At 48.1% G+C, this 57,671-nt stretch carries 54 protein-coding genes (2 of these 54 only partly in view); 24 read left to right on the top strand and 30 right to left on the bottom strand.

What is annotated here, in order from left to right:
* The 3 genes in view from FMS18_RS02295 to FMS18_RS02285 are tightly spaced (each overlapping or abutting the next) and all read right to left on the bottom strand, a layout consistent with a single transcriptional unit that may run on beyond the window.
* Positions 1-145, bottom strand: partial view of an aminotransferase class IV gene (locus FMS18_RS02295; protein WP_163292136.1) — the beginning only. The gene continues 617 nt to the left of window position 1, outside the view; only the first 145 of its 762 coding nucleotides appear in the window; the start codon lies at positions 143-145; its stop codon lies off the left edge, out of view.
* Positions 142-1,431 (bottom strand): anthranilate synthase component I family protein, encoded by a 1,290-nt coding sequence (locus FMS18_RS02290; RefSeq protein WP_163292135.1) that lies wholly within the window; start codon positions 1,429-1,431, stop codon positions 142-144. The genes FMS18_RS02295 and FMS18_RS02290 overlap by 4 nt, the downstream gene beginning before the upstream one ends.
* Complete coding sequence (locus FMS18_RS02285) at positions 1,397-1,948, bottom strand: aminodeoxychorismate/anthranilate synthase component II (RefSeq protein WP_163292134.1); 552 nt, start codon at positions 1,946-1,948, stop codon at positions 1,397-1,399. The genes FMS18_RS02290 and FMS18_RS02285 overlap by 35 nt, the downstream gene beginning before the upstream one ends.
* Before the next feature lie 224 nt (positions 1,949-2,172).
* Here FMS18_RS02285 and FMS18_RS02280 point away from each other — a divergent pair, with 224 nt between their 5' ends.
* Entirely contained in the window at positions 2,173-3,333 is a 1,161-nt protein-coding gene (locus FMS18_RS02280) for a pyridoxal phosphate-dependent aminotransferase (RefSeq protein WP_163292133.1), read from the top strand.
* A gap of 66 nt (positions 3,334-3,399) precedes the next feature.
* Here the strand turns inward: FMS18_RS02280 and FMS18_RS02275 are convergent, their stop codons facing one another.
* The 4 genes from FMS18_RS02275 to FMS18_RS02260 form a co-directional block, all read right to left on the bottom strand.
* The gene (locus FMS18_RS02275; protein ID WP_163292132.1) at positions 3,400-4,077 is read right to left on the bottom strand and encodes a retron system putative HNH endonuclease; all 678 of its coding nucleotides are present in this window, start codon (positions 4,075-4,077) and stop codon (positions 3,400-3,402) included.
* 6 nt (positions 4,078-4,083) lie between these two features.
* A complete protein-coding gene (locus FMS18_RS02270; protein ID WP_163292131.1) occupies positions 4,084-5,310 on the bottom strand; it encodes an AAA family ATPase in 1,227 nt (408 codons plus the stop codon).
* A gap of 130 nt (positions 5,311-5,440) precedes the next feature.
* Positions 5,441-8,563, bottom strand: a complete 3,123-nt coding sequence (locus FMS18_RS02265) for an efflux RND transporter permease subunit (RefSeq protein ID WP_163292130.1) — start codon at positions 8,561-8,563, stop codon at positions 5,441-5,443.
* 21 nt (positions 8,564-8,584) lie between these two features.
* On the bottom strand, positions 8,585-9,640 hold the full coding sequence (locus FMS18_RS02260) for an efflux RND transporter periplasmic adaptor subunit (RefSeq protein WP_163292129.1): 1,056 nt from the start codon (positions 9,638-9,640) through the stop codon (positions 8,585-8,587).
* A 225-nt stretch (positions 9,641-9,865) separates the two neighbouring features.
* Here FMS18_RS02260 and FMS18_RS02255 point away from each other — a divergent pair, with 225 nt between their 5' ends.
* Complete coding sequence (locus tag FMS18_RS02255) at positions 9,866-10,207, top strand: hypothetical protein (protein WP_163292128.1); 342 nt, start codon at positions 9,866-9,868, stop codon at positions 10,205-10,207.
* A gap of 106 nt (positions 10,208-10,313) precedes the next feature.
* Here the strand turns inward: FMS18_RS02255 and icd are convergent, their stop codons facing one another.
* Both icd and FMS18_RS02245 read right to left on the bottom strand, forming a co-directional pair.
* A complete protein-coding gene (gene icd / locus FMS18_RS02250; protein ID WP_163292127.1) occupies positions 10,314-11,459 on the bottom strand; it encodes an NADP-dependent isocitrate dehydrogenase in 1,146 nt (381 codons plus the stop codon).
* Positions 11,460-11,846: 387 nt separating this feature from the next.
* Positions 11,847-12,722 (bottom strand): flagellin, encoded by an 876-nt coding sequence (locus FMS18_RS02245; protein WP_163292126.1) that lies wholly within the window; start codon positions 12,720-12,722, stop codon positions 11,847-11,849.
* A gap of 754 nt (positions 12,723-13,476) precedes the next feature.
* Between FMS18_RS02245 and FMS18_RS02240 the strand changes: the two genes are divergently transcribed.
* Entirely contained in the window at positions 13,477-16,014 is a 2,538-nt protein-coding gene (locus FMS18_RS02240) for a PAS domain S-box protein (protein ID WP_163292125.1), read from the top strand.
* Between the two features lie 68 nt (positions 16,015-16,082).
* Here FMS18_RS02240 and FMS18_RS02235 read toward each other — a convergent pair whose 3' ends face one another.
* Positions 16,083-17,201 carry a glycoside hydrolase family 3 protein gene (locus FMS18_RS02235; RefSeq protein WP_163292124.1) on the bottom strand — a complete coding sequence of 373 codons (1,119 nt, stop codon included), beginning with the start codon at positions 17,199-17,201 and terminating at the stop codon, positions 16,083-16,085.
* A gap of 161 nt (positions 17,202-17,362) precedes the next feature.
* On the opposite strand from FMS18_RS02235, the gene FMS18_RS02230 reads away from it, so the two are divergent.
* The 3 genes from FMS18_RS02230 to FMS18_RS02220 are packed head-to-tail and all read left to right on the top strand — an operon-like array spanning position 17,363 to position 19,056.
* Positions 17,363-17,980 carry a D-sedoheptulose 7-phosphate isomerase gene (locus FMS18_RS02230; RefSeq protein WP_163292123.1) on the top strand — a complete coding sequence of 206 codons (618 nt, stop codon included), beginning with the start codon at positions 17,363-17,365 and terminating at the stop codon, positions 17,978-17,980.
* A 27-nt stretch (positions 17,981-18,007) separates the two neighbouring features.
* On the top strand, positions 18,008-18,421 hold the full coding sequence (locus FMS18_RS02225) for a response regulator (RefSeq protein ID WP_163292122.1): 414 nt from the start codon (positions 18,008-18,010) through the stop codon (positions 18,419-18,421).
* Positions 18,422-18,432: 11 nt separating this feature from the next.
* Positions 18,433-19,056: a LysE family translocator gene (locus tag FMS18_RS02220; RefSeq protein ID WP_163292121.1), complete on the top strand. Its 624-nt coding sequence runs from the start codon at positions 18,433-18,435 to the stop codon at positions 19,054-19,056.
* 2 nt (positions 19,057-19,058) lie between these two features.
* Here FMS18_RS02220 and FMS18_RS02215 read toward each other — a convergent pair whose 3' ends face one another.
* Complete coding sequence (locus FMS18_RS02215) at positions 19,059-19,337, bottom strand: hypothetical protein (RefSeq protein WP_163292120.1); 279 nt, start codon at positions 19,335-19,337, stop codon at positions 19,059-19,061.
* Between the two features lie 57 nt (positions 19,338-19,394).
* On the opposite strand from FMS18_RS02215, the gene FMS18_RS02210 reads away from it, so the two are divergent.
* The 3 genes from FMS18_RS02210 (at position 19,395) to asnB (ending at position 24,433) form a co-directional block, all read left to right on the top strand.
* Positions 19,395-19,853: a hypothetical protein gene (locus FMS18_RS02210; protein ID WP_368854138.1), complete on the top strand. Its 459-nt coding sequence runs from the start codon at positions 19,395-19,397 to the stop codon at positions 19,851-19,853.
* A gap of 129 nt (positions 19,854-19,982) precedes the next feature.
* Positions 19,983-22,391 (top strand): Cache 3/Cache 2 fusion domain-containing protein, encoded by a 2,409-nt coding sequence (locus FMS18_RS02205; RefSeq protein WP_163292118.1) that lies wholly within the window; start codon positions 19,983-19,985, stop codon positions 22,389-22,391.
* A 170-nt stretch (positions 22,392-22,561) separates the two neighbouring features.
* Positions 22,562-24,433, top strand: a complete 1,872-nt coding sequence (gene asnB, locus FMS18_RS02200; protein ID WP_163292117.1) for an asparagine synthase (glutamine-hydrolyzing) — start codon at positions 22,562-22,564, stop codon at positions 24,431-24,433.
* A 6-nt stretch (positions 24,434-24,439) separates the two neighbouring features.
* On the opposite strand, the gene FMS18_RS02195 is transcribed toward asnB, so the two are convergent.
* Positions 24,440-25,246 (bottom strand): metal ABC transporter permease, encoded by an 807-nt coding sequence (locus tag FMS18_RS02195; RefSeq protein ID WP_163292116.1) that lies wholly within the window; start codon positions 25,244-25,246, stop codon positions 24,440-24,442.
* Complete coding sequence (locus FMS18_RS02190) at positions 25,239-26,060, bottom strand: metal ABC transporter ATP-binding protein (RefSeq protein ID WP_163292115.1); 822 nt, start codon at positions 26,058-26,060, stop codon at positions 25,239-25,241. The genes FMS18_RS02195 and FMS18_RS02190 overlap by 8 nt, the downstream gene beginning before the upstream one ends.
* A gap of 209 nt (positions 26,061-26,269) precedes the next feature.
* Between FMS18_RS02190 and FMS18_RS02185 the strand changes: the two genes are divergently transcribed.
* Together FMS18_RS02185 and FMS18_RS02180 are read left to right on the top strand one after the other, a co-directional pair.
* Complete coding sequence (locus tag FMS18_RS02185; RefSeq protein WP_163292114.1) at positions 26,270-26,848, top strand: GDSL-type esterase/lipase family protein; 579 nt, start codon at positions 26,270-26,272, stop codon at positions 26,846-26,848.
* A gap of 97 nt (positions 26,849-26,945) precedes the next feature.
* Positions 26,946-27,962, top strand: coding sequence for a low specificity L-threonine aldolase (locus FMS18_RS02180; protein WP_163292113.1), 1,017 nt, complete (start codon positions 26,946-26,948; stop codon positions 27,960-27,962).
* A 139-nt stretch (positions 27,963-28,101) separates the two neighbouring features.
* Here the strand turns inward: FMS18_RS02180 and FMS18_RS02175 are convergent, their stop codons facing one another.
* Both FMS18_RS02175 and FMS18_RS02170 read right to left on the bottom strand, forming a co-directional pair.
* Positions 28,102-29,943 (bottom strand): lysophospholipid acyltransferase family protein, encoded by a 1,842-nt coding sequence (locus FMS18_RS02175; protein WP_163292112.1) that lies wholly within the window; start codon positions 29,941-29,943, stop codon positions 28,102-28,104.
* Positions 29,944-30,148: 205 nt separating this feature from the next.
* On the bottom strand, positions 30,149-30,502 hold the full coding sequence (locus tag FMS18_RS02170) for a hypothetical protein (RefSeq protein ID WP_163292111.1): 354 nt from the start codon (positions 30,500-30,502) through the stop codon (positions 30,149-30,151).
* 240 nt (positions 30,503-30,742) lie between these two features.
* Here FMS18_RS02170 and FMS18_RS02165 point away from each other — a divergent pair, with 240 nt between their 5' ends.
* From FMS18_RS02165 to FMS18_RS02140, 6 genes are all read left to right on the top strand, one after another.
* Entirely contained in the window at positions 30,743-32,422 is a 1,680-nt protein-coding gene (locus FMS18_RS02165) for an alpha-amylase family glycosyl hydrolase (RefSeq protein WP_368854137.1), read from the top strand.
* Between the two features lie 103 nt (positions 32,423-32,525).
* On the top strand, positions 32,526-34,037 hold the full coding sequence (malQ, locus tag FMS18_RS02160) for a 4-alpha-glucanotransferase (RefSeq protein ID WP_163292110.1): 1,512 nt from the start codon (positions 32,526-32,528) through the stop codon (positions 34,035-34,037).
* Positions 34,038-34,128: 91 nt separating this feature from the next.
* Positions 34,129-34,827: a class I SAM-dependent methyltransferase gene (locus tag FMS18_RS02155; protein WP_163292109.1), complete on the top strand. Its 699-nt coding sequence runs from the start codon at positions 34,129-34,131 to the stop codon at positions 34,825-34,827.
* 154 nt (positions 34,828-34,981) lie between these two features.
* A complete protein-coding gene (locus FMS18_RS02150; RefSeq protein WP_163292108.1) occupies positions 34,982-35,332 on the top strand; it encodes a TraR/DksA family transcriptional regulator in 351 nt (116 codons plus the stop codon).
* A 142-nt stretch (positions 35,333-35,474) separates the two neighbouring features.
* Complete coding sequence (locus tag FMS18_RS02145) at positions 35,475-36,182, top strand: TIGR04283 family arsenosugar biosynthesis glycosyltransferase (RefSeq protein WP_163292107.1); 708 nt, start codon at positions 35,475-35,477, stop codon at positions 36,180-36,182.
* A complete protein-coding gene (locus FMS18_RS02140) occupies positions 36,179-36,853 on the top strand; it encodes a TIGR04282 family arsenosugar biosynthesis glycosyltransferase (RefSeq protein ID WP_163292106.1) in 675 nt (224 codons plus the stop codon). Before FMS18_RS02145 ends, FMS18_RS02140 begins: the two co-directional genes overlap by 4 nt.
* A gap of 27 nt (positions 36,854-36,880) precedes the next feature.
* Here FMS18_RS02140 and FMS18_RS02135 read toward each other — a convergent pair whose 3' ends face one another.
* The 7 genes from FMS18_RS02135 to rpmH form a co-directional block, all read right to left on the bottom strand.
* Complete coding sequence (locus FMS18_RS02135; RefSeq protein WP_163292105.1) at positions 36,881-37,138, bottom strand: hypothetical protein; 258 nt, start codon at positions 37,136-37,138, stop codon at positions 36,881-36,883.
* A gap of 1 nt (position 37,139) precedes the next feature.
* Positions 37,140-38,525, bottom strand: coding sequence for a tRNA uridine-5-carboxymethylaminomethyl(34) synthesis GTPase MnmE (mnmE, locus tag FMS18_RS02130; RefSeq protein WP_163292104.1), 1,386 nt, complete (start codon positions 38,523-38,525; stop codon positions 37,140-37,142).
* A gap of 90 nt (positions 38,526-38,615) precedes the next feature.
* The gene (jag, locus tag FMS18_RS02125; RefSeq protein ID WP_163292103.1) at positions 38,616-40,142 is read right to left on the bottom strand and encodes an RNA-binding cell elongation regulator Jag/EloR; all 1,527 of its coding nucleotides are present in this window, start codon (positions 40,140-40,142) and stop codon (positions 38,616-38,618) included.
* 52 nt (positions 40,143-40,194) lie between these two features.
* Positions 40,195-41,814 carry a membrane protein insertase YidC gene (gene yidC / locus FMS18_RS02120; RefSeq protein WP_163292102.1) on the bottom strand — a complete coding sequence of 540 codons (1,620 nt, stop codon included), beginning with the start codon at positions 41,812-41,814 and terminating at the stop codon, positions 40,195-40,197.
* 30 nt (positions 41,815-41,844) lie between these two features.
* On the bottom strand, positions 41,845-42,093 hold the full coding sequence (gene yidD / locus FMS18_RS02115) for a membrane protein insertion efficiency factor YidD (protein ID WP_163292262.1): 249 nt from the start codon (positions 42,091-42,093) through the stop codon (positions 41,845-41,847).
* A 14-nt stretch (positions 42,094-42,107) separates the two neighbouring features.
* On the bottom strand, positions 42,108-42,482 hold the full coding sequence (rnpA, locus tag FMS18_RS02110) for a ribonuclease P protein component (protein ID WP_163292261.1): 375 nt from the start codon (positions 42,480-42,482) through the stop codon (positions 42,108-42,110).
* On the bottom strand, positions 42,470-42,604 hold the full coding sequence (rpmH, locus tag FMS18_RS02105) for a 50S ribosomal protein L34 (protein ID WP_136674522.1): 135 nt from the start codon (positions 42,602-42,604) through the stop codon (positions 42,470-42,472). The genes rnpA and rpmH overlap by 13 nt, the downstream gene beginning before the upstream one ends.
* Positions 42,605-42,975: 371 nt before the next feature.
* On the opposite strand from rpmH, the gene FMS18_RS02100 reads away from it, so the two are divergent.
* The gene (locus FMS18_RS02100; protein WP_163292101.1) at positions 42,976-43,626 is read left to right on the top strand and encodes a lactate utilization protein; all 651 of its coding nucleotides are present in this window, start codon (positions 42,976-42,978) and stop codon (positions 43,624-43,626) included.
* 124 nt (positions 43,627-43,750) lie between these two features.
* On the top strand, positions 43,751-44,497 hold the full coding sequence (locus tag FMS18_RS02095) for a UPF0280 family protein (RefSeq protein ID WP_163292100.1): 747 nt from the start codon (positions 43,751-43,753) through the stop codon (positions 44,495-44,497).
* A 154-nt stretch (positions 44,498-44,651) separates the two neighbouring features.
* Here the strand turns inward: FMS18_RS02095 and FMS18_RS02090 are convergent, their stop codons facing one another.
* Both FMS18_RS02090 and FMS18_RS02085 read right to left on the bottom strand, forming a co-directional pair.
* The gene (locus tag FMS18_RS02090) at positions 44,652-45,146 is read right to left on the bottom strand and encodes a hypothetical protein (protein WP_163292099.1); all 495 of its coding nucleotides are present in this window, start codon (positions 45,144-45,146) and stop codon (positions 44,652-44,654) included.
* Positions 45,147-45,169: 23 nt separating this feature from the next.
* Positions 45,170-45,463 (bottom strand): MTH1187 family thiamine-binding protein, encoded by a 294-nt coding sequence (locus tag FMS18_RS02085; protein WP_163292098.1) that lies wholly within the window; start codon positions 45,461-45,463, stop codon positions 45,170-45,172.
* Between the two features lie 111 nt (positions 45,464-45,574).
* On the opposite strand from FMS18_RS02085, the gene FMS18_RS02080 reads away from it, so the two are divergent.
* Both FMS18_RS02080 and FMS18_RS02075 read left to right on the top strand, forming a co-directional pair.
* Positions 45,575-46,498 (top strand): radical SAM/SPASM domain-containing protein, encoded by a 924-nt coding sequence (locus FMS18_RS02080; RefSeq protein ID WP_163292097.1) that lies wholly within the window; start codon positions 45,575-45,577, stop codon positions 46,496-46,498.
* A gap of 205 nt (positions 46,499-46,703) precedes the next feature.
* Entirely contained in the window at positions 46,704-47,468 is a 765-nt protein-coding gene (locus FMS18_RS02075) for a cyclopropane-fatty-acyl-phospholipid synthase family protein (RefSeq protein ID WP_163292096.1), read from the top strand.
* Positions 47,469-47,510: 42 nt separating this feature from the next.
* Here the strand turns inward: FMS18_RS02075 and aroC are convergent, their stop codons facing one another.
* Positions 47,511-48,563: a chorismate synthase gene (gene aroC, locus FMS18_RS02070; RefSeq protein WP_163292095.1), complete on the bottom strand. Its 1,053-nt coding sequence runs from the start codon at positions 48,561-48,563 to the stop codon at positions 47,511-47,513.
* 1 nt (position 48,564) lies between these two features.
* Positions 48,565-49,095: a shikimate kinase AroL gene (aroL, locus tag FMS18_RS02065; protein ID WP_163292094.1), complete on the bottom strand. Its 531-nt coding sequence runs from the start codon at positions 49,093-49,095 to the stop codon at positions 48,565-48,567.
* A gap of 275 nt (positions 49,096-49,370) precedes the next feature.
* On the opposite strand from aroL, the gene FMS18_RS02060 reads away from it, so the two are divergent.
* Positions 49,371-51,875: a mechanosensitive ion channel family protein gene (locus FMS18_RS02060; RefSeq protein WP_163292093.1), complete on the top strand. Its 2,505-nt coding sequence runs from the start codon at positions 49,371-49,373 to the stop codon at positions 51,873-51,875.
* A 37-nt stretch (positions 51,876-51,912) separates the two neighbouring features.
* Here FMS18_RS02060 and FMS18_RS02055 read toward each other — a convergent pair whose 3' ends face one another.
* The 4 genes from FMS18_RS02055 to FMS18_RS02040 all read right to left on the bottom strand — a co-directional run bounded on the left by FMS18_RS02055 (position 51,913) and on the right by FMS18_RS02040 (position 54,821).
* Positions 51,913-52,329, bottom strand: a complete 417-nt coding sequence (locus FMS18_RS02055; protein ID WP_263577284.1) for a rhodanese-related (seleno)protein — start codon at positions 52,327-52,329, stop codon at positions 51,913-51,915.
* Between the two features lie 106 nt (positions 52,330-52,435).
* On the bottom strand, positions 52,436-53,776 hold the full coding sequence (locus FMS18_RS02050; RefSeq protein ID WP_163292091.1) for an APC family permease: 1,341 nt from the start codon (positions 53,774-53,776) through the stop codon (positions 52,436-52,438).
* A 155-nt stretch (positions 53,777-53,931) separates the two neighbouring features.
* Complete coding sequence (locus FMS18_RS02045; RefSeq protein ID WP_163292090.1) at positions 53,932-54,270, bottom strand: STAS domain-containing protein; 339 nt, start codon at positions 54,268-54,270, stop codon at positions 53,932-53,934.
* A 107-nt stretch (positions 54,271-54,377) separates the two neighbouring features.
* Positions 54,378-54,821 carry an ATP-binding protein gene (locus tag FMS18_RS02040; protein WP_163292089.1) on the bottom strand — a complete coding sequence of 148 codons (444 nt, stop codon included), beginning with the start codon at positions 54,819-54,821 and terminating at the stop codon, positions 54,378-54,380.
* A gap of 131 nt (positions 54,822-54,952) precedes the next feature.
* On the opposite strand from FMS18_RS02040, the gene FMS18_RS02035 reads away from it, so the two are divergent.
* Together FMS18_RS02035 and FMS18_RS02030 are read left to right on the top strand one after the other, a co-directional pair.
* Positions 54,953-57,448, top strand: a complete 2,496-nt coding sequence (locus FMS18_RS02035; protein WP_163292088.1) for an ABC transporter ATP-binding protein/permease — start codon at positions 54,953-54,955, stop codon at positions 57,446-57,448.
* 2 nt (positions 57,449-57,450) lie between these two features.
* Positions 57,451-57,671 carry the 5' end (the start) of a cyclic nucleotide-binding domain-containing protein gene (locus tag FMS18_RS02030; protein ID WP_163292087.1) on the top strand. 277 nt of this gene lie beyond the right edge of the window, so 221 of the gene's 498 nt are visible here — the first part of the coding sequence; it begins with the start codon at positions 57,451-57,453; the stop codon falls past the right edge of the window.

Here is a 57,671-nt window from a genome sequence, read left to right as displayed (position 1 = left end):
GCTGAAGATGCAAATCCAAATGGCAAATTTTGCTGCCATTCCAGCAAAGGGTCTCGAAAAATCCGTACCCGGTTCTGAAAGCGGGCTGGGCCAGATCGAGACAGACTTCGTCTTCAATGAATTCACCGTTCCTGAAATAAATCATACAGACTCCGGATCGAGAATTTTGCCAGCTTTGGCAATGGTTTCCATGTACTCCGCTTCAGGATCGGAATCAATGACAATGCCGCTTCCGGCCCAGTAATCAAGCTCTTTTGTAGAACTGTCATAAACCGCAGTCCTGATAGGAATGGATGAAACCATATCCTGCGGGCCATGAATAAGCACGATGCTGCCGCAATAAGGCCCGCGCACATGCGGTTCAAGCTTGTCGATAAGTTCCATGGAACTTTTCTTGGGACACCCGGTGATGGAACCGCCGGGAAATGCATTCAGGAGCAGGTCAATGCAATCCCGTCCTTCAAGCAGTTCCCCGCGCACCCGGCTGAACATCTGCAAAAGATTGTCCACTGCAAATACGGATTTGTGATCCTTAACAACCACCGATCCGTAACGGCAATCAGCGGAAATATCATTACGGATCAAATCCACAATCATGGAAAGCTCTGAATCCTCTTTTACTGAACTACGCAGTGACTCGACAAGTTCTTCAGAATACTCTTCAAAACGGAGGGTTCCCTTAATGGGTTCGGAGAGCACCTGCCCCTGCTCCACCCGCAAAAAAAGCTCCGGTGAAGTGGAAACTACTACCTTTTCCCCACTGCGAAAGAGCGCGTAATAGGGTGCGGGATAACGTTTATGCAGCCCGAAAAACCAAAGTACGGGGTTGATATTCCCACCATTCATACTGACGCGGGTGGTCAGGTTAAGCTGGTAAGTCAGGCCATCGCGGATATACTCGAGGGTGCGGGCAACTCCGTCCTCATAACCCTGTTTATTTAGGGACATACATAAATCATGCTCGACAAAAGAAGGCAATTCGACATCAGGAACCCGCCTAACCTGCAAGACTTCAGCCCCAATCACTGACCGATAAGTTTCATCGGCGCAAAGCAGCTTCAGGGCCGAATCCCCACCATCATGAACCAGCACCGCGCGATACTTTTTTAAATGCAATAGTGGAAACTCAGCAGGTTTACTGCTTCCCACCCCGCGCAATTCATGCCCCAGTTCATAAGAAAGATAGCCGATTGCCGGACCATCATCCGCAAAACAAAATTCCTTCATCTGCGCCCGGACATCATCACCGGAAACACCGGCCTGCAAAACAAACTCATCCTGCGGCTCAATGCCAAGATAGCTCATACATGAATCAGGAAAAGAAGGAGAACCGAGCAGCACATCAGCATCACGCTTTCGCACAAAATGGTAAGCGATTTCCCGAAACCGCTCAAAGCTACAGGAGTCCGAAATGATGGAGGGCGTATTCAATGAAAACTCCGGGTTGCTCGGTTAAAAATGATTCCGGGTGAAACTGGTAGCCCAGCAAGGGCAAACTTTCATGGGCAACAGCCATGGGGACCTGCTCACTGTTCTTACTGAGTAATTTCAAGTTCTGCCCAAGCTCTGAACAGTAAAGGGAGTGATAACGGGCCACGGCAAGATCATGCCCGACAAAATCAATACGCTCGGTTCGCCCATGAAAACAGCCGTTCAGCCTTGTGGTGCGCCCGCCGAAATATTCATTAAGAATCTGCATACCGAGGCAGATGCCCAGCACAGGCAGGCCGGATTCGATCACCCTTTCATAACCCGGATAATCCGCGGGACATCCGGGACCGGGAGAAATTATGATCAGCTGATAGGCACTGAAATCAACAGTGTCCCCACAGCCCAGAGCTTGCGAGTAGGAACGCACATAGACCTGCGCCCCCGCAATTTCACGGGCCAGCAGATGTTCAAGATTGTTGGTGAAGCTGTCGTTATTGTCGATAAGAAGTATGTTCATGGTCTGGCGGATATGTACTCCATGAAGAAAGCAGGCACAAGCATGATAAAAGGATTCAAAACCGGATTGTTGCACTTACATGATTCAATAAGTATACAACAATTTAAATCAACAAAGCCCCTCCCTCCTACTTAAGGATTCCAAAGGGGATTATCCCCGTTGGCCGCCGGAGGCGAAATCATATCATCAAAGCGCGTAGCGCATCATATCCCATAGGAAATAAAATGGACTGTATATCAAAAAGAGCCTGTGAGATCACCCCTTTCTTAGTCATGGACGTGCTGGAAAAGGCGCAGGAAATGGAACGTCAGGGCCGCAGCATCATCCACATGGAAATCGGCGAACCGGACTTCGACACCCCCGAATGTGTCAAGCAGGCCTGCATCAGGGCCATGGAAGAGGGCGAAACCCACTACACTCACAGTCTGGGCATCCCGCAGCTGCGTGAGGCCATCAGCAAATATTATCGAGATACTTACGGAGTGGACGTTGATCCGGGCCGGGTAATCATCACCCAAGGCACATCCCCGGCAATGCTGCTGCTTTTTACCTTCATTCTAGATCAGGGGGACAACATCATTGTTTCCGACCCCTGTTATGCCTGTTACAGCAACTTTATTTCCTTTTCCGGCGCCGAAGCAAACTCCATCCGCACCTTTGAGGAAGATGGATTCCAGTACCGCCCGGAAGCAATTGAAAAAGCCATCAACGAACGCACCAAGGCGATCCTGATCAACTCCCCCTCCAACCCCACCGGGACCCTGCTCTCCCCGGAAAGGATGGAAAAAATTGCCAAGATGGGACCGTGGATCATTTCCGATGAAATCTACCACGGCCTTGTCTACGGCGAAAAAGAACACACCATCCTCGAATACACGGATCACGCATTCGTGCTCAACGGATTTTCCAAGCTTTTCGCCATGACCGGATGGCGGCTGGGTTACATCATCGCCCCGGAAAAATACGTACGCCCCATGCAGAAGCTCTGCCAGAACTTCTTCATCTCCGCCAACTCCATGGCCCAGCATGCCGGGGTGGCCGCGCTGACCGAATCATGGGACGAGGTCAACCGCATCAAAGAAATCTACAATGAACGCCGCAAGTTCCTGATCAAAAGACTGCGTGAAATCGGCTTTGATATCAAGGTGGAACCCACCGGAGCGTTTTACATATTGGTCAACATGAAGCATCTGGCGGCAAAATTTGATGGAAGCTCCCTGAAGCTGGCCTTCGACATTTTAGAGAAGGCCGGAATCGGAGTAACACCGGGAATTGATTTCGGAGAAGGAGCCGAAGGTTTCATCCGTTTATCTTACGCTAATTCCATGGAGAATCTGGCTGAAGGGATGGATCGGTTGGAGAGGTATGTAAAGGAGAATGGGTAGTTTTTTTAGCTAAATAAAATGAAAATCCCTGTGGACGGAAGTTCGCAGGGCTGTTGTGGTTTTGATTTACTTAGATTGGCGTAATTTCTTTTTGAGGTAGTAGATTGCTACGCCAGCGAATGGTTTGAGCTTTCCGCTATCTCCCGGAGTTTCATATTCGCTAATTTTGCGGAGAACTTTTTCTCTCGGCCAGATTCTACTTTTAGGCATCTCTCTGATAACGGCATCAATCCGCGCCTGCCTCTGCATACGCAGTCTACGCAGATTCAAATTTAAAATCCCCGGAGCTTTCACACTCCCAATCTGCTCGTTGAATTCTGTATCTGTGGAATAAATTTCACCGTCAGCTTTGTACTTGATTACACTTTCAACATTAAAATTAGCAGGATTGTACTTTAGGTCGGATGATGCTTTAAGCACATCACAATGATGGTTCTTACGACCTTGCCCTTCACTGCCACAACAGGCTGCTAGCAAATTTCCGTATTCAAATCTTTTGTCGACATTCTTTCGTTGGCAAGCCCAATGCTCTACACGCATACTGTCCGCATCATCGTTGATTTGACTCTGGCAGTAACAGCACAAATATCCCTGTTCTTCACACAAAGCGACACGAAGATCATCTTTTACCCCACCTTCTTCAGACGGAATAGCCCTAAAAGGCAGATCGTTAAGTTGATGATTGTTCTCTTCTTTCCATTCCCGGAACCTGCGTGGAATCGCTCCTTTCTGAATATTCCTCACAGATCACTACTCCGAAAGCTCAAGAACTGTGCGGGCTTTAATCAGAGCTGGCACATCGCCGAATTTGGCTTCGTATTTCTCGATCAGATTCTTAGCTTCATCAAATTTTTCATCTTCAATCAAAGTATAAATCCGGCTCAATTCTTCTTCGAACTCAGGACTGAAGGCAGGCAAATCCATAACTTCCTGCAAAATTTCAGACGAATTCAAGCCTTGACTCAACTCAGGTTTCTCATACTGAATATCCCCATTCTCATCCCGATAAAGCGAAAAAATATTCTCAGCAGGAACTTCACTGAGCACCTGCGGGGAATGGGTAGTGATAATAAACTGGCAATTAGGAAATGTTTCGCGCAATGCCGGGACAATACGGCGTTGCCATTTGGGGTGCAGATGGAGGTCTATTTCGTCGATTATGATGAGCCGTGCAGCTGTAAGTAAATTGTCTTCATCTTTTCCAGAATACACCACTTCATGCGCAATAGCAGCTGCCAGTCCGATAAAAACCTGTTCCCCTAATGATAGCTGATCAAATAAAAATCTTATTTTATCTTCATTTACAATTTTACTTGCTTCATATGTGTTCTTACTATTGTTAAATGAAAAACTATGAAATCCAGTAATCATAGCAATTGCTTTTTTCATTGCCTGTAGCTTGGGATTCAGCACAAAAGAAGCTGGATCATTGCCATTATCGACATGTAAACGAAACTCTGCATTTTCAGCATCTTCATGACTCTTAATCATACTAACAGCGTATGTCTCAGGGCTTTTAAATGGAGATGTTTTATGTACTATTTCATCAATAGGAACATTGATGGAGCTATCATATGAACACCTCTCTCTTTCAGCGACTAACAACAAATAATCCAAATCCCACGCTTCCTGCCTACTTCCTGTACCTCTATAAGAACTTGCTATTTTTTCTGGATTGCTACTCGATAAAACTTCAAAAATTGAGGAATCATAACTCCACACTAATTTATTATCAGCACTGGTTGCACCAATTGAAACATCCAAATCTCTTATCGTTAATTCATCTTCATAAAGTTTTTTTACGGTACCAGTTTTTGAATTGATAGCAGCCCCATTAAGCATATGCCGAATCGCAGCAACAATCGTAGTCTTCCCGCACCCATTATCGCCCACAAACACATTCAAATGCCTGTCGAACTCAATCTCCATGTCCCGGATGCCCCGGTAATTGTGCAGCGATAATTTTTCTAAATACATGGCAGGTTGTCTCCTGAAATATTGATATAAAAAATTCCCACCGACGATTTTACTCGCCGATGGGAATATAAGTAGCCTATGTCCCTGTGTTTCTCAACATCAGGGTCGGTTTTATTTCCAGACATTATCTTTATGCTGAATGGGCCTCAGCCTTCCCGCCAACCTTCTCCATCTTGATGAAGAACATGAGCAGAGCCGGGATCATGAACACGGTGAAGACCGTGGACAGGGCCAGACCGCCGAGTACTACTGCTCCGAGTCCGCGGTAGAGTTCGGAACCGGGACCGGGGGCGATTGCCAGCGGGAGCATGCCGAAAATGGATGTTGTTGCCGACATGTAGATGGGACGCAGTCTGGAGCGGGTCGCTTCCAGCACGGCCTCGCGGTGCTCCATGCCCTCGTTACGAACGTTGTTCAAGGACTGGTGCACGATGAGAATTGCGTTGTTAACAACAACCCCGATCAGGATAACGAAGCCGAGCATGGTCAACACATCCAGCGGCTGCGGGGCGATGAACAGGTTCTCCAGCTTCAGACCGAGGAATCCGCCTGCACCAGCAAGAGGCACGGTCAGCAAAATAATGACCGGATAAATAAAGTTACCGAACAGAGCCGCCATGAGCAGGTAGGTAATGACCACCGCCAGCAGGAAGTTCCACTGCATAGCCTCACGGGTCTGGGTCAGTTTATCTGCCGCACCGGACATACGCACGTTCACACCGTCCATAAGTCCCATTTCCTTAACCTTGGGGATAAGCTCGTTCTGGACAATATCCATAGCCTGCTCAAGAGGCATAGACTTGGGCGGAGTGATCTGCAAGGTAACAGTCCTCTGCCGCTCAAGATGGCGAATCTGGGTGATACCGTAGGTCCGTTCCAGACGGGAAAGGGATGATACCGGGACCGCCCAGCCCTGCGGGGTTGCCACAAGGGATTCGTAGAGATCTTCAGGGGTGTTAACCCGCTTGTCAGAAGCCATGAGCTTCAGATCTATCTTCTTTTTACCTTCTTCCTTGAAATCACCTATCTTGCGGCCGTCCATGAGAACATCAAGGGCCTCACCGATTTCCTGACTGGACATACCAGCCGCGCGCAGACGGTCACGGTCGGGCACAATGCGCACCTCGGGATAAAGCATCTCAAGAGACGGAATGGGCCGCACCTGCGCATTAGGTATTGCCTGACGGGCCATGCCGAACATGGTCCCGGCGGCAGCCATAAGCTTGGGCAGTTCCGGTCCGCTGAAATCAACAGCGACCATACGCCCTTTACCAAGGCCCGTTTCAAAAATCGAAGCCTGAATACTGACCCCGAACATACCGGGAATTGAATTCATGATCCGACTGAAAAGAGGAATTAAAGCCGCAGGGCGTTCCTCATCACCGGAAATGGCACCGAAAAGGTTAATATCCGGGGCGGAAACATAAAAAAGCTGTTCAACTGAAGGCAGACCATCCTTTTCCTCCTTCATATGCGGCTCAGTCTGAGCCGCGATAAATTCGCCAATGGAGGAACGCTCTTCAAACGAAAGCCCCGGCGGCGGAATGAGAATGGACAGGATCAGGTTCCTGTTCCCCTGCGGCAGGTATTCCATCTTCGGAAAGAAGGAAATCACCAGCAGGGCCGAAGCCGCAACCAAGATGGCTACAGTGGAAAGCCTTGTGGCCCAGTTGCGGATGGCAAGGCTGAGCAGGCCCATGATGGCATCGGAAAACTTGGCCCCGATCCCGGTAAGGATATTCTTTTTGGCCTTCTTTTTGCGCTTGGAAAAAGAATAGAACTGCTTGGCCAGCATGGGAATTACCGAGATGGACACAAACAGGGACAGGGAGATGGCACAGGTAACCGCGATGGCGATATCCTTGAACAACTGCCCTGCTTCCTCTTCAATAAAAACGACCGGGAGAAATACCGCGACGGTGGTCAGGGTTGAAGCCAAAACCGCGCCCCAAACCTCGCTGGCTCCGTCATAGGCGGCCTGATACGGAGGCTTGCCCATGCCGCGGTGGCGGTCGATGTTCTCAAGAACAACAATAGCGTTATCCACCAGCATACCCACGGCAAAGGAAATACCGGACATACTGACGATGTTCAGCGTCCTGCCCATCCCGCCGAAAACGATGAAAGAACCGATGACGGAAATAGGAATGGCGATGGCGACAATGACCGTAGCCGAAAGGGACTGCAAAAAGATGAGCAGTACGATGACCGCCAGTACACCACCGATGATAATATTCTGTTTTACGAGATCAATTGCGCCATTAATATACGGTGCCTGATCGTAAACCCAGTCAAGAAAAATTCCTTTATCAGCAAGGAGTCCCGCGTTGAGATCTTCAACAACCTTGCGCACGTTCTTGGTTACCTCCAGAACGTTGGAACCCGGTTCAGGTTTAACCCCTATAGCCATACCGGGAATACCGTTATGAAGCATGGCAACGGTCTGTTTTTCAAAGCCGGGTACGACCTTGCCGACATCTCCGATGGTTACCCTTTGCTGACCGGAAGAAGTGATTACAACGGCTTCAATCTCTTCGGGAGTCTTGAATTCAGAGGTGGTGCGGATACGGTAATCGCGGCGTCCGACCCCCAGATTCCCGGCTGAAACGTTGGAGTTCTCGCTTTTAAGTACCTGTGTAACCTTATCGATGGTCAAATTGTAAGCGGCCAGCTTTTCCGGCGCGATGATGATGTGCATCTCATTTTCAGTACCGCCGCCCACGAACAGGTCGGCAACACCGTCCACACGCTCAAGATACTGACGCACACTATCTTCAAAATATGTAGCAAATTCATTGATATGATGTTCGTTGTCCGGCAGGGTCCGCAGAATCATCCAGATAACCGGGGATGCTGAAGCACCGGTAGCTGAAATCACCGGACGGTCAGAATCCGAAGGATATTTCTTAACCTCGTTCAGCTTATTTGAAACCCTGAGCAGAGCATCATCAATATTGGTGCCGATTTTGAAACGCAGGGAAATACGCCCGAAACTGTCAAAGCATTCGGACTCCATTTCCAGCAATCCGGTAACACCCTTGAGTACTTTCTCCTGCTCTTCAATGATATCACGCTCGATTTCATAAGGGGTGGCCCCGGTCCATGTAGTTTGAACGGTAATTTCAGGCTCAGTTACAGACGGGGAAAGCTGATAAGGCAAACCGGAAAGGGCCAGCCCGCCGAAAAGAACCAGCAGGATAACTCCAACCAGCACCGAAACGGGCTTTTCAATTGAAAATTTAACAAAATCCATGATTCACTCCGGACCGCGTGGCTATATGTTATCAATGACCACGGGCTGTCCGGGTCTGAGGCGTTCGTTGCCCTTAGTGACGATATCCATTCCGGCTTTAAGGCCTTTGCCGCGCACTCCGGCATTCATGCCTTTGAAACCGACAACCTGTACCGGGAAAGGCTGGGCCTTACCGTCAATGGCCGCAATGACCATAGTAGTTCCACGTAGAGTAATCACCGCATCACGGGGCACAACAACCGTCTCGCTGGCCAGACCGTTAGGCAGGGAAACACGCGCTTCCATACCCTGTTTAAAACCGTTCTTGCTGTTAATTCGTATTTTTACCGGAAAAGTACGGCTGGCGATATCACCACGGGGAATAACCGCAAAGACTTTGCCTTTGTACTCCTTGCCGCCTGCGCTGATGCCCACTTCAAGACCGGGCTTGACCACCTGCGCCACATCCTGCGGAACGTTGACCACAACATCGTAGCTGGTATTCATACCCAATTTGACTACGTCTTCACCTATGGAAAGCCATTCGCCGAGGTAGACAGAACGTTTGAGCACAATACCGTCAAAAGGAGCACGGATAGTTTTCTTGGAAAGTTGAATCTGAAGACGGCGCAGTTTGGCCTGAGAGGAAGCAAGTTCACTCTCCATGGCAATGGCTTTGAACCGCTTGGAATCGTATTCACCTTCGTGAACGGAACCGCTCTTAAAAAGCTTGGTGATACGCTGGTCGTCGCGCTTGGCAAGATCGTAGTTGGCCTTGGATTCAGCATAGGCAGCTTTTGCCGCACGAATTTCAGTATTAAGCAGATCGGAACTGAGCCTGATCAAGACCTCGCCTCTCCTGACCGTATCTCCTTCTTCCACTTCAACCCGGACGATTTTTCCGCTTACTTCAGAGGCAACATCAGATGTTTCGGAAAAATAAACAGTACCGATATATGAAGACTCAGGAGCAACCTGACCTGCAAATGATTTAGATGTCGCCACATGGGCAGGAGGCATCTGGGGGGCCTTCTTCTCAGCAGCGAGAACAGGGCAGGCAGAAAGTATGAAAATCAAAAAAAATATTATCCGTTGCATAGATCGGCTCCGATATGAATTATAACTTTATTTCCGACGGGCACACCTTACGTGAGATCACAGTATAGTCAACTGAGGCTTAATTCCATTAACATAAGCAATCACTCACCTGCTCAACCAAAAGTATGAGTTATAAAACTACACACGGACGAATTTATAATTTACTCTCCGCAAAACAATCTGGCATTTTTAAGCATCTTTTTTAAAATTCATCCCCAGGGACAAATGAACAAAATCTATACAATATTAGTAGTTACAGCACTATTCATAGCCACCGCCGCACCAGCTGCCGCCCTGACCATAAAAAACAAATGCAAATACACAGTAGCGGGATCGATTACGATTGCGGAAAGCATGGTCAGCGTTGCCCAATTCAACATTGCACCCGGAGAATCAAAAAAGCTGCTCAAGGGCTTTGAAAAAAAGGTCCTGATCATCAAAACCATTCCCAATATATATGACTATGATATGGATAAATATAAAATCACATCCATTGAAATTGACAACCCGGACAGCCACATTGAACTGAAACAATCCCAGCAAGGGATTAAATTCAAAGTGGAATAAATTTACCACTTCCAGCATCGACGCCAAAAAAGCCCTCCCCACAAACACATGGGGAGGGCTTAATACTTTCAGCCTCAGTCAATTACTAGGTAAGTCCTTAAACCTACTACAGATTAGCGAGAATAATCTCACCAAATTTTTTGCAGCCAACCTGCTCGGCACCGCTGATCTGACTTGCCAGATCCACAGTTACCTTCTTAGCAGCCAAAGCTTTTTCAACCGCATTTTTAATCAAAACAGCTGCTTCGCCCATGCCGTTGTTTTCCAGCAGCATGGCACCGGACAGCAAAATACTTCCGGGGTTGGCAAGGTCTTTTCCGGCAATAGTAGGTGCTGTTCCATGAGTTGCTTCATAAATGGCAAGCTTATCACCCATGTTTACACCCGGAGCAAGTCCGAGTCCGCCAACCTGAGCGGCAAGTGCATCAGAAAGATAATCACCATTAAGGTTGGTGGTCGCTACCACGCTGTACTGCTGGGGACGCATGAGCAATTCCTGAAACATAGCGTCGGCAATGCGGTCATTAATGACAACCTTTCCGGCTGCATCTTCGCCTTCTTTAACAACCTGCCCGGCATAATCTTCCTCTGCGAGATCGTAACCCCACTGGCGGAAGCCGCCTTCAGTGAATTTCATGATGTTGCCTTTATGAACCAGAGTCACGGATTCGCGATTCTGGTCAATGGCGTAATCTATAGCCCGGCGGACCAGACGCTTGGAGCCAGCGGGAGTAATAGGTTTAATACCTACGCCCGCAGTGGGATCAATCTTGGCACCCATTTCATCAACCAGAAAATCAATTACTCTCTTTGCTTCGGGAGAAGCAGAGCTCCACTCTATACCGGCATAAACGTCCTCGGTATTTTCGCGGAAAACCACGATGTCCACCAGATCGGGACGCTTTACCGGGGATTCAATACCTTCAAAATAACGAATAGGACGGATACAGGCATAGAGATCAAAAACCTGTCTCAGGGTTACGTTGAGGGAACGGATTCCCTTGCCCACTGGGGTCTGCAAAGGGCCTTTGATGGCCAATTCCGCTTTGGCGAGGGTGTCGAGGGTGTCCTGAGGCAGATATTCTCCAGTGGCTTCGTATGCTTTTTCACCGGCAAGGAGTTCAGACCATTCAATTTTCTTAGCACCGCTGTAAGCTTTTTCAAGAGCGGCATCAATTACAGGACGGGCGGCACCCCAGACTTCCGGGCCGATACCGTCACCTTCGATGAAATATACTGTTTTCGTAGACAAAATGATCTCCTTAAATCATGAGCACAGCTCCGGCTCCTTACGACTGTGCGATGGATGGTGCTAGGCAGGGCAGGACGGATTTTTTCGAGTTATTGCGTAAACTGAAAAGAGGAACCGGATGACGACCGTCCGCGGGCTGGACAAAAGGCAGGATTGTATCTGCATTTCTGGATTCAGGCCGCAGATATACGATGTTCTTGCAAAAAAGTAAAGATACAGAGCAAAACCAACAGCAACCTCACCATAGTTCGCTAAAAATGCAAACAAAGAAAGATTAATCAAAACGAAGTACGGTCAGCAGTACATAATTCACAATTCCGCTAAAATGAAAAGGGAGGCCCGATGGTCGGACCTCCCTTTCTGAGTGTATTGAACCCATCTGTGTTACTAGCCACCGATGAGCTGCATTGCCATCCTGGGCATACCGTTTGCCTGGGAAAGCATGGCTACTGCGGACTGAGTGAGAATCTGGTTCCTGGTGAACTCAGTCATTTCAGTCGCAACGTCAACGTCGGAGATGCGTGATTCCGAAGCCTGAACGTTTTCAGCCTGGATTGAGAGGTTGGTAATGGTGTTTTCCAGTCTGTTCTGGAGAGCACCGAGGTTTGCGCGAATCTTATCCTTGGAGATAATCGCATTATTCAACTTATCAAGAGACGCCTGTGCCTGCTGCTGTGTGGAGATGGAGTTGTTAGCAGCAAGCCCAACACCCAGCGCAGAAGCTGTGGAGGTGCCGATTGAGATGTAATAATAATCCTCGGCACTATCGTTAGCGGTACCAAAGTGAACCTTAACTTTACCGGTTGACCTTAAACCGGCTCCGCTGTGGTCGCCAGACACGTTACCGTTAAGCAGGTGGATTCCGTTAAAGTCGGTCGCATTCGCGATACGGGTAATTTCTGATGCCATCGCCTGATATTCAGAGTCGATAATAAGACGCTGGTCAGAGTTGTAGGTACCGGTTGCGGCCTGAGTTGCAAGTTCCTTCATACGGATGAGCTTTTCATCGATAACACCGAGAGCTCCATCAGCAGTCTGGATCATGGAGATGGCGTCGTTAGCGTTACGAATACCCTGGTTCAGGGACTTAACATCCGCACGCATGAGTTCGCGAATTGCCAGACCTGCGGCATCATCTGCTGCGGTTCCAACACGAAGACCTGAAGACAGGCGACGGGTTGATACACCGAGGTTACCATATGATTCCTGCAAGTTACGGCTGGCGTTCATGGCCATCAAGTTGTGATTAATTACGAGCGACATAATAATTCCTCCTTGAATTATTTCGAAAATTCGCCTGAGTGGGTCCTTCCACTCCGACCTTTTACTGGTTAAATTAGTCAGTTAAAATCCGCTTGAATTTCTACTGCATAAAATACCCTCCGGAACAGTTCGACATGCGGCCTACGGCCTTGTTGCCCGGATAATCACCGACAAATCATCTTGAGCATCTTCGGGCATTACCTGCATATGGACTCACGCAGGTGTCCGCTTAATCTTTAGTTAAGACTCGGGACTCCTTAACGAGTCCGCGACTCTGTACAGGCACGGCCATACGGCGGCGATTCTCACATGTCCCGTTATGGGAAATATTCTCTATGCGGGCTTAACTCCGCACATTACCAACCTCCGAGAACCACACTGACCAAATGCCTTTAGCTGCTCATGAAATCATCGATATATTCTCCGGTCACACTCCCTTGTTGATTAGGTAGAGGTTTACTCTGCCGATAGATTTGCAATGGGCGTGCCTGTATTTCCAGAAACGTTTATTTATTTACCAAAAGAAGACGCAAGATCTTGTTTAGACAGGATTTTTAAAAACAAAGACTTCTTAATACAAAAAGAGAAACCCATGCAGAAAAATAGCGGGAGGAAAGTTCTGCCTTGTGTGAAGAGGAAATTATTTCCTAATTAAGGGAGTCGGAAATTGTTTACAGGATCATATTTCAAATATATGACCCGAAAAAACACCCGCAAAAAAAAGCCCCTTTATCGGGGCGAACAAATATTTCCCATGAAGATTAGAAGTATTCACAGACTGAACAACCGGATAAGAAATTATCTCTGCCTTTTTCTAACTATATTCATTGCAAGCTCGCTCTGCTCAACAATCCTCTTCTTTTGGTCAATTTCCAATGAAGTGGACAATAAAGCCTCAACATGGGCCAACTATCTGGTGGAGAGAATTTCATTTCTGGAAACCGTGGTTACCTCCCGAGCGACTTTTGACCATGGCCTGTCCATTTTAAGAGTCACTCCCGATGGCGAGGTGGTCAACACCCGCCCCTTTCCCATCGAAATCAAATCCATAGCAAAAGCACCTATTTTTCAAAGAGTTAAAGACTTTCAGCCGGGACAATCTCTGCTCATAAGGCAGGCGGAAGGGGATAAATCCGGGTGTGAGGATATTTATCTCATTCAACGGCTGGACCACAGCTTCGCCATAGCCAAGGTACCATCGGAGAGCCTGCTTCCTGTCTCGCCCAATAAAACTGAGCTCTACATTAGGGATAATAACGGTAACTGCCTGTATCACTCTGAAAATAATTATTTTCCGGGTGCTTATCAGGTTGGAAGGATGTTTTTTTCCCATTTTCACGTCTTCTCATCCGCAAAAACCGAAGTCACCGATTTCGGAGGGTTATCAATAACCGTCGCCAAGGATATCTCAACGGAATTCTATGCGGGGATATTTCTTATTCTTTTTACCGCAATATGCCTGGCTATATTAACTAAGAGGTCCGCCTTCCTGACCTGGGATCTTGAAAAGAACGAACAGGATTTTATCAGGATCAACAAATTGCTTAAAAGAGTCGCCGCGGAGCCGAATATAAAACTGACCCATCTATCGGCAATCGAGCATTCAGCCCAGCGCATCCGCGAAGTGGACTGGGATACCGAAGCCCGAAAGATGGCATTTATAGAAAATAGGAACTATATAACAGCTACGGCCTTCTTTTCAGGTAAAATCCTAAGACTGCTTGATGAAGTTTCTGCCCACTCACAAATGCTTGCGCACTCAAGACACGAATACAGGGAACTGGTCCAAACCGCCCGCAGTATCATCCTGCGAATAGACCGCGCAGGAAAATGCACTTTTTTTAATGAATATGCCCAGCTCTTTTTCGGGTATTCAGAAGAGGAAATGATCGGTAACAGCGTCATCGGCACCTTGATTCCCAAGACGGAACAAGGAGAATCCGAGCTTGAAAAGCTGCTCTACGCAGTTACAGTGACCCCGGAAGACTTTCCGTCCAATACTAATCAGAACACCCGCAAGGACGGAAGTTCGGTTTGGGTATACTGGACTAACAGTCCCATATTTAATGAAGAAGGGGAGCTTACCGAAATACTCTGTGTTGGTACGGATATAACCAAACGCAAAAAAGTTGAAACAGAGCTGCACGAGACACGAAACTATATTCGCAACATCATAGATTCCATGCCCTCAGTAATCATCGGAGTGGACAGCCAATCCAGAATAACCCAGTTCAATACTGCGGCCCAGAGAATGGCTGTTATTCCGGCAGATAAAATTGAGGGAGCAGAAGTTGAAGAGGCCTTTCCCTCCCTGAATAAATACGCATACAGCATTGCACAGGCGATTGAGAGCGGAACTCCTGAGACCGACATCCGCACTCAGGGACTGACCGGCCCCAACAGCCATCAGGATATAATCATTTATCCGCTGAATAAGGGTATGAAAGGAGCGGTAATCAGAATTGATGATGCCACCGAGCGGGTCCAAATTGATGAAATGATGATCCAGACCGAAAAAATGATGTCTATCGGCGGACTTGCGGCGGGAATGGCCCATGAAATCAACAACCCTTTAGGCGGCATCCTGCAAGGTATCCAGAACATTGTCCGCAGGATATCACCTGAACTGCCGGCCAACCTCAAGGCAGCTGAGAAAGCGGGATGTTCAATCGATTCTATCATCACCTACATGGAAGACCGCAAGATCATAAAAACCCTGAACGGAATCACAGACTCAGGAGTCCGTGCGGCCTCTATTGTTTCCGGCATGCTTGATTTCAGCCGCAAAAGCGATTCCCGCAAGGCACCGGGAGACCTGCGCCAGATAATGGACAAGGCTTCAACTCTTGCCGCACAGGATTACAATCCACAGAAAAAATACGATTTCAAAAAGATCACCGTACATAAAGATTACGATGAAAATCTGAAACAGACCCCCTGCACCTCCACTGAAATCGAGCAGGTCTTTCTTAATCTGCTTCGAAACTCCGCCCAAGCCATGATCGATTGGCCTGAGATGGATGAGCAGCCCGTCATTTCAATTAAAATCCGTAATGTGCGGGACATGGTCAAATGCACGGTGTCAGATAACGGTCCGGGAATGGATGAAGCCACCCGCAAAAGAGTATTCGAGCCTTTCTATACCACTAAGGCTCCGGGGAGCGGCACCGGGCTGGGCCTTTCAGTCTCCTACTTCATTATTACTCAGAACCATCAGGGAACATTTCATGTGGACTCCAGCCCCGGCAAGGGGACAAAATTTACCATCCAGCTTCCAACTGTTCAAAATTAATAACGGCCCTGAAAATCCATATATGATTTTCAGGGCCGTTTCATTTTTATCTCAGGCAGCACTCAACTTTAACTTTCTGCCAACTTCCGCTTAAGACGCATAATCCGTTCATAAGACTGCTTGATCCTACGCTCAGTAATCTTACCCTCACGGACTAATTGCTTGAGGGTGGATACGGCTTTTGTGCCCAGCCCCGGCTCATAAATAAGGTTATTACCGAAAAGCAGGACATCCGCCCCGGCTTGTACTGCTCTGTAAACACCCTCTTTGAAACCATACTCACCGCTGACAGCCTTCATCTGCATATCATCAGTGACGATAATTCCCTCAAAGCCCAACTTGCGACGCAGCAGTCCGTGGATAACTTTGCGGGAAAGGGTTGCCGGGTACTTGCGGTCCCAGCGGGAATTGAAAATATGGGCGGTCATAACCATATCCGCTTTATTGTCGCTGATTATTTTTTGAAATGGATAAAGCTCGCTGGCATCCCATGAATCGGTCACATCGGTAAAGCCGAGATGGGAATCCCCACGTGAACTTCCATGTCCCGGAAAATGTTTCAAACAGGAAATGATACCTTCAAAATGCAATCCATCAATATAAGACTCGGCAAATTCGGCTACAATCCGAGGATCATCCGAGAAACTACGCTGCAAAGCCGCTATCACCGGGTTGGCAGCATTGCGGTTTACATCAACTACCGGAGCAAAATTCATGTTGATGCCTGCGGACTTAAGCATCTGCCCGATGGTCTGCCCGGCCTTGTATGCAGCCAGAATATCGCCACTATTGCCCAGCTCTGCTGCGGACATGGTTTCCGGGAATCCCATTTCCCCGGTAAGCCTTTTGATTATCCCCCCTTCCTGATCAATCGAAACAAACAAAGGAATGTCTGAATAGCTTTGTAAATCAGAAGTAAGCTTCGCAAGCTGGTCCGGACCGGCAATGTTACGCACTGTGCTGTTCAGGGCGCAATCCTTGCTGAAAAGAATAACCCCGCCGACACGGGAATCTTTAATATCACTGACAACCGGGTTATCTGCATTCAGTTCCAGCCCTCTGAATCCGACCATGACCATCTGTCCGATCATCACATCCAGTTCCGAAGGGGCAGGAGAGCTGCCCTTCAAGGAACAACCGCTAGAAATCATGAAAAAAAACATGAATATAAATATAATTTTTCTCAATGGAGAGCTCCGTATTTTTCTGAATGCAGAATAAAAAAAACATGTTATAGTGAGCATTCTGCAATTTAGCAAGATAGGCAAGCATGTTGCCACCAGTAATGATTTCCTATAAACGAATTTCTCAACTTGCTTATAATGAATTGCAAACAGAAGGAAAATGAATGTCCCAGACAGCCCTGCAAAAAGTAGTTGACCATGCCCGCGCCGGACTCGAAGTCCGGGAATCTTTTTTTGAACAATATTCCCAGCTGGTGGTCGATGTTTCCAAAGCACTGGCCGTACGCCTTGCCCTCGGCTCCAAGATCCTCTTCTGCGGAAACGGCGGAAGCGCGGCGGACTGCCAGCATCTGGCGGCAGAACTTGTAAACAGGTTCAAACTTGAACGCCCGCCCCTGCCCGGTATAGCCCTGACCACGGACACTTCAATCATCACCGCCATCGGTAACGATTACTCATATGAGATGATTTTCGAAAAACAGGTACAGGCTTTGGGACAACCCGGAGATGTGCTCATCGGCATCAGCACTTCCGGCACCAGCCCCAACGTGATCAGTGCCCTCAAGGAAGCCAAACGCAAAGGCATGGTTACCGTTGGAATGACAGGGATCAGTGCCGGCGAAATGCTGCCTATCTGTGATCACATCATAAGCGTTCCCAGCAAGGACACTGCTGTAATTCAGGAAGTCCACATTGCCGCAGGACACATGTTCTGCCACCTTATCGATCATTTCCTTTTCGAAGAAGTCAGCGAACTTGAACCCTACCTGACCGGGGAATAAGTAAAATTCCAGCAAGCGAGTTCCAGCATGCAGATTCTTATAGTCGAAGACAGCAACACCAGCAGAATGTACCTCAAAGAAATACTGAAGGTAATCACGCAAAAGCTTGATACAAGAAGCATAGATTGTGCTGTCTGCGGCGAGGAAGCATTGGAAAAATTTGAAAGTAGATGGCTTGAAGGAAAACCATACGAACTCATCTTCATGGATATAATCCTTCCCGGCATGGATGGACTGCAGACCCTTGAAAAAATCAGGGCCATTGAACAGGAAAAACAAATTCCGGAAGAAAAAAAAGTCAAGGCAATCATGACCACCGCGCTGGATGACAGCACCAAGGCTTCACGCGCTTTTTTCCAATGCGAAGCCCTGTCTTACATTACCAAACCCATCACCGCCGATAAAATTCAGGCGGAACTTGGTAAGTTCGGTATGATTTAAGGATTTACAATATGGATGCACTTACTCTTGCCTTTATCCCTGTAGCGGCAATACTGACAATCACCCCCGGATCAGACACCATGCTTGTGGTGAATAACACTCTGACCCGCTCAACAGCGGATGGTCTATGCACTGTAGCGGGGATTAACGCCGGATTGCTCATTCACGCCCTTGCTTCAGCACTGGGACTGTCCATGATCCTCATGAATTCCGCCACCGCATTTGAGATGGTCAAACTTGCCGGGGCACTCTACATCATATTTCTGGGAATTCAGTCCCTGCGCGCCAGCAGAAAGCAGGAAGAAACGCAGTTATCCACTAAGCCTTGCAGCAAAGGAATATCCGCATCCATCCGTGAAGGATTCCTGACCAACGTGCTCAATCCCAAGGTTGCGGTCTTTTACCTTGCATTGCTGCCTCAGTTTATTTCTCCCGGCGAGTCCATCTTGCGCCAATCCCTGCTGCTCATGACCATCCACTTCAGTATGGGCATTCTCTGGTTCAGCTTTATCACTCTCGCTCTGGGAAAAATGCGCCATTTAATATCCGGTGGCAAATTCAAAAAACGCCTGGAAGCACTCTCTGGGTTCGTTTTTATCGGCCTCGGCTTGAAGATGGCCTTAGCCAAGAACTAGCCTTATTCAAACTCCCTTGCCACGCGCAAGTTAAGCCCGGTATTTTCCAGTTTCCGGGCTGCATCTTCTGCCGAATCCCTGTCCGGGCAGACCCGGATGACCAGTTGCGCGCACTTAGCCGCATCATAAACCCATACATTTTCATCCAACCGTATTCCGGCTTCATTCACCCTGCGCAACAAATCCGTTCTGCAACGCTCCCGTTGTTCAAAAGCTCCTTCATCAAAACCTTCTCCGACGGCAAGTACCCACCATTGTCCTGTTTTTTGAAGACTGCTCATCCTTATCTCCTTTCATGCCGCTAGTAGGGATCAAAGACTTGCCCCATAGACTTGCAAGTGCTAAACAAAACCATGTTATTTTCAAAATCTATACATGATTTCGGCATAAAAAACAAAATCGCATATTGTGCGGCTCTGTTGGTTATTGCCGGATTTTTCTTTATTCCCTACAAAGAAATCAGACTGGAAAGGATAAGGGCCTTTGGTGAAAACAAGGCAATAGGTATAGTTATTGAAAAAAACAGCCGAATAGGCGAACATAACTTAAAAAAAACAGAACAAGAACATCAAACCGTCAGGTATCGCTTTATAGATCCTTCCGGTTTGCCGAGGGAAAGAACCGCTGCTGTACAAAACACATTCTGGAGGAGGTTAAACCAAGGGGATAGTGTTGTTGTGTACTATGCCAAAGCCGCACCTTATGTATCACGCATTGAACATGAAAAGGAAAATGCTGTGGTCCGGCTTTTAGCCAAATTTTCACGGGGGCAGTACACACAGATTCATGCCGAATAACTCAATGCCCTGAAGAACTGTATCACGTACATTTCTCAATCATATTTCCAGAGCCGGATCATGTCGGCGGAGAGGGAAGAACGTACACTTGGTAAGGCAAAAGCATCTAACTTTGGATCAGGAGAGAGCATGTTAAAGAAGCTGGCATTTCAAACTAAACTTATGCTTGGGGCCGTCTTAATCGTTCTGGCCACGATTATTTTCATGACCGGGATAAACTTGTACAAAGTACAGGATTCGCTTCATACGCTAGGTCAAACTTCCATGAAATCAATCGCGAACAGCGTCCATTCGCTCATGGAAATGCAAAATGAAATCCTGATGGATAAGGTTAAAGCTGACATTGATATTCTTGATAAAAAAATATTTTCACTCGGTTTTCCCAAACTCAACAAACGCCATCCTCTGGAAACCACCATTACCAATCAGGTAACCAAACAAAGTGAAAACGTGATCATCCCAAGCCTTGAATTCGGCGGGATTCCGGTCAATGGCAAATTCGACATTGTTGACGACCTCAAAAAAGAAATCGGCGGAACAGCAACAATTTTTGAAGTCCTGCCCGGCAAACTGCTGCGGGTATCCACCAACGTACTCAAGCTGGACGGTAACCGCGCCACAGGTACTTATATCCCCGACTCCAGTCCGGTATATAAAACCGTCATGTCCGGTAAGACATTCTACGGCATGGCTTATGTTGTTAACGCCTGGTACATCACAGCCTACAAGCCTCTGACCGACCTGCGCGGAAATGTCGTCAGTGTTATCTATGTTGGTCGTAAAATCATCACCGAAGCGTTTAAGAAATCCGTGCTGGCCTCAAATGTGGGCGGTAAAGGATATGCAACGATTTTCAACCGTAAAGGTGATGTCCTGCTCCATCCGACCCTGACCGGCAAAAACCTGAAAGAAGCCCCTTACTGGGAACTTTTTGCCAACACCGAAGAAGGGGAAATTGAATATAATTTAGACGGAACAGAAAAATCCGCATACATCACCTATTTCAAACCATGGAAATGGTCGTTTGCATTCATGATGAACACTGATGACATGTCCCATGGCGTGGACAGGGAAATCTTCATCACAAACGTCGTCATCGCCGTGGTTGCTCTTTCCATCTCTGCCATTATCCTGCTGCTGATGATCCGGATGACCACAAAACCCTTGCAGCAACTATCCGATTTTACCGCCAAGGTATCCGATGGCGATTATGACTCTGAACTTGAATACGATGTTGACGACGTAGTCGGTAAAACCATCAACTCGGTCAAACACATGGTCTTTGAACTGAAGAACAAACTGGGATTTTCCAGCGGACTCCTCAGCGGCTTGACCCTGCCATGCGTGGTTGTGGACCTCGACGAAAAGGTATCTTTCATCAACCAGCACCTGATTGATCAATTCGGACTTTCCGGTCAGCCGGACAACTATCTCGGCAAGCATGTCAGAGATCTGGTCAGCATTCAGACAATTGAAGAGACCATCAACCGCTGCATCAAGGAAGAAAGCAGTTTCTCAGAAATTGAGATAAACGGAACAGCGTCAAACGGTAAGGATTTCTACGCAATCATTGACGTGGCTCCGCTGCACGATCTTGATAAAAAGCTGATCGGTGCCTTCATGGTCATGAATGACATCACAGCAATCAAAGAAAACGAAAAGGCAATTACCGCCCAACGTGACACCATCGCTGATACGGCGAAGGAAGCAGACGAAATATCTGATCAACTAGCCTCTGCCGCAGATGAACTTTCTGCTCAGGTTGATGAATCCCGCCGCGGTGCGGAAGTCCAGCAGGAACGGGCCAGTGAAACAGCCACAGCCATGGACCAGATGAACGCCACAGTAATGGAAGTGGCCCGCAATGCCGGGGAAGCTTCTGAGAACGCCCGAACCACCAAAGGTAAGGCTGTGGAAGGTCAGGAACTTGTGGGACAGGTTGTTACTGCCATTCAAGCCCTTGAGCAGAATTCAGAAGAACTTAAATCCAGCATGGAAGAACTCGGCATACGCACCGACTCCATTGGCAAGGTCATGAACGTCATCACCGATATTGCGGACCAGACCAACCTGCTTGCTCTTAACGCGGCAATCGAAGCTGCCCGTGCAGGTGAAGCCGGACGCGGATTCGCAGTTGTTGCGGATGAAGTCCGTAAACTGGCCGAAAAAACCATGGACGCAACCAAGGAAGTTGGCGAAGCGATCACTTCTATTCAGGAAAGCACCAGAACCAATATTAGAGTTTCTGAGAATGCGGTTGAATCCATTGTAAAATCAACTGACCTTGCTTCAAAATCAGGTGACGCACTTGATGAAATCGTGCGCATGGTGGAAACTTCCGCTGACCAGATTGAAGGAATAGCAGCGGCAGCGGAAGAACAATCCGCATCAAGTGAACAGATCAGCCGCGCAACTGAGGAAATCAACGTAATCTCAGCTGAAGCCGCAGAAACCACCGTCCAGTCAGCTATGGCCATTTCGGAAGTGGCAAAACTTGCAGCCAACATTAAAGAACTGATCCGAAACATGCAGTCATAACCGCATTCTGAAAGAAAATACCAAGGGCGGTCTCCAATGGGGACCGCCTTTCTTATGATCCCCTGTAATTCTCTTAAGCACACTTCTCATTCTTGACCCGGAAAAAAACTGCGTGTACCCAGCTTTCAGACTCTAAAAAATTAACCCTTCGACCCGGCGGTAAAGCTATCATGTGCGGCATTGCAGGCTATTTCAAACCCGGCGGCCAGCCCGGAAACATAAAGTCAATTCTCGACCTTCTATCCCATCGCGGGCCTGACTTTCAGCACATCCATACAGAGGAACAAATCGAGCTGGGACACACTCGGCTGTCCATCCTCGACCTTTCCGACCGGGGAAACCAGCCCATGAAAGACCCGGTAAGCGGCAACATCATTGTTTTCAACGGGGAAATATACAATTTCAAATCCCTGCGAGAAGAGCTGATCCGCAAAGGACACACATTCAATTCCTCCGGGGATACGGAAGTCCTGCTCAAACTTTATGGAGAGTACGGGGAAAAATGCATCACCATGTTGCGCGGCATGTTCGCCTTTGCCATCTGGGACAAGGCCAAGCAACAGCTGCTCATCGCCCGCGACAGATTGGGTAAAAAACCTTTTTTCTACTCCCAGTCCGGCAATGGATTTATCTTCGGTTCTGAAATCCGCGCCCTTGCTGCCCATCCAGATATTTCAAAAGATATCGATGTGCAGGCCATTGACCTGTTCATGAGTACCGGATGCGTTCCCGCTCCATTTTCCATTTACTCAGCCGTCAAGAAACTCCCGGCAGCCCACTATGGGATTGTTAATGCGGACGGATTGACCCTGCACCGCTATTGGTCTCTGGATTTCACCAAAAAAATCGAGTGTTCTGAAGAAGAAGTACTGGATTCTCTACACAGCCAGCTTATGGAAGCTACCCGGATCAGGCTTGAAAGCGATGTCCCGCTGGGTGCGTTGCTCTCAGGCGGGGTGGATTCCAGCCTCATAGTAGCCCTTATGGCCGAGGCCGGAAGCAAATCTATCGATACTTTCACCATCGGGTTTCATGAAAAAAAATATGATGAATCCGGGCATGCAGCAAAAGTTGCCAAGCACCTCGGCGTGAACCATCATGTGGAATATCTGGACCCGGCCCAGTTTGAATACATGCTGCCCGCCGTGGTCAGGCAGTACGGCGAACCTTTTTCCGATGATGCCTCGCTGGCGACCATGCTGCTCAGCGAAGCCACCCGCAAGCATGTCACAGTGGCCCTGAGCGGCGATGGTGGAGACGAACTTGCCTGTGGATACTCGGCTTACACCCACGTAAAACTAGCCTCAGCCCTCGCTCCTTTGATCGGCAAAGAACCGCTAGCTGAAAAGAATATTGCCAGTGCATTTAACAACAGTTCCGCACTTGGAGCTTTGCGCCGCAAGATGATCTGCAAGCTGCACCCGGAATTTAAACGCATCCTGCGCAATGAATACAAGACTGCCCGCTATAAAAACGATGTTTACCGCGCAGAGGTACGTGAACAGCTGGCCCAATCAACTCTAAGCTGGATGTACGAACTTTCCCGACAGGCCTGTACACACGCGCACAATCCGTCAGAACGGCTGCTCTGGATGGATACGGTCCATTTTCTTGCCGATGCCCTGCTGGTCAAGGTGGATATCGCCTCCATGGCCCACAGTCTTGAGGTTCGCTCTCCGCTGCTTGACCATGAACTATTCGAATACATGGCCAGCCTGCCCCCGGAACTGAAGCTCAAGGGTGGCGAGTCCAAGTACCTGCTCAAAAAACTTGCAGAACGCTACCTGCCCAAGGATATCCTCTACCGCCGCAAGCAGGGCTTCTCCATGCCCGTGGCTAAATGGACCAGCGGAGACTCCGCCGGGTTCACCCGTGATGCCATCAGTCAGGCGACGCCCTTCCTGAAACAATTCTTTGATATGGACGCGCTGAACCGCCGCATTGACGAGCATGTTTCAGGCCGCAAAAAGCACAAGAATTTTGTCTGGAATATTCTTAATCTTTCGCTCTGGGCTATTGAGCATGAGAACGGAAGGGTTTAGGGAAGGCTAACTTCTCCTTACCCGCCCCAACACAGCCGAAAGCAAAAATCCCGCTACACTCACAGCGATGATGGTGGCCCCGGAAGAAAGATTCAGCTGATAGGAAAGCAGCAGCCCGCTAACACAAAAAATCATACTCAGGATTGATGACAGGATCATCATGGTGAAAAGTGATGAGGTCCTGCTCTCGGCAATCTGAGGCGGAATGGTCAAAAGAGCGATGACCAGAATAAGACCGACCACGCGAATAACCATGACCACACTGAGCGCTATGAGAGCCAGCATTATAAAATAAAGCAGGGTCACCGGAACACCGCGGGAACGGGCAAATTCCTCATCAAAGGACATGGCCCAGAATCCCTTATAACAGGTGAATACCACCAGCAGCACAATGACCGCCAGACCGCCCATGAGCATAAGGTCGGACTTGGGTGTGGCAAGAATGCCGCCGAAAAGGTAACTCATCAGATCCACGTTATAGCCGGGGGTAATGTCCAGCAGGATAATTCCCAAAGCCATCCCCGCAGCCCACATGACCCCGATAAATGTATCGGCCCGTTCCTTGACCCGCATGGTTACTAAAGCCATGAGCAGAGCCGCGCAAACGGCAAATCCGGCTGTTACCGGAAGCATGGGCAAACCGAGGAAAAAGGCCAGCCCGACTCCGCCATAAGAAGCATGAGCTACCCCGCCAGCCAGCAGCACGACCCTGTTGACCACAACCAGCGCGCCGATAATCCCGCAGATAATGGAAGCAAGCAGCCCGGCAATGAGCGCATTCTGCATGAATTCAAAACTCAGAGCCTCAAGCATCCCAGTCTCCTTCGTTGTCATCTGATTCAGGATGGAACTCCAGCACCCGGTGCGGCAATTCCCCGTGGGTAATCAGTTCAATGGGACAAGTGCCCTTAATGGTTTCACCATAGGCTTCGCTGAGCAACTCACGGGTGATCTTAGGCTGATCGTGCAAATGAACTTTGCGGTTGACGCAGGCTACGGATTTTACGCCCTGTCCAAGCACAGAAATATCATGACTGACCATGACGATGGTCATTTCCTCGTTAAGCTCCTTAAGCAAACAATAAAGCCCGCTTTTACCGGCCTGATCAACACTGGCGGCAGGTTCGTCCAAGAGCAGCATTTTCGGTTCATCCACAATTGCGCGGGCAATGAAGACTCTCTGCTTCTGCCCCCCGGAAAGATCGGATACCCTTCGTTCAATATGCTCAAGCATACCGACCCGCTCAAGGGCCTTTTCCACCTCGCCCCCGGAACCATTGCCGAAGCTGAGGCCGAACACGCCCTTAAAGCCGGGTGCAACCTTGCCCATGAGCACGGCATCCCGCACAGTAATGGGAAAGCTGGCGGAAACATTGGTGTATTGCGGCATGTAACCGATTTGCCCGCCATGTTTGCCCGGCGGCATACCCAGAATCTCGATACGGCCCTGCTGCGGCTCAATCAAACCCAGTAATAACTTAAGCAAGGTTGTCTTGCCGCCCCCATTAGGACCGATAACGGCGAGATAATCCCCCGACAATATATCAAAGCTGGCTTCATCCAGCACCTTATGCTGCCCGTAGCCGAAACTCACCTTTTTAAAACTAATCGCACTTTCATAATTCATATGATTTCACCTTTCGCAAATTGCTCATAAATTAAGCGATTCAGTTGATAACTTAGTTGAGAATGAATTGCACTATCTTTCTTCGGCAGTATCTCATATAATCAGCAGTATAAAATTTACAATAGCTCTACTGTATGTTTATCTAACTTTTAAGCCGCCTGCTATAAAACCAGGTAAGCGGAGAATAACACTTTAAAAGGAATATGAAAATGCAACTCTTATTCATCGGGGACTCACTTACTTCAGGCGTAAATGACGCTGAAAGGCTGAGCTGGCCCGGAAGAATCTGCAAACAGCTCGATCCCCAAGGGTCTAAACTGACCGCATACAATCTCGGTGTCAGGGCTTCTACCAGCGTGCACATTGAATCCCGCTGGGAAAAGGAAACCGCCGACCGAATCATTGCTGATGCACCTTCCCTGCTGATTTTCTGCTTTGGCGCGCCGGACGCAGTCAAAAACATCCCTCTTGAGCAAAGCAAGCTCTGTGCAGAAAATATCCTCGGCAACGCGAAAACAAAATACGCAACACTATTCATTACCCCGCCACCCATGATTGACGAAGAAAAGGACTGCCGCACAAAAATTCTTGGCTCAGAATTCAGCAAAATATGCGCAAACCTTGACATTCCCTGTCTGGATATTAATTCACCTCTGCGGGAAAATTCCGCATACATCAAGGCCCTCAAGGAAAGCGACGGAGTCCATCCAAACGCAGAAGGTTACGGCATCATGGCCGGGATGATCCAAAAATTCATTTCACCCTACATCCTGCCTCACCTCAACTAAGCATAAGTCTTTCCATACAGTCCAGTTACGAACCGGGTAGCACTCCCCTGTATTATTCAGACGGGAGTGCTGTCCTTATTTAATGAGGAGATTTCCCATGCGATCATTTGCCAGCGACAACTACTCCGGTGTGCACCCCGCAATCATGAAAGCGATCATGGAAGCCAACGAAGACCATATGCCCTCCTATGGCGCAGACCCTGTCTCCGCAGAAGCGGAAAAACTTTTCAAGGATATTTTCGGGCAACAGTCCAAGATTTTTTTCCTGACCACCGGGACCGCCACAAACACACTTATTTTGCGCCATATTTGCAAAAGCTGGAACAGCGTAATCTGTTCCGAAGACGCACACATCAATGTTGATGAGTGCGGTTCCCCGGAAAGCATGGGCATCAAACTCATGCTGGCTGAAACAGTTAACGGTAAAATCACCGTTGAAACCATCAAACCTCTGGTCCCTTCCGAGCCGGACGTACACCGCGCCCAGCCCGCGATAATCTCCATCACCCAGAACACAGAACTGGGAACCCTTTATACCATAGACGAGATCAAGACCATTTGCGACTTTGCGCACAGCAAAGGACTTCACGTACACATGGACGGGGCCAGAATTGCCAATGCTGCGGCTGCCCTTGGGGTCACCTTCAAGGAAATGACTGTTGATTGCGGAGTGGATGTACTCTCTTTCGGAGGGAGTAAGAACGGCTGTATGTGCGCAGAAGCTGCGGTCTTCATCACCCCGGAACTTGGCAACGATTTCGAATACATCCGCAAGCAAAACATGCAGCTTATTTCCAAGATGCGTTATGTAGGTGCGCAGTTCAAGGCCCTGCTCACTGACGAACTCTGGAAAAGAAACGCAGAACACTCCAACGCACTGGCCCGCACCCTCGCGGAAAAAGCCGGTGCAATTGATGGTGTAAAAATCACCCGCCCGGTGGAAGCCAACGGAGTTTTCGCCATCATCCCGGAACACGCAGTGGAAAAATTGCAGGAAAAGTTTCCCTTCTACGTCTGGGATGAGCAGACCGGGGAAGTCCGCTGGATGACCTCGTGGTCTACCACTGAAGAAGATATTGATAATTTTTGTGCAGCTATGAAAGAATTGATATAAGAATGCCTCCGGCGGCCAGAGAACCCTTTGGAAAGGGTTCTCTGGACTCTCCTAAACTTTTTAGTGGGGCTTCGCCGTTTCTACCGCTAAATTTCACGTACTTGGACTAATCAAAAACAACTAAAAGTTTTTGGGATTCTCAAACCATTTTGCAAAAGGGTTTGAGCCCCCCGGAGGCATGATGAAAATCTAAATATCCCCTGCCTTGCTCTTTTCCCATAAACTTGAACAGACTGCGCTCGGATGTATCCAGCAGATCTACTACGATAAGCCCGTCAAGTGAATTGCCGAAATCAGGGTCTATATTAAATCCGACCAGCTTACCGCCAATTTTCAGGTAATGACGCAGCAGAACCGGAATTCCGGTCCCCCCCTCAATGTCCTGTACTATTTTTTCAAGATCGGAATGATCAATAAAAGACGTACCGGGCAGTGCCTTCTGCCATGACTTTAGCTTTTTGAATTTCAAAGGACGGGCCGGAGAAATAAGCTCTGAAAGATCATTACGAGCGTTATGTTTCATCAGTGAGTCCGCAATCAACTCACGGGATATTTTCTTATAATCGTTGGAAATGCTCACGCAGCCGAACAAATATCTATACCGGGGATTACGTGCGAGATAAGCAGCAATACCTTTCCAGAGCATCATCAGGGAGTAAAAATTTCTCTGAAAACTTGGACGAATAAAAGACCTGCCCAGCTCAAGGGCCGGGCTGACCTTATCAAAAAATTTCGTATCAAATCCAAAAAAGGAATTACTGTAAACACCATCCAACCCAAAACGCTCAATCTGCTCGTCAGCACGGGCAATGCGATAAGCCCCGGCAATCTCCTTGCTCTCCTTATGCCAAAGAACCAGATGGATAAAGGTGTTATCAAAACGGTCCACGTCAACAGACCGTCCTGTACCCTCGCCCACCAGCCGGAATGTCTTTTCACGAAGCCTGCCGATTTCATGCAGAACAAATGGGCAATTGGCGGCATGAACCTCATGCACTGCAAACTCGCTGTTCTCCACAAGTATAGACTTGGGTCCGAGCATGGTCAGTTCAGTAAGAATCATACTCTGGTAAGAGTTATCGCTGATAGGCTTTTCCTTTTTCTTGAATACAGGAAGGGCCAGCTTTTTCTTTTTAAAACGTGGGCGCAAAGTGTATGTGCGAAACCGCAAATATTCCATCAGGTACTGATTGCTATCAAAGGCTGCCAGACGCTCTCTGCTAATCGTGTTGCCCACGGCAAATTCAACCGGACCGGATTTCTTTTTTAAATTCTCGCGAGGCAGTAAAACAGTGCGCAATCGGGGATGCACCATACCTGCGGCTTGAAAAATAAAACTGTTGCGGCCATTAAAAAAAACCGGAGTGGCACTGGCTCCGGTACGTTTGATAATTCCGCCTACAGTGGGACTCCAGACCGGGTCTTCCACCTTGGCACCCTTAACGTTCAGACTGGACACCTCCCCGGCAGGAAAAACAGCCAGCAGACCTCCGCCCTTGACCCATTTAACAGCCTCCTTGAGGCCGGAAATATTTCCAAGATGGGAATTCTTACGCCCAAATGGATCTACACCGATCAGATGCTCTTTCATCTCAGGAATCAGGCCAAGCATGAAATTCGCCATGATTTTGACGTCCGGGCGCACTGCTTTCAGCATACGCATCAGAATCAACCCTTCCACAACACCAAAAGGATGGTTAGCAACCACCACAGAGGAACCGCTTTTAGGTATATGTTTCAATTCCCGACTATCCAATCCTACCTTAACTCCCAATAAGCTAAGGGCCTTGCTTGCAAAATCAGTGTGAATATTATCTACCCAGTGCTCTTCATCATGCACCCGGCTGTACAATGAGTTCAAACGCGGGAAACATAAAAGGTGAGACAAAGGTTTTTCCATCAGAGAAAACAATGCTCCCCTGAAAGGATCTTCAAACGGCGATTTTAAACTGAACAGTTCAGAACATGTTTCGCGAACCATCGGCAGCTCCTGCTATTAATTTTTAATTACGCATAATAGCCGGAGCATTCAGGTGATGTGTGACCTCACAGTGACATATGCTTTACATTTTCAACCACTACTCTTTCCTACATAAAAACAGACAAATCTATACTTAATAAAAAATAAAAAGCAGATATAAAATACCTGCTTTTTATTTTTTACTTGTCAAACGATCAAAAAATAACTATTGAATAGTTCCAAGATCGGCTTTCATATGCCAATGATCCCTTGGGATTGGGATGCAGAAACTGCGTTTGGCCACGTCGGCACACAGTATCAACCCCTTTGTATCCTGATCCCAAAACACACGATCTATGAAAAATGCTATAGCTTGTGAATTGGTCAGTGTTTCGGGACGACTTCCGGGCAAAAATCTCTGCATAACTGCAACAGCAGCCTTTCTAAGGGTCTGCACGGCGGTGGTGGATATCGCTACATCCTGAAAATCCAGTTCATGAAGTATTGCGCTTTCTCCGGCCATGACTTCAGCAATCTTGACCCGCTCCTCAGACGCTTCACGGTGTTGACGATTATTCATGGTCTGCCTCCTGATGCTGTTACGAGATGCAAGTACTCAATCACATGCAAAAGACGAGCCGACTGTTGGTATCAGTATACATTATTATTTGAACAAACAAAATCTTTTTTTATCACGGGCGTATTTATGAATGAAAAATATTTCGGAGCAAGACTTCATGAAGATGGTAAATGTTCATTTTGAATCTTTGCCCCGCATGCCCAAGAGGTTAAAATAAAAGTACAATCTCAACACGAAATAGTGGAAAAACTAACCCCGGCCCAATATGGATTCCACGAAACAACCATTGAAAAAATCCGTCCGGGAGACCTGTATTCTTTTGCAATTGATGACGGCCCGGCAATCCCTGATCCGGCTTCCTTATGGCAGCCTTCAGAGCTTAACAACGCTTCCGCAGTCGTTGATCATCATTTTTTTGACTGGGAAGGAGACATATTTTCCGGTCTACCCATGAGCGAGATGATCATTTATGAAGCCCATGTAGGAACCTTCAGCCCGGAAAAAAATTTCAAAGGCATTACATCCCGACTTCCCTACCTCAAAGAACTGGGGATAAACACCTTGCAGCTCATGCCTGTGGCTAATTTTTCATCCATACAGGGCTGGGGATACGAAACCACTTATCCATACGCGGTGCATCCGCCATACGGCAGCCCCGAAGATCTTAAGGAACTGGTCAAAGAATGCCACCGGAAAAGAATCGCGGTCATACTTGACGTATCATTCGGCAGCCTGATTCCGGTAGACAGTCTTGAACCTGCCTACACACCTTTTTTCAGTGAAAAATATAATGTTCCCAATGGACGGGCCTTGAACTACGATGAGAAATTCAGTTTCGGAGTGCGGAACTTTTATATCCAATGCGCCCTTTCGTGGCTGCGTGACTACCATGTGGACGGATTGCGAATTAAGGATGCCGACCAGATTTTTGACCAGACCCCCATCCATTTTCTTGAAGAACTTTCCACGCAGATCAAAAAATTTGCCAAAAACAATAACAGAAACTGTGTGTTGATCAATGGAGACAAGCGTAATGCCCTGCGCCCGGTCCTGCCTCCGGAACAGGGAGGATACGGTCTGGATGCCCTCTACAATGATGATTTTTACTCCGCTTTACAGAATCGTGTAACCGGAAACAGCGAAGGCCATTTCAAGGACTACTCCGATCCTGAGCGCATGGTTTCAGCAATGCAGTACGGCTTTGCATACCGTGGAGAAATCTCCGATCACTATCTCAGGCTTCAGGGACGCAGTAGATCCGAACTGCGCGGCTGCAAGTTCGTAGTCTACTCCCAAGGGCATGAGGAAAATGGTGACCATGACTCAAAATGCAGGATAATTGAAAAAGCAGGATTTGAGGCAGCCAAACTAAGTGCCGGGGCTACCTTGCTTTCACCATACGTACCCATGATTTTCATGGGCGAGGAATACGGTGAAACCGCCCCGTTTAACTATTTTACCGATGCGGACTGCAAAGATTCAGTCAACCAGTGCCATCTGAACTGGCAAAATATTGACAGCGATCAAGGCCGGGCCATGCTCTCCCTGTACCGCAAATTGCTCAAGGTGAGAAAAGAACATCCCACCATCCACGAACCATGCCGCAGCAGGTGTCAGGTACAGGAAATAACTCCGGGCGTTATCCTCATATTTCGCAACCCTACATCCGGAGACAAAAAATACGCGGCAGCCATTTTTAATTTCGGTAAGAAAGAAGCAGAGTGCTGCATTGCCGGATATCTACCTGAAGGTGTCTGGACCACTGAAATATATAGTGGTTCCAATTCTTTTGCCGGAACAGGTGCCCCCCTGCCGGGTATCCTACCCCCGGACGGCAGAGTGAAAATAGCAGCCCAATCCTTCGCTCTCTTTCTCTACTCCGAACTCATGGTCCGAGCCGAAGATATTTCAATCAGGTAAAAACATATAGGCTGGACATCTCCCCACTTGCCCTGCAATATGCTAATGTTAGAAGTCAGCACGACTTTATTCAGCTTTGCAGAGCAAGAAGGAGACATAAAAAATGAAACGTTCCAGCGGCATTCTTCTACACTTTACCTCCCTGCCTTCCCGGTTTGGTGTCGGTGATCTGGGTCCTGCGGCATACGCTTTTGCAGACTTTCTGGCTGAAGCCGGACAAAGATTCTGGCAGGTGCTGCCTATCACTCCCACAGCTCCCGACCTCTGCAACTCGCCCTATTCCGGTTTTTCCGCCTTTGCGGCAAATCCGCTTTTGATCAGCCCGGAAATGATGGTTGATTACGGTCTGCTGGAATATGAAGAAATCCTGAAACATACTCTCCCTGATTCAGATCACGCTGACTTTGATATGGCCGGGCAGGTCAAAGAGCACCTTCTGCGTAAAGCATTTTCGCATGTCGCCAATACCCTGCTTGAAGATCCGGTATTCAACCAGTTCATCTGGGATAACATGCATTGGGTCAACGATTTTGCACTGTTTACTGCCCTGAAAAAACATTTCAAGGGCGAAAGCTGGACCACTTGGCCCGAAGACATCCGCGACCGTACTGAGGACGGTCTGCGCCACTGGGGTGAAAAACTCTACCGCGAAATTCTTTACGTAAAATTCTGCCAGTGGACATTCTTCCGTCAATGGGGCCAGCTTAAAGATCATCTCGATGAAATCGGTGTTGAACTAATTGGGGATGTGCCCATTTATGTAACCCACGACAGTTCCGATGTCTGGGCCAACCGGGAAATTTTCAAGCTTGATGAACACGGTGAAGCATATTGCGTGGCCGGAGTACCGCCGGACTATTTCAGCGAAAAAGGGCAACTATGGGGCAACCCGGTCTACAATTGGGATGTACTGCAAAATGATGGTTTCGGCTGGTGGATCAGCCGTATGAAACACAATCTGGGCCTGTACCACTGGGTACGCCTTGACCATTTCCGAGGCTTTTCCGCCTACTGGGAAGTGCCCGCCGAGGCCGAAACAGCCATGGAAGGATACTGGGAACCCGCGCCCGGACATCTGCTTTTTGAAAAACTGACCGACGAAATGGGTTGCCTGAGAATCATAGCTGAAGACCTTGGGCACATCACACCTGATGTTATCTGGCTCAAGGACCGCTTTCAATTGCCGGGAATGAACATTCTGCAATTTTCCTTCGGGGACGACATCGGCTATTGCGGGGATGCCCTGCACAACCACAAACGTAATTCCGTGGTTTACACCGGAACCCACGACAACAATACCAACCGGGGCTGGTTTCTTGATGATGCAGATCAAATGAGTCGCAAGCACCTGCTTTCTTACCTCGGCTACGACTGGATAGACGATGCAAAAATTTCATGGGAGCTGATCCGACTGCTCATGTCCAGCGTCGGCTGCCTATGTGTCATTCAGGCGCAGGATCTGCTCAGCCTTGACGGACGGGCACGCATGAACGTTCCCGGCGAGGCTGACGGCAACTGGGGCTGGAAACTCACTCCCGGCCAACTGACCCCGCTCATCCGCGAACGTCTCGGTGAAATGACCGAGCTTTTCGGGCGGACCAGTAAAATTGACTGATATTCTATCATCTAGAAAACAACGTTGACAGCTATGAATAGAGCATGAGAAAAAATTCCCCCAATAAACCAGATAACCACTGAAAAAACTCATGAAAAACAGGCTTTATACGGAACATGCCCATCAATACAGTGAGGCCATCAAAAAAAACATTTATAATGCCAGGTTTGAACGTCCCACGCTGCAAGCCATGATGCCTTATCTCAAAGATAAGTCTGTATTAGATTTAGGCTGCGCTTCAGGGGAGCATTCACGGCACTTGCTGGAAAATGGTGCAAACGTCACTGCAATTGATATTTCACAGAAGATGTTAGAATTGCTGGAAAAACAATTTAAAGGACACCTCAGATGCTACGCGCACGACATTTCCAGCGGGCTGCCAGACGAGCTTGATGCATCTTTCGATCTCGTAATCAGTGCGTTGACTATTCATTATATAAATGACCTGAATCCTCTTTTTTCCGACATCGGACGAGTCTTAAAAAAGGCTGGACGCTTTATTTTTTCAACACATCATCCTGTGCTCGATTTTCAAACGTCTGTTTCCGGCAATTATTTTGAAAAAGAATTAATTACAGAAAAATGGGACGTCATCGGTGAACCCGTCGAAGTTTCATTCTATCGCAGGCCGCTTACAGAACTGTTCGCCGCCATCACCCAAGCTGGTCTGTGTGTTACCGGCTTGAATGAAGGCAATCCGCAACCAGAAATACAAAACATCAACCCCGCAACATACAAAAGGCTTTCGACTAAACCCAATTTTATGTTTGTTGAATGCAGAAAATTTTAGACCCGGAACCGATTAAAATTTATAGATCACTCCAGCCATAATAAAGTTTCACTTCCGTAACCGGAATGCGATTTTTTTCCTGACTGGTGGAGATATAAGCCTCACAGTCAAAGGATTTAATAATCAATTCCACAACTGTAGTCGGAGGTTTATTATGAATTCTGTCCAGAGAACAAATATCAGGAAGCATCTTGAAGAAAAACTTACTGAGCTTGTTAAACGAGTCCAGTCCCGTGACACTGCAGTAGAAAGCTGTGCTGACGACAACGAGTATGCATCCCGCATCAGCGAACAAAAAATCAACCTTGCCCTGCATGTGCGCGAAAGCGAACTCATCGCTGCGCTTGAAGAAACAATAGGGCGCGTCGAGCATTGGGATTTCGGGATCTGCGAAGATTGCGGTGAAGAAATAGCCATTGCCCGCATCAAAGCGAACCCGACTACCCGCTTTTGCGTGTCCTGCCAGTCCCGCATGGAAGAAGACCAACTCGGTCGTGTAGGATAATTTTAATGCGCTCCGCGCTTTTGATTTAAGAGCCTTCGGCGACCCTGCCGGGAGCCTTAAAACCTTTTATCAGGGCTTCGCCTCTGGAAATTATAAAAATTTGCCCCTTTATCGGGCACGGGAAAAAGTATAGTACTGCACTATGCTTTCAAACTTGAAAATATCTGTCATCATTCCGGTTTATGATGAGGCGGAGACTATTCGCTCCTGCATCGCGAATGTGAAGGAATGTTGCGGGGAAAATTCTGAAATCATCATCGTTGACGGCTCTGCTGACGGGTCCACCATGTCCGCTGTTGTCGACGATGAGGTGATGCTTTTATCGTCACCTCCCGGACGAGCGGTCCAGATGAATTCCGGTGCGCAAAAAGCTGAAGGTGACGTCCTGCTCTTTTTACACGCCGACACCACCCTGCCGCCCGATGCGGGTAATCTTATCCGTAAGGCCCTTGCTGCGCCCTGCGCCACAGCCGGGGCCTTTAAGCTCGGCTTTGACTCGTCTTCACGCTCCATGAAACTTATTGCATTCCTCGCTGATCTACGGTGCAGGGTCGAGCGCGTTCCATACGGAGATCAGGCTATTTTCCTTCCCAGAACAACTTTCAAAAAATTGGGCGGATTTCCGGAAATATCACTTATGGAAGATGTAGAATTTTTCCAGTCAATCAAGAAGCAGCGCAAGGAAATAGTCATTCTCAAAGTGGCAGTTATAACTTCGGCCCGTCGCTATATCGACACAGGCCCCTTGCGTTGCGCGCTGCGCAATACTTTTTTACGCGTCCTGCATTTATATGGAGTAAATCCCGCCACACTAAAGAACATGTACCGCAGGCGAAAAACTGAATCATGAAATGCGCTGTTGTCGTCTTTGTAAAATATTCCCAACCGGGTAAGGTAAAGACCCGTCTAGGTAAAGATATAGGCTACGAAGCTGCTGCTGAATTATACACCGCTTTTGTGGAAGATATGCTTGGCAATATGAATAGTGCAGGCCTTGATCCGATCATCACATACGACCCCTTTCAGCCAAAAGAGAAATACCGGGAATGGCTAGGGCAACGCATCTATATTCCCCAGCAGGGCAATGACCTGGGAGAACGCATGCACAATGCGTTACTGGCTGCTTTTGAGCAGGGTTTTGATTCCTGCATCCTCACCGGAAGCGACCTGCCCGATCTCGATCCTGATTGTATTCTTCAAGCTAGACAATCCCTAAAAAAAGCCCCCGTTTGCATCGGACCTGCAAGTGACGGGGGCTATTACCTGATCGGTTTTCAAAAAAAATATTTAACAGATTCCATCTTCAAAAACATGGAATGGAGTACGGAAAAGGTCTTTCCCGAAACAATTTCCCGGCTGAAAAAGCAAGGTATTACTCCGGCAATTCTTCCAGAGCATCAGGACATGGACACTGTGGAAGATTTGAAAAATCTACTCAGCAACCCCAAGGCTTTGAAATTATGCCCCAAAAGCCTAGCCTCTTTAGCAAAAAATTACCGCGCTAAGTCGAATCAAAACTAATAAAAGTTCTTGGACGTCGGAGGCGTTTTAATATTCTACAATATTTAATCTATCTTCATTAGAATCCTTTCGACGGCTGAAGCGCAGACGATCACAGCCTAGATCGTCGATTACTTCAATATCCCAGTTACCGCCTGTCCCGAATCCGCTCATAAGCTCTTCGCGGATACCAAGCCGGACCTGAAATTCCACCACCGGATTGGAAGTGGTATCAAGATGGTTCACAATGATGGGTACAAGTCCGCAAGTCACGCCTTTGAGATCAACAAATTTACTGTCTTCCATTTTATTTTCCAACGCAAAAATTTTCGAAAATTGAATTCAACACTTCCTGCGGCGTAATCTCCCCGGTTATCTCGGAAAGGGCACTGCAAGCAGACTCAAGACGGACACCAAGCAGATCATAAGGAACCTGCATTGCGATATCACCAAGAAGCTCCTCAAGCTCACGATTAGCCTTTTTCAAGGTAACAGCCTGACGAGAGTTCGGAACCAGCGCATCAGGATCAGGCTCACCTGCTCCTTTGAGGATATACTCACGGATCAGGGCTGCCAGCCGCTCAATACCTTGGCCCTTTTTGGCTGAAATTTCAACAACCTCGTACCCGGCTTTACGCATAATTTCAGCAGGAGAAGGATCAGCCTGATCAAGGTCCGATTTATTAATTACCGCAAGGCACTCACCGGCCTTATCTGCAAACTGCGGATCAAGATCAGCAAGAGCAAACGGTTTGGAACCGTCAATGATAAGTAGAACCAGATCGGCCTGAGAAGCCAGATCGCGCCCCATATCCACCCCGGCAAGCTCCACGGCATCACTTGTTTCGCGTAAACCGGCGGTATCAACTACCCGGACCTGTAAACCGTCAAGGTTCAGGGTTTCTTCGATAAAATCACGGGTGGTTCCGGGAATGTCGGTAACAATAGCCCGATCACGACCCAAAAGCGCGTTAAGCAGGCTGGACTTACCGGCATTTACTTTACCGGAAAGAACAGCCAGACCGCCTTCACGCCAGGCCTTGGTCCGTTCAACACCGGATAATATTTCAGAAATATTCTTTGCTGCATCACCCACTTCGGACTGCATCTGTTCAAGGGGGAGACACTCAAGCTCATCTTCAGGGAAATCAACAGCCACACAAAGCTGGGCCCGCAGCTCTTCCAAACGCGCACGCAATCCGCTGATACGCTCACCAAGCACACCGGAAAGCTTAACCTTGGCAAGCTGGGCCGCACCGCGTGAGGGAGCGTGAATCATCTCCGCTACAGCTTCAGCCTGTGTAAGATCCATACGTCCATTCAGGAAAGCTCGCAGGGTGAATTCTCCGGCGTTAGCCAGCCGTGCGCCTTTTAAAAGCACTTCTCCGAGAACAGCACCAAGAATGGCGCGGCCGCCATGGCAATTAAGCTCAATGGTATCTTCACCGGTGTAGGAATTTGGACCGGGCATAAAAACAGCCAAGACGTCATCTATCTCAACGGAATCAGCATCCACTACAGTGCCGTAATGCATGGTGTAGGGCTTAAAACTTGAAAAGGAATCCTTTGCCGGACGGAAAATTTCCTTAGCAATTAATTTGGCTTTATCACCGCTGATCCTGATGATTCCGACCCCGCCGTCACCCGGAGGGGTGGCTATGGCGGCAATGGTCCCGGTGGAAGTTATGGACATATCAATATCTCCCTAAAAGAAAGGATAAACCCCGCAGACCAGAGTCCACGGGGTTTTCAAAATCGTTATTCAGCGATCGTGAACTGACAACTAGTAACGGTTGTAGCGATCACTGTTGTAATTAGTGCTGTTACCGTCTTTGTTGCCATCTTTGTTACGATCGTTAGTGCGGTCGTTACGGCGAGTATTATTGTAACGGGACTGACGGTTACCGTAATTATCGTCTTTGTTGTAACGATTGCCGTAATTATCATCAAAAGGTGCCGGACGGTTGAACTCTTCGCGGTTTCCGAAGTTTTCGTCACGGTTCCTGTTGTTGTAATTGTCATTACGGTTATTGCGTCCACGATAGTTATCGTTGCGTCCGCGTCCGCCGTAATTATCGTTGCGATCTCTGCGTTCTGGACGCTCGGTACGGTCTCTGCGGTCATTACGTTCCGGACGCTCGGTACGATCCCTGCGGTCATTGCGTTCAGGACGTTCAGTACGATCCCTGCGCCCACCACTACGATCATTGCGATCATTACGGGAATTGTAACGGTCATTGCCGCGAGAATTATAACCATCATTACGTCTTCCGCCGCTTCCTGCGCCACGACTGCGACGGGGCAGGATCAGAACCCGCTTCATGGGGCCTTCGCCTTTACTGCGGGTATTGACGTGCTTGTCTTCCTGCAAAGCCATGTGCACTACTCTGCGATGGTAAGAGCTGAGCGGCTTTGTGGACTGAACACGTCCGGTATGCATGGCTTTATCGGCAAGATGCCAAGCCAGCTGACGGAGTTTTTCATCCTGACGCTCACGGTAGTCGCCGGTATCAATCTGAACACGCACGGAAGTCTGCAATTTCTTGGAGACCATACGGTTACAGAGGTATTGCAGGGAAGACAGAGTCTGCCCTTCACGGCCAATAATCAGGCCGGAATTTTCTTCATCATCCACCAGAACATTAACGCGATCTTCGCCCACTTCTATTTCGAGTTTGGGCTTACCCTGAATAATGGGTTCAATCATCGTTTCAAGAGCTTCGCGGACAGCGGCAGCAATATCTTCAGGATCTCCTTCCATAATACTGCGCGGTTCACGGCGTTCTTCACGACGCTCGCGCTGCTCTTCACGCTGTTCTTCACCGAATTCAGACTGTTGTTCTTCAGCAACTGCCGGAGCAGGAGCTTCGTCCCTTACAGCAACTTCGCTTTCAGGCTTAACAGCAATCTCGCCTTCTTCCTTCACTGCAACTTCAGCCTCGGGCTTGATTGCAGGAACTTCAGGCTCGGTGCGCGGAGCAGGAGCTGTTTCTTCTTTAGCAACCGGAGCGGGCTCTTCCCGGCGACGGTCGGCCTGTCTAGGCTCAGGCTGTCTTCTTTCAGGCTGCTCTCTTCTTGGCTGACGACCTCTTCCTCTTCTGGAATCATCGTTCAGCGCATTGCGGTTATCCGCGCCTCTGGGACGGGCTTTAACCTTTGCATTTTTCTTTCCTACCAGACCGAAAACTCCGGTAGAACCTCCACTAAGGATCTCTATCTCAAGTTTGTCGCGATTCAGACTAAAATGATCACAGGCATTATTAATAGCCTCGTCTAAATTCTTCCCCTGGAATTCCATGAATTCGCTCATTCTATCTCCTGATTGTTCTTCACTCCATTAAATCCGATCAGCTTGTTACGCTCTAATTCTTAACATTGCGCATCATCATCCACTGCTGTGCAATTGAAAGTACGTTGTTCACCATCCAGTATACAACCAGCCCGGAAGGGAAGTTGAGGAACATAAAAGTGAACACGAGGGGCAGAAACATCATGATTTTCTGCTGGGTCGGGTCGCCCGCTGAAGGCGTCATTTTCTGCTGCAGGAACATGGTAGCACCCATCACGATAGGAGTGATGTAAAGCGGGTCTTTTGCCGAAAGGTCGGCCAGCCAGACAATATCAGTAAAAGGCAGAAAATGGACGAAATCAGCATGCCTGAGCGCAACTGTTCCCATCAATGCCTTGTACAGTCCAAAGAAAACCGGAATTTGCAGCAGCATGGGCAGACAACCGCCTGCGGGGTTGACATTGTATGTTTTGTAAAGCTGCATCATCTCTTTGTTCAGAGCTTCCCTGTCATCGCCGTGCTTCTCACGAAGTTTGGCCATCATGGGCTGCAGACGCTTCATCTGCTCCATGGATTTGTAGCTCTTGTGAGACAGGGGCCAAAAAAGAATCTTGATGACAATAGTCAGCAGGATAATTGAAATACCGTAGTTGTGGACATACTGGTTAAACCACTCAAGAGCCACGACAAGAGGCTTGGCGATAATATCAAACCAGCCGAAGTCGATCGCCTTGTCGAGATTACCGGGCACTTTCGCCATAAGCGGTGCATCCATGGGTCCGAAGTAGTAAGAGCATGACAGCTTGCGTTCAATATCTTTATCAAAAGAAACATTCTGTTCGGCTGCGATACGGAAAATATCATCCTGCAACTTACCTTTCATGGTCACGGAATCGGAACCGGGAACAAGAGCGAGGATGAAGTAGTTGGAATCAATGGCGGCCCAGCTGATATTGCCGGTTTCACTGACACCGTTTTCGCTGAGTTCGTCGCGATCATTTTCCTCGACCAGACCTTCTGCATTAAACCATGCTATTCTGGTAGGGTTGTAACGGTCATCAGCTGCGGTCAGGCTCTTAGTGGCTGTGGTAAAAGCCAAACGTCCCATGCCGCTGGGATTGGATTTGTTAATAATCCTTACATCTTCGTCAATGAGGTAGTTGTCAGCGTGAAAAGTGAGTCTGCGCTCAATTCTGAATCCTTCCACATCGCCACGAAAAATAATTGTACCGAGTTTGTCACCATCGAGATGGATGTTTCCGCCCTCGTAACCCCAGACTCCATTGGCCCAGGTGGCAATGCCGTTGAGAATAAGTCCCATGGGAGCTTTATTCAGGGCATTAGTACCGACCATGTCCACATCAGGGGAGTCGGCATCAATGGTTGCCTTGAATTTTTTAAGCTTAAAACTTTCAAGAAGACCGCCCTGTGAATTGATCACTGCGGAATAGAGGGGAGTTTCAACGGTGAGTTTTGTTCCCTTGGCGGAAACAATGGCGCTTGTTGAAGCGGGATCAGGCAGCTGGCTTGATACAGGACCGGCGACATTGGAATCAACGGCCTGATTTGACTCGGCGGTTTGCTCCTGTTGCGCAGGCACGGGTTGCTGCGGCTGGGGAGGAAAAAGGAATTGCCAACCGAGAAGAACTGCAAACGAAAGGGCTACAGCTAAAATAACGCGTTTATTATCCATGTCTTTTTTTTCTCACTAAAATTTGTCCCTTCAAATCAAACCGGGACTGCGCGGTGGAATTTTTTTTTGGGCGGGAACGGGATCGAATCCGCCCTTGCATAGCGGATTACAACGCATCAGACGCCACAAAGCGTACATCCCCCCTCTGATCACTCCATGAAGGGATATAGCCTCTATGGCGTACTGCGAGCAGGTTGGATGGAAGCGGCAACACCCCGGAAATAACGGGGATATAAACTTCTGATAAAAGCGTATCGGGTAAAGAAACAGAGTCCGCATTCCCTGATTTCTCATTATTCCCCGCCAGAGGAAAGTTTATTTATCTTTCCGATCATGGGGAGAAGTTCTTTTTCGGCAAGAGCATAAGTTATAAGCCTGCCGTTCAGCGCACGTTTGGGTACAATAATAATATCCGCCCGCACCTGAAAATTTTCCTGATTCAGCCTGAAAAAACTTCGTAGAACCCTTTTAATCCGGTTCCTGACAACAGCAGGACCCTTCTTTCTGCTCACGGTAAGGCCCAAACGGACCCCGCTGGGGCCGCTACCATGACACAGCACAAAGAGTATAAAACTCCTTGTGAAGAGCTTTTTTCCCTGCTCATAGCAGAGATCAAATTCAGGCTTCCTAAGGAGCTTATGCTCCTTCTTCCAACTTAAACGGCTAATCTTTTACGACCCTTTGCACGACGTCTTGCAATAACTGCACGACCGTTTTTGCTGCGGGAGCGAACGAGAAAACCGTGGGTTCTTTTTCTTCTACATTTACTGGGCTGGTAAGTTCTTTTCATTGTTCTATTTCTCCAAGAATTAATAACGTTATAAAGCCGGATACCAAATTCCGGCTACGAGGAACGGGAACATATATCCCCTACTTCAGATATCGTCAAGAAATGTTTTCAATGTGACCGTGCAGCTAAGTGCTTTTAATCTCACTCTGAATAATCTATGCTGCTTCAAAACGAAAACAAGTCCGCATACCCCGATGCGGCCGTACTGTCAAAGTGAATTCATACATAATGCTGACGTGGAGTTGTTTTAACTTGTTTAAAAAGATTTATCACGTGCACATTTTTTTTTCACCGCTTTTTTCATATATTTTCAAGCGGCAACTTTTTTAACGGTCCAAACCAACGGGCTGAACAATTTCAAGGAGCAACCAATGAAACCCGTACAAACATTCTGGGACATCAAACTTGGTGAAATAAAAGAAGTTTTCGAGGACAACGGCTATGAAACATACGTAGTCAAAAGCCAGAAGGCAGCCTCCTCTCTGGTTGTGGATAAAATCATTCCCAAACTGAAACCCAAATCAATCAGTTTCGGCGGCTCCATGAGCGTGGTCGATTCCGGCCTCTACGACAAAATAAAAAAACTTCAGAAAGTAAAAGTCATCGACACCTATGATGTTAATCCGCCCATGGCTGAAAAAATTGAACGCCGCCGTCAGGCTCTTTTGAGCGATCTGTTCATCACCAGCGCAAACGCCTTCACTGAAGAAGGTGAGCTGGTCAATCTGGACGGCACAGGCAACCGTGTGGCAGCCATGGCTTTCGGCCCCCGTAATGTGGTAGTCCTCGTCGGCCGCAACAAGCTCTGTCCCGATCTTGATGCCGCTGTCAGCCGCGTTAAGGAATACGCTGCGCCGGTTAACGCCATGCGCCTCAAGCGTAAGACCCCCTGCGCAGTTACCGGTAAATGTCAGGACTGCAACTCCAAGGATCGTATCTGTAATGTCTGGGGAATCACCGAAAAATCATCGCCAGTAGGACGCATTCACATAGTATTTATCAATGAAGATTTAGGCTTCTAAATTTTGATGCCTTCGGCGACCAGAGGGGAAAAACTTTTGCAAAAGTTTTTCCCCTCTGGACTCCCCTTTTCAAAACCTTTTATTAGGCTTCGCCCTTAGCGCGCTTGTCTTTCCTGAAAATATTTTGAGCAAGAAAATTCATACTGATCATACCCGTGGCTATCGTGAGAGCATTGCCCTATCTGGAAACGAGATTTCATTTCAAGTCGTTGTTGAGCAGACTGATCTATTTATTGTCGCTGAAAAGGATTTGAGTGAGCAGGCACTTGATGCGGTTCACGAAATTCGCGGAATACTGAACGCCCATTTTGTGCTTAACCCGAACTTTGCCACCAGCCTTGTCCCGGTTGCGGTGCCGGGTGATGTGCATGCGGTAATCAAAGCCATGGCGGATAGTGCGCAGGCTTGCGGAGTCGGCCCCATGGCGGCAGTAGCCGGAGCGGTGGCCCAGTTTGTGGCGGATCAGCTTTTGCCCTACTCGCCCAATGTAATAGTGGAAAACGGCGGGGACATTTACATGCACTCAATCAACCCAAGAAAAATCGGACTGCTTTCCGAACCTGATTCAGGGACAAAAATCGGACTGGCTGTAGAAGCCGGAGATTTTCCCCTTTCCATCTGTTCTTCTTCCGGAACCATTGGACATTCACTCAGTCTTGGCAGCGGTGATCTGGTCACTGTCCGGGCCAAAGATGCGCGCTTCGCCGATGCTGCCGCCACCTCTCTTGCCAACCTGCTCAAATCCCCTGCTGATGTACCGCTGGTCATAGAAAAAGCCCGCGCTCTCTCGGAACACGGGCTTGATGGTGTTTTCGTACAATACGATTCAAAAATCGGCGCATGGGGCAATCTGGAATTGATCGCACTCTAAAAAATTACTTCAATTTATAATCAGAACTGCGAAGCATAATAAAAAGTTTTGAAGAGTCCAGAGAAACTTTTCCCAAAAGTTTCTCTGGTCCCGCTGAAAGCGCCGCCGGAGGCAAAATACGATCATCAAAAAGCGCGAAGCGCACAAGCTATTCTTACTGCGAGACAGCTCGCTCAATAGCCATGAACGGCGGACCGTTGTTGTCCTCGCGACTTTTGTAGAGAGCCATGCGGTATCCGAAAGAAATGTAAAGCGGCCCGGAATCAAGCTGATCCGGCTTAAGCTCGAAATCAAAGGGAATACCCTTTCCTTCCTCCAGCTTTTCCGGGGAGAAGACCTGCAATCCCTGAGCGAGTACCTCGCTGTCCATATCGGACAGATAGCCCTGAATCCAGAGTTCACCAATCCATCCGGCCCACATAGGCACACTGTTCTTCTTTACGTAGGCGGTTCCGCGCAATCCGAAACTATCCTTGCGGGGTACGATTTCATACTCAAATTTCATGAACTCCATCTGCATGATACGCGAAATTTCGAGCTTCCACGACTGCCGCTGAAGATGCGAAACACCCAAATGAGCACAACCGGATACGGCAAATATTAACAAAAGCAGTAACCCTGCACAAATAGCGGGCTTAAATTTTTTCATCAAACTCTCCAAACCGATCCCGGTTAAAGTTTTGATTCTACAGATTCAACCTTTCCGTGCAGCCTGTCCACCGCACCCTTGCGGCAGTCGGCTTTCATTAGCATATAAATGCGCTCGCAATCAGTTTCAAGGGCTTGATAACATTTTGTCACCACATCCATAACTTCGGCCCACTCCCCTTCAATACAGGTCCCCATGGGACCAAGCTGGCAGGGAAGTCCGCACTCGCGGATAATTTTCACAACCCTTGCCACGTAAGGACTGACACTTTCGCCCTTATCCGTAGGGAATATTGTCAATTCAACAAGAACACTCATTATCTGCTACTCCATACACGTTGACACTGCTTGTCAACTCATTATAAGTTCGGCCTCCCGAATACCGACACTTAAATTACCCGCCATTAATTTTACAAGGAGTAAAATCACATGGGTGAATATTATATGCCTGCGGAAGACGAAGGCAAATTTCAACAGCTGATAACTTGGATGAAGGACAAAAAACGTCCCCGTCCCTCTTTTCCGCGCGCCATTCAGATTCAAACCACAAGCCATTGTAATGCCATGTGTTTGTTCTGCGGCTGGAAACATACTCATAATACACAGCCTCAAGGCCATATGGAAGATGATCTTTTCAAAAAAATCATCGATGAGACCAGCAAACATTTCATCGGCCGTATCAGCCCTTATTTAATGAATGAACCGCTCATGGATAAAAAAATGCCTGAGCGTATCGCGTACATTGAAAAAAACAGAAAGCCTTTCACCCGCACCAAGATTAACACCAACGGTGCTCTGCTTACTGAAGACATGAGCGAACGGCTTATTGAATCCGGCCTGCGCCATCTCTGGGTTTCCGTGCAGGGCTATTCCGCCGAGACTTACACTGAATCCATGGGCATCAAGAAATTCAACATTCTAGATAACATTGATAGATTCCTCGACATCAAGGAAAAGAAAGGTGCCAAACGACCCAAAGTCTCCATCACCACCCTTGATACCACCATCGTTCATGATGAGCTGGAATACGCCAAGAAGCATTGGGCCAAGCGTGATGTAACCTTCAAGATCCACCAGTTGGATAACCGCGCCGGGGACGACATCAGCGGCTTAAGCACTCAGAAACAAAAACTCAAACGCGACTGTGATCTTTTCCTCAAGCAGGCTTACGTACTCTACAACGGGGATGTAATCATCTGTTGTCACGATTGGCGCAGAACCGTAGTTCTCGGCAACCTCTATAAGAACACCTTAGAGGAAATCTGGAACTCCGATCACTTCATTTCCCTGATCCGCCAATATCAGGCCGGGGATTTCAGCAATTTGAAAATCTGTAAGACCTGCACCGGCTAGATTTATAAAATATTTGTATTTATTATCAGGCCGTAGCATCTGTTATGGCCTAACACACAAACATTTAACGGGGATTTTATGAAAAAGAGAATAGTAATGTAATCCGTCTGCTGACGGGTTGTTTCCGCGGCAGGCGGAGGACTCCGGGTTTATTGCGGTCCGGGCAGATGCCCATTCCAAAAACTAAAGAAACAGGAGTCATCCAATGACGCAGATTAATTATTCAAAATCATCAAAATACACCGATCTGGATACCATATACGCTCAATGCAGCGGTCCCGGCGGTCTAAAACTCAGCGATTTCATAGCCCGGAAAATGGGTATATGGAACGGAGCAAGGCTGCTGGATATCGGTTGTAACCGTGGAATTCAGGCCTGCTTTCTGGCAAAAGAATACGGAATATCCGTGTTCGGCATTGATCCGTGGGACGACCGTATGGACGGTAGGCCAATGGTGGAACATGCCCGGGCCAATGCTCATGAATGGGGTGTGGAAAATCTGGTTTTAACCCAGAAAATCGGAGTGCCCGAAACGCACCTTGCATCTGAATCATTCGACTTTGCCAGCTCAACGACAGCGTTGGAGATGGTCCGCGGAATCAGCGGTGAAAAGGGCTATATTGAATGCCTTCAGGAGATTCACCGGATACTCAGGCCGGACGGTGTCTTCGCATTGGGAGAGCCGATGCACCTTGACGTACCGTTGCCCGAGGACTTGGAACCTTATGTTTCACAACCGGAATTCCCGTGGAAAGAATGCTTCAGGACTGTGGACAGCACTGTTGCCGACGTTAAACGGGCCGGATTTGAAATCATCGAAAGCGGCTATGCCCCTGATGCATGGGACTGGTGGATGGAATTCGCCAAACACGACCCTTTCTGCAAAAAGGACCCGGACAATGATCCGAAAACCCTTGCTGTCGATAACGGACGCTGGACCAGCTTCGGTTATATAATCGCCAAGAAATAGAAATAAAGGGGTGGATGCTAAAGCATCCATCCCTTTTACTTTTTAGCCCATTCTTCGTTGCAATAAAATAAAATCAGCCACCGTAAGCATGGCCATGGACTTGAGCACCGGGACAATGCGCGGGATAGCGCAGATATCGTGCCTGCCGCCGATTATGATTTCCTCCGGCTTACCATCACGGTTAACGGTCTGCTGCGGCTTGCTGATGGACGGAATGGGCTTAACGTAAGCACGGACAACAATATCCTGCCCGCTGGAAATACCGCCCAGAATGCCGCCGGCGTTGTTGCTGCGGAAACCATCCTCATCCATAAAATCATTATTCTCGCTGCCAAGGGCATCGGCAGCCTTGCAGCCCGAACCAATCTCAACCCCTTTAACAGCCCCTACAGACATGAGCGCGTAAGCAAGGCGGGCGTCGATTTTATCGAAAACAGGCTCGCCCAGTCCGGCAGGCACGCCTTTGATGCGTACTTCAACAACGCCGCCGAGGGTATCGCCCTGAGAACGGACTTCTTTGACCCGCTCTTCCCAGCGGGGGATCACATCAGGATCGGCAGCGAAAAATGGCATTTCGTAAGCCTTTTCGGGATCTTTCACTCCCCCGTCAATTCCGCCGATACGGACAGAGTAAGCCTGACAGGTTATACCCTGTTGGCGCAAAAGCTCCTGCGCCACTGCCCCCCCGGCAACGCGGGAAACAGTCTCGCGACCGGAAGAACGGCCGCCGCCGCGATAATCACGAAAGCCATACTTGGCATCAAAAGTCCGGTCGGCATGTCCGGGCCGGTACACATTCATTATTTTGGAATAATCATGGGAACGCTGGTCCGTATTCTCAATGTGAAAACCGATGGAAGTTCCGGTAGTGCGCCCTTCAAAAACACCGGAAAGAATCTTGACCCGGTCAGCCTCTTTGCGGGCGGTGGATGCAATGCCCTGACCGGGTTTACGGCGGTCCAATTCAAGTTGGATAATTTCTTCGCTTAGTTCAATCCCCGCCGGGCATCCGTCGATAACTCCGCCTAAACCGGGACCGTGAGATTCACCATAGGTGGTAACCTTAAAAATCTGGCCGAATGTATTGCCGCTCATATTATTTCTCCCCTTTGCTGAAGAATTTGTAGCTTTCTAAAATCTGGTCACATACGTCTTCAATTGGAGCGGAGCCGTCAGCTACTAGACTCGCGCAACCGGAATAAAGCGTCTCCCGAGCTTCAAGCACTTCCCGGACTTCATCCACAATGGACTTTCCGGTAAGCGACGGACGCTGATCATGATTGGGATCGGCCTGCAAACGGTTGGCGAGGGTCTGCACATCCGCCTTGATATACACGGTAAATTTTTTACTGAGCAGGGTCCTGTTTTCCTCGCGAACTACGATTCCACCACCGCAGGAGATAACCGCGCCCTGCTTTTGCGCCAGCTCGCCAAGTACTTCAGCTTCAAGACCACGAAAACTCTCCCAGCCGTTTTGCTCCACGTACTGCGTTATTTCACAATCCGCTTTTTTTACGAGCACTTCGTCAGTGTCATAAAAGTCAAGATGCAGCTTATCGGCAAGTTGTTTTCCCACGGTGGTTTTACCGCAGGCGCGGGAACCGATCAGATAAATATTGGATACCATAATTCTCCCGATTGATAATCAGCTGTAAAAAATGTTTTATTTGTCAGGCACATTTAGTACAACCAGCAGTGTACGTTGAATAATAAGAATTGCCGACTGCAAAATATACGTTTGCGAATAGGATTTTCTACCGGACATGATCCGGTCAGTACCGGAAAATTTTCATGAAAAGAAGGTCACAGGCGTGACTGTGAAGAAGCGAACTGAAAAAGCAGTCTGCGGATGCAGATAATTAACCGGAAAAATAGCAGGCTTGTCAAGCCTTGGAGAAAAAGATGCCCCGATGCACACAAAAAGGATTATTCCTGATTCTTTCGATTATACTCCTCACCTTCTCCGCTGCCGCAAACTCACAAGCCGAAACAGCCACCCAAACCCTGCTGAGTATGGTCGAAACCCTTGATGCCGACATCCAGCGACAGGAAATAACTGTCAAAGAACTGAACAAGCACATTCCGGCCATGATCACTAGATATGATACAAGACTTCATAAAGCACAGGTCCGTCTCGACCAGTTAAAAATGTTGCGTGGAATGGCCAAACAGACTCCGTGGTCCTACCGCACGGTCATAATGCAGCTGGACGATGTTAAGTCCTATGTTCAACTTGCAAAATCTGATTTGCTCATCGAAAAAAACAGGCTCAAGAAAATCAAGCAGGGTTTCGATGTTATTAATGAAATTCATTTCAAGACCAAAATTACCGACCAGCAACTTAAGCATAAATTGGTAGAAACCAGAGACAAATATTTACGTGTTCGCAAGGAAGCGGCCACTCTGAAACGAACCATTGATGCGGCACTGCTGAAATCAGACAAATTTATCGAATCCATGGCTGAAGACCGCGAAGTCACGCACAAATTTTATGCCCAAACCCTGAAAAGCTTTTATTTTGAGCCGGCACTGATTTTATTTTTTCCGCAGGCTTGGAAAGATATCGGGTACTCATTTGATGAATGGCGGGACAGTTACACTAAATTCTACCACCCACTTATCGTCTGGGTTGAATGGGATAATTTCCTGCTGATCATGTGCGGTATAACCATTGTCCTCTGGCTGACCCTGCGCACTCTGGTAAAAAAAATGCTCCGCAGACCCATGTTCAGCAACCATAAACTCTCATTCTACAACACGGGTCTCTTCCTGATCTCGCTTGGTACGGCAATTCTTTTCGCCCGCATTTTGACCCTTTTCACTGCCAACCAGATAACCGGACTGCTCTGGACCGAAGCCATTACCCTTGGTGCCATCATTTGTACCCGCAATTTTCTCTGGGCACGGGAAAAGGTTCAGCCTGCACCGCTCATTTATACTCCAATGTTCATCCTCTGGAGCCTGATGACCGCCGGGGATATCATGCACATGCTGACCCTGCCTGCGGAATGTTTGTCCGTAGTCTGGTTTCTGCTCAGTCTGACGGGGCTGGCAGCCATGCACGCCAACCGCAACAGATATACCCTGCAAATAACCCGTTCCACATTCAAGGCGAACAAAGTTGTCCTTGCCAGTTCCGCAATTTTCACCCTGTTGGGATTTGGCACGCAGGCCATGATGCTGACCCAGATCTGGTTCCTCTTTCTGGTAACCATGAAGATTTGCGCGGCCCTTAAAACAATTATGATCACCGACCTGCCCCAGCCGGAATACCAGCTTCCCGAAGATAAGGAACTTGACGAGGACGAGCAGAAAAAATTTGAACAGGGATTACGCGAAGCACAGCACCATAATCAGATGGTCCAGCTATTTTACCCGCTCTCTGTTTCTGTGATCATTTTCATGTTCATCGGCTGGGCCACGGCTTACATGGGCGGTGTTCCTTTTGCCCGCTTTGTATTCCGGCACATGGACATGAACATTGCCGGAGCGGACATCTCGGTAAAAAATCTTTTTTACATCCTTATTCTTTTCTTTGCCGCACGTCTGGCCCTTTTCTGGCTGAAATCATTTGTCACCAATACTTCAATTAACGGGCAACGCATTGAATCGGCATTAGCCCATACCCTTTCCACCATCGGATCATACATTGTCTGGGTGGTATTCCTGCTGGCTTCCTTCTTTCTGCTGGGCATTCCCATGTCCGCACTGACCTGGATCGCCAGCGGCCTTTCCATCGGAATCGGTTTTGGGATGAAGGATATTGTCAGCAACTTTGTGAGCGGACTGATCATCCTCTTCGGCGGATCAATCAAAAAAGGGGACACCCTGCAACATAAAAAGATAATCGGCACGGTAGCCGATGTTTCCATCCGCAACACGACCCTTAAGGCTTTAGACAACAGTATGGTCATCATCCCAAACTCAAGTTTCCTTAAAGGTGAAATCATCAACCTCAACTATCAGGACACCCGCATCAGAGTGACTATTCCGGTCACACTTGTTCCCGGCTCAAAGGTCAAAAAAGCCAAAAAGATAATGATGAAAGTAGTCAAGAAACATCCCAATGTACTCAAAGATCCTGCTCCTAATCTTTTATTCAAACGTTTTGGACTGTTAGGATTGGACTTTGAAATGAACTTCTGGGTCAGCCACTTTGAGGATAAATTCCCCACGGAATCGGATATTATGGATGAGTTGGACCAAAAATTCCAAGGTAAGAAAATCAAGGTAGCCTTTCGCGGAGTCAAAACCAAATACAAACCTAAAGGCGATGAAGCGGCCCAAATTGCGGCTCAGCGTGAAGCCCTCAAGGAAAAACGGAAACTTGTCAGCAAGACTTTCAGATCTGCGGCCCTGCGGAAACACCGTTTCCTGAATAAAATAGAATTAGATAAACCAGAATAAAAAACGGGGCACAGCCTAGGCTGTGCCCCGTTTTATTTTACTTTGGTTCTACCGGATAATCAGACCTGTACCATTGATGCCAGCCGCCCAGAAGCGCATTAACATCCTTAAAACCCATCGTCTTCAGCTTTCGCCCCACACGGGAGCTTGTGTATTCGCTGGGTCAGGCACAATAGATTACTATCTCTGCGTCCTTGGGCAGGCCTGCTGCCCATTCCTTTTCCTTGCCGGCCTTGCCGCGGATTGCGCCCTTGATCTTGGACTCACTGCCACGCCAGTCGGAACCACTGCGGGAATCAATGATCACCAACCCTTCCGAGCCGAGCTTGCGTTCCAGATATTCTCCGGAAACACGGGGGACTTCTTCTGCACCGGCCGATTGCGGGAAAACCGCAAGACTTGCCAAGACAGCAAGCACGGAAGCAAGCAGAAGCAATATTAAACGGTTGCCCATTATTACCTCCAATGATTTGTATGATTTTACATGAAGCAAATTTTGAGGCTCACTTACATAATATCAGATCAAAACCGCAGGACAAGCAAAACAGGCATAAACCTTCTTATTTATAACTGACTATATTCAACTCTTCGTCTTCAGGATCATCCTGAACCGCATCATTCTTAACTTCTTCGCCTTCTTCAGAATCTGATTCCTCTTCGCTGTTATCTTCGGAAACTTCTTCCAGCGGAGGATAATCGCAATATTCCTTCATGGTAAAACCAAGGGCAACCCCTGCCACGGCCAGACAGCCGAGTGCATAAAGAAAGTAATTGAGGAATTCGATATTCAAACAGCAGACAGCAGCGGCAACCGCATGCAATCCCAAAGTCAAAAATCTGGGCAGATAAAAACGTCCAGCCTTGCGCATGGCGATAATCCCCAGCAAATCAATCAGGGCGTAAGACCCGAACCAGAAACAAAGACCTGCGGAAATGAGGGATTCCAGTTCATCCTTTCCAGCCCAACCATTGACCAGCATAACAGTGATGATCGCGCCAATGAAGACTGCCGCGCCCCCGGTTGCATAGCGGGAGTAATCCTCTGCAAGAACCCCGCGAACCCGGTGCCCGAAAAGACGAAACAAGGCACAAAGCCCTGCAAAGGTTGCAAACACAATGGTTCCGCCCATAAGCAGGCGACCTTTGCCTTCAAGAACCTGCGCAGCAACCGCAAGATGGGGAACAGTTGAGCTGAGCAACTCTTCAGGAGTCTTGACAAGCAGGGCTGCCCAGACAAAAAGCCCGAAGGCAACAAGAATCAAAAAAACAGCAGGAACGGCCCTTGACCCCTTGTTTTCAAAAACCAGCGGCAAGTCAAAGCCCACAAAGGCGAGTACGCCCAAAAATACCAATTGCAGCCAGCCAAATGGTCCGGCTTCAACAAATCCGGCAGGCAGTAGCGGAGAAAACAATTTCGGCAGTTCTGTTGGATAGCCCATGTGCTCGGCTACGGGTTGATTGACCATCACCGCCACATAAATGAAGAAAACAAAAGCCAGAGTCAAAGTTCCCCCGAAAAGATCTCCGGAGTATTTCTTTGAAAGCAGGCAAGCCCAGACAGACAGGCCGAGAATGGTAAACGATGCAGCAAGATTGGGAAAAGAGGTGATAAAAATTTCGTTAACCGCATATCCGGCAAGACCCAGCCACGAAACAGCCAGTACAGTCAGGGTAAAGAAACGGGCCGCATCAAGAAATCCGAATGCAACACGGTCAACAGGGGTGGCCCGCAGTTCTCCGGACGAAAGTTTATCCATACTGCGTGCGGTACAGATGGCTGAAAGTGCGGCCAGAACGAGAAGTCCCAGAAAAGCAGCCCCGCCCAGCCCGGCACCATGTCCGGCAGCCTCAAGTCCCCTTGGAGACATCATTACAGCAAGAGATGTAAATATACCGCTCATTTTATACCCTCCGGTGTATGTAAAAAAGCGAGCTATCTATTATAGCAATAAATGCGCGCAGTTTCAAAAAACAAACTTCCTGTCCGCATACTAGCAGACAGGAAGCCGTAAAAACATAGAAGAAGGCCGAATATGGCCCGATTAATTCAAAATGTCTAGAAGGCACCCATACATTCATCCATGGTATCGTAGATGGGCAGGAAAGAAACAAAACCGGAAAGATCAAAAACTTCCCTGATATAATCCTTGAGGGAACAAAGCATGAGTTTGCCGTCTCCGCCCTTGAGTTCCCTGGCAGCCTTGAGCAGGACTCGCAGTCCGGCACTGGAAATGTACTCCAGATTTTCAAAATCCAGAATGATCTTGCTTTCGCCGTCCTGAATCATATTCAGCAGCCTTTCTTCAAAATCATTGGATGTATTAGAATCAAGTCGCCCTTTAAGTTTAAAGGTAATTATCCCATCGTTTTTAATTTCACCGACTTCAAGACCCATCTTTTCCTCCGTTTTCCCATTGTGCCGTCTGGTGCTCGGCATTACCGCATACCATCTTAAATATAAAAATCCGCCCGGCGGACCGTTTATCTTATAGTACAATAAAACTATTGAACATTTTTGGTCAACGTCAATTTATTCTTTCCGTCTGCCCATGCATATTCAATGCTGTCCATCATTTTTCGCATGAAATGGATTCCCAAGCCCCCGACCTTGCGTTCCTCACAACTGCACTCCATATCCGGTTCAGGCGCGTCAAGAGGATTGAATTTCTTGCCGTCATCTTCAATCCAGATGGTGAGGAACCCGGCCTTAAGTTCCATGATAAGGTCAAACTTATGCCTGTCGGACTGGCACCCGTAACTGACAAGATTAGTGAAAAGCTCATCAAGAACAAGATTAAGCTCAAACACTGTCTTATCGGAAATGCCGTTTTCACTGCCGAAAATCTCAATTTTCTCAGCAAGAACCTTGAGCTCAGAAATATCTGAGTTCAGCGAAAAAGAAGATGTGACGCTGTCTACTGTCTGCGTCTCCAGATTATTTACCAAAACCTTATCCTCAATTTTCTCGTGTGGAACTGATAATACGATTACCGCACATAAGTTAGAAAACCCTTGTCGCTGCGTCAACAAAAAGGTAATAAATTTTTGTTAGATATATTGCTAAACAGGAGTATTTAATGATCACCAAGCGTCCGCTAACCTACTGGGTGAAAAACAGTAATATGAAATTGCAGCTCATATTACTTGTTGTCATCTTTTTCACAGTAGCAGTCAGACTGGTTCCTCTGGAAATGCAGAAGAAAATCATCAACCAGGCCATCAGTATGCGCAAGGTTGACCTGCTCTTCATGTACTGCGGCTTCTACATTGCGTCTGTTGTATCCGCAAGCCTTCTCAAGTACCTCATTACAGTCCTGCAAACCTATATCGGGCAGGAAGCACTGGCGAAGATGCGTAAGGAACTATATGCACACATCCTGACCCTGCCGCTGAGCTATTTCAGAAAGGCCAATCCGGGTATGGTTGTCTCCTCGCTGGTGACCGAACTTGCGCCCGCCGGGGAATATGTAGGCCAGTCAGTAGCTGTCCCGGTTACAAACCTGCTCACGTTGATCGCCTTTGCCGGGTACATGTTCTATCTGAACCCGATCATGGCCGGTATTTCCATCGCCCTGTATCCCTTTGTTATTTATCTGGTTCCCAAGCTCCAGAAAAGATCAAACAAAGCCAACAAGAAAAGGGTCGATACCACCAGACACCTGAGCAGCCACATCAACGAAACAATTTCCGGTATCCACGAAATCCACGGCAACGGTTCCTACCGCATTGAAAACCGTAGATACGGCGCGTTTGTTGACCGTCTTTTCAAGATCAGAATCACCTGGATTCTTTACAAGCAGGGCATCAAAGTCCTGAACAACTTTTTCCAGAATCTTGGCCCCTTCCTGCTCTTTATTGTCGGTGGTTACCTTGCCATTCAAGGTCGTTTCGATCTTGGTGCGCTGGTTGCTTTCCTTTCCGCCTACGAAAAAATTTATGATCCGTGGAAGGAACTTATGGATTTCTATCAGGTCCATAACGATGCCGGTGTCCGCTACAGCAGGGTCATGGAATACTTCGACACCAAGCCTGAATTTGAGCTTGAACCTGAAGGGCGTGAGCCGGTTAAACTCAAAGGCAATATTGAAGTCCAGAACCTCGGCTTCACTGTTTCAGGAAATATCAGGCTGCTCAAGCAGATCAATATGCAGCTCAAACCCGGAGAGCAAATGGCTCTTGTGGGATTTTCCGGCAGTGGTAAAAGTACGCTGGCTCAATGCGTATCCCAACTATATAAATACACGGGAGGCTCGGTAAAAATCGACGGCTATGAGGTTGGAGACCTCACCAAAGCAGACATGGTCCATAATATGGGAATCGTGGCCCAGTCGCCGTTTATTTTCTCCGGCACAATCAAGGACAACCTGCTTTACTCCTGTGCAGCTGTTCTTGAGGGTGACCCCGATGCCGAAAAGAAAATGCCCACCCGCGACAATATGATTGAAGCTGTGCAGCAGGCCGGAATATTCGTAGATGTACTGCGTTTCGGCCTGAACACCCTTCTTGACCCTGAAAAAGAAGCTGACCTTTCGGAGCGGCTGGTCAGGGTGCGTAAAAACTTCCATTCCGACTTCGGTGATCGACTTGCCGAACATGTGGAGTTTTATCAGGACGGCAAGTATCTGGACTTCACCTGCGTAGCCGGAAACATCCTTTTCGGGCATCCGAATGATAACAGCTTCTCCGGCAGGCAGCTTGTAAGCAATGAGTATTTCCAAAACTTCCTCAAGGAAGCACAGCTGGAAACTCCGCTGCTCAGCCTTGGACGAGAGCTTGCAAAGCAGACTGTCGACATTCTGGGTAACCTCCCGCCGGATGAAGTCTTCTTTGAACAAAGTCCCATTCCTTCCGAGGAATTTGAAGAGTACAAGCAACTCACCGGACGTATTGAAGAGACTCCCCTGATGGACCTCAAAGGCAAAGACCGCGAGATGCTTCTGCAACTCGCATTGGGATTTGTTCCCGGAGTTCATAAGATTGTAGCCCTTCCCGCAGTTTTGAAAGGCTTGATCCTTGACGGAAGGCAGATGTTCAATTCCAGAATTACTGAAGACAGGCCGGAAACATTCAGCTTCTACCAGATGGCTGAATTCATCCCCTCTCAGACAATTCTGGACAACATCCTTTTCGGTAAACCGAAAACAGACCATCCCAAGGTTCAGGATGCCATCAACCAGTCCATGATCCAGCTGCTCATCGAGGAAGATCTCCTCGAAACAGTTGTCGAACTGGGCATGGAATTTCAGGTGGGCACCAAAGGCGACAAGCTTTCCGGCGGTCAGTGCCAGAAGCTTGCCATCGCCCGGACCTTCCTCAAGAATCCTCCCATCATGATTATGGACGAGGCCACTTCCGCTCTGGATAACAGATCTCAAAACCGTATTCAGGGACTGCTGGAAACCAAGTGGAAAGGAAAGGCAACGCTTATCTCGGTAATCCACAGGCTGGATACCATTAAAAATTACGACAAAGTGGCAGTCATGAAGGCTGGTAAATTAATGGAAGTTGGTCCCTATGATGAGCTTATGGCCAAGAAGGGACATCTTTATGAACTCGTACATGGAGCACATTAGTCATGGCAGCAGAAACAAGTGAATACCAAGAGCATTTGGAAATAATGAGGGAAATCCCTTACTTCTCCGGTCTTGACCTTGAAGCTCAAAAGCTTATCGCCTACCTCTGCGTACGTGAAAAATTCTCCGCCGGTGATGAGGTATTTGCCTGCGGAGACCATGACCAATCCGCCTACTATATCATGAGCGGATCCATGGAAGCCTACCTGGATAACAGCCCCAC

The organism is Desulfovibrio sp. JC022 (assembly GCF_010470665.1).
Lineage (GTDB): Bacteria > Desulfobacterota > Desulfovibrionia > Desulfovibrionales > Desulfovibrionaceae > Maridesulfovibrio.
This window is presented reverse-complemented; position numbering and strand designations above follow the sequence as displayed.

Excerpts from the sequence above, each read along its gene's own strand:
- FMS18_RS02045 (WP_163292090.1), bottom strand. The coding sequence starts at position 54,270 with ATGGGTCTTGAAGTCGGTGAAATTAAAAACGATGGGATAATTACCTTT.
- FMS18_RS02035 (WP_163292088.1), top strand. The coding sequence starts at position 54,953 with ATGATCACCAAGCGTCCGCTAACCTACTGGGTGAAAAACAGTAATATG.
- FMS18_RS02140 (WP_163292106.1), top strand. The coding sequence starts at position 36,179 with ATGAAATGCGCTGTTGTCGTCTTTGTAAAATATTCCCAACCGGGTAAG.
- FMS18_RS02085 (WP_163292098.1), bottom strand. The coding sequence starts at position 45,463 with ATGAGTGTTCTTGTTGAATTGACAATATTCCCTACGGATAAGGGCGAA.
- FMS18_RS02060 (WP_163292093.1), top strand. The coding sequence starts at position 49,371 with ATGCCCCGATGCACACAAAAAGGATTATTCCTGATTCTTTCGATTATA.
- FMS18_RS02185 (WP_163292114.1), top strand. The coding sequence starts at position 26,270 with ATGCAACTCTTATTCATCGGGGACTCACTTACTTCAGGCGTAAATGAC.
- FMS18_RS02145 (WP_163292107.1), top strand. The coding sequence starts at position 35,475 with ATGCTTTCAAACTTGAAAATATCTGTCATCATTCCGGTTTATGATGAG.
- FMS18_RS02050 (WP_163292091.1), bottom strand. The coding sequence starts at position 53,776 with ATGAGCGGTATATTTACATCTCTTGCTGTAATGATGTCTCCAAGGGGA.
- FMS18_RS02170 (WP_163292111.1), bottom strand. The coding sequence starts at position 30,502 with ATGAATAATCGTCAACACCGTGAAGCGTCTGAGGAGCGGGTCAAGATT.
- FMS18_RS02075 (WP_163292096.1), top strand. The coding sequence starts at position 46,704 with ATGACGCAGATTAATTATTCAAAATCATCAAAATACACCGATCTGGAT.
- FMS18_RS02155 (WP_163292109.1), top strand. The coding sequence starts at position 34,129 with ATGAAAAACAGGCTTTATACGGAACATGCCCATCAATACAGTGAGGCC.
- FMS18_RS02225 (WP_163292122.1), top strand. The coding sequence starts at position 18,008 with ATGCAGATTCTTATAGTCGAAGACAGCAACACCAGCAGAATGTACCTC.
- yidC (WP_163292102.1), bottom strand. The coding sequence starts at position 41,814 with ATGGATAATAAACGCGTTATTTTAGCTGTAGCCCTTTCGTTTGCAGTT.
- FMS18_RS02080 (WP_163292097.1), top strand. The coding sequence starts at position 45,575 with ATGGGTGAATATTATATGCCTGCGGAAGACGAAGGCAAATTTCAACAG.
- FMS18_RS02240 (WP_163292125.1), top strand. The coding sequence starts at position 13,477 with ATGAAGATTAGAAGTATTCACAGACTGAACAACCGGATAAGAAATTAT.
- FMS18_RS02100 (WP_163292101.1), top strand. The coding sequence starts at position 42,976 with ATGAAACCCGTACAAACATTCTGGGACATCAAACTTGGTGAAATAAAA.
- FMS18_RS02280 (WP_163292133.1), top strand. The coding sequence starts at position 2,173 with ATGGACTGTATATCAAAAAGAGCCTGTGAGATCACCCCTTTCTTAGTC.
- FMS18_RS02175 (WP_163292112.1), bottom strand. The coding sequence starts at position 29,943 with ATGGTTCGCGAAACATGTTCTGAACTGTTCAGTTTAAAATCGCCGTTT.
- FMS18_RS02190 (WP_163292115.1), bottom strand. The coding sequence starts at position 26,060 with ATGAATTATGAAAGTGCGATTAGTTTTAAAAAGGTGAGTTTCGGCTAC.
- FMS18_RS02270 (WP_163292131.1), bottom strand. The coding sequence starts at position 5,310 with ATGTATTTAGAAAAATTATCGCTGCACAATTACCGGGGCATCCGGGAC.
- FMS18_RS02260 (WP_163292129.1), bottom strand. The coding sequence starts at position 9,640 with ATGCAACGGATAATATTTTTTTTGATTTTCATACTTTCTGCCTGCCCT.
- FMS18_RS02180 (WP_163292113.1), top strand. The coding sequence starts at position 26,946 with ATGCGATCATTTGCCAGCGACAACTACTCCGGTGTGCACCCCGCAATC.
- FMS18_RS02195 (WP_163292116.1), bottom strand. The coding sequence starts at position 25,246 with ATGCTTGAGGCTCTGAGTTTTGAATTCATGCAGAATGCGCTCATTGCC.
- asnB (WP_163292117.1), top strand. The coding sequence starts at position 22,562 with ATGTGCGGCATTGCAGGCTATTTCAAACCCGGCGGCCAGCCCGGAAAC.
- yidD (WP_163292262.1), bottom strand. The coding sequence starts at position 42,093 with ATGCGGACTCTGTTTCTTTACCCGATACGCTTTTATCAGAAGTTTATA.
- FMS18_RS02150 (WP_163292108.1), top strand. The coding sequence starts at position 34,982 with ATGAATTCTGTCCAGAGAACAAATATCAGGAAGCATCTTGAAGAAAAA.
- FMS18_RS02090 (WP_163292099.1), bottom strand. The coding sequence starts at position 45,146 with ATGAAAAAATTTAAGCCCGCTATTTGTGCAGGGTTACTGCTTTTGTTA.
- FMS18_RS02230 (WP_163292123.1), top strand. The coding sequence starts at position 17,363 with ATGTCCCAGACAGCCCTGCAAAAAGTAGTTGACCATGCCCGCGCCGGA.
- FMS18_RS02205 (WP_163292118.1), top strand. The coding sequence starts at position 19,983 with ATGTTAAAGAAGCTGGCATTTCAAACTAAACTTATGCTTGGGGCCGTC.
- mnmE (WP_163292104.1), bottom strand. The coding sequence starts at position 38,525 with ATGTCCATAACTTCCACCGGGACCATTGCCGCCATAGCCACCCCTCCG.
- aroC (WP_163292095.1), bottom strand. The coding sequence starts at position 48,563 with ATGAGCGGCAATACATTCGGCCAGATTTTTAAGGTTACCACCTATGGT.
- jag (WP_163292103.1), bottom strand. The coding sequence starts at position 40,142 with ATGAGCGAATTCATGGAATTCCAGGGGAAGAATTTAGACGAGGCTATT.
- rpmH (WP_136674522.1), bottom strand. The coding sequence starts at position 42,604 with ATGAAAAGAACTTACCAGCCCAGTAAATGTAGAAGAAAAAGAACCCAC.
- malQ (WP_163292110.1), top strand. The coding sequence starts at position 32,526 with ATGAAACGTTCCAGCGGCATTCTTCTACACTTTACCTCCCTGCCTTCC.
- FMS18_RS02215 (WP_163292120.1), bottom strand. The coding sequence starts at position 19,337 with ATGAGCAGTCTTCAAAAAACAGGACAATGGTGGGTACTTGCCGTCGGA.
- FMS18_RS02135 (WP_163292105.1), bottom strand. The coding sequence starts at position 37,138 with ATGGAAGACAGTAAATTTGTTGATCTCAAAGGCGTGACTTGCGGACTT.
- FMS18_RS02245 (WP_163292126.1), bottom strand. The coding sequence starts at position 12,722 with ATGTCGCTCGTAATTAATCACAACTTGATGGCCATGAACGCCAGCCGT.
- FMS18_RS02220 (WP_163292121.1), top strand. The coding sequence starts at position 18,433 with ATGGATGCACTTACTCTTGCCTTTATCCCTGTAGCGGCAATACTGACA.
- FMS18_RS02255 (WP_163292128.1), top strand. The coding sequence starts at position 9,866 with ATGAACAAAATCTATACAATATTAGTAGTTACAGCACTATTCATAGCC.
- FMS18_RS02265 (WP_163292130.1), bottom strand. The coding sequence starts at position 8,563 with ATGGATTTTGTTAAATTTTCAATTGAAAAGCCCGTTTCGGTGCTGGTT.
- FMS18_RS02285 (WP_163292134.1), bottom strand. The coding sequence starts at position 1,948 with ATGAACATACTTCTTATCGACAATAACGACAGCTTCACCAACAATCTT.
- aroL (WP_163292094.1), bottom strand. The coding sequence starts at position 49,095 with ATGGTATCCAATATTTATCTGATCGGTTCCCGCGCCTGCGGTAAAACC.